Raw genomic sequence first — 46,102 nt, forward strand, 5'->3', positions numbered from 1 at the left:
CCTATTTTGTTTACCAATTTAGCTACAGGGGATTTTACCAATATATCTTGGGATTTTGGTGATGGTAATTTTTCAGATGAAGAAAATCCGTCACATATTTATACCAGAGTGGGGACTTATACCATAAAACAAACAGTTACTTATCCTTTTGGTTGTCAATATGTTTATACTACCACTATTACTATTGAAAAAGGCTATAGTGTAACCATGCCGACGGCTTTTTCACCTAATAATGATAGAATTAACGATAGTTTTGCACCGGTATTTTTAGGTTTTGTCGAAGTTACCTTGCATGTCTATGATACCTGGGGAAGTTTAATTTACAGCGAAACTGGCGAAAACATAAAAGGGTGGAATGGAAAAGTAAAAGATTTAGATGCCGAAAATGGCAATTACTACTTTAAATTGTTTGCTAAAACATTCTACAATCATACCATTACCCAAGAAGGAGCTTTTACATTAATCAAATAAAAGAATGAAATTACAAATGAGAATTAAATTATTTATTATCCTGATTTCGTGTTTCTTTTATTCTAATGTTAAAGCACAGGATCCTGTTTTTACCCAATATTTTTTAGTGCCGGAAACCTTAAATCCAGGATTTACAGGATTCATGGAAACCACTTATATGGGAATAATTCATAGGGAACAATGGCCTGATTTGAATTTGAAAATCGATACCGATTATGTTTTTTTGAACACTTGGAGTGACGAAATGAATAGCGGTCTAGGAGTTAGTTTTTTAAATCAAAGAGAGAATCTTACCAATTATAATTTCTCCCAACTTAATGCTAATTACGCTTACCGTGTTCGTGTAAGTGACGAATGGGATTTTAGACCTGCAATAGAAGTTGGTTTTGGATACAAATCCTTTGCTTTTCAAAATTTACTCTTAGAAGATCAGATTAATATTAGAACAGGAATCAATAATTCGACTTCTATTGATCCTGCACTGAAAAATGACAAAGTAAGTTTTTTTGATATCGGGGCAGGGATGGTTTTTAATACTGATGATTTATGGATTGGTTTATCGATGAAACACCTTAACAAACCCAATATTGCTTTTAACAAAGACGGAAATGTACCATTGAACACTTTCTTCTCTTTGAGTACGGGATATGAATTCCTCTTAGCCGATTATATCGACGTGCAGTTTTTTCCTTATGCCACTAAGATGTTTGCTACGGCTAACTACATGCAGCAAGGACGTTACAATCGCTTAGATATTGGAACTTCCATATTGTTTGAAAAGATGTTTTTTGGCGTTACTGCTGTCACTAATCCTGCTAAAAACGGAATCGATGGTCATTTGCTTACCTCTGTGAATCTTTTTACAGGATTGCAATATGATCATTTGCGATTAGGACTTTCGTATGATTTAAACACTACCAAAATAGGAAAAACAGGAGGTGTTTATGAATTGTCTTTAACCTATCAATTTAACCTGGACAAAAAATGTTTTGGCTGTCCTAATTATACGGAAAGATAATTTTCCGAAATAGTCTTAAATAATTACAATAGGATATTATTTCTTGCCAAACACTTTTTTGAATAGATTTACAATCGCTAAAACCACAAATCCGAAGAGAAGTCCAATGATAAATTCTTTTACAATAGAAGGCAATTGTGGAGCGAAATGATGTAAATAATCAATGTTATGCACAAAGATTCCGCCGGCAACCATAATCAAAGCGATTGTCCCGATTACAGACAAACTTTTAATGACTTTAGGTAAGGCTTGTACCAGGATATTCCCTATAAATTTCGCAGCACTTCGTTCTTTAGAACTCAGCTGAATCAATTTTAAACCTGCTTCATCCATTCGTACAATCAGGGCAACAATACCATAAACACCCACGGTCGCCAGAATTGCAATTATCGAAACTACAGCAATTTGTTGTGTTATAGGTTGCCCAATAACAGTTCCCAGCGCAATAATTACAATTTCTACCGATAGAATAAAATCAGTAACTATGGCCGATTTTATTTTATCTTTTTCAAGTGCTAAAATTTCTTCTTCGGTAAAAGTTTGCTCTGTGATTTCTATTTTATCGTGATGACGATGAAAAAAGAACTCGTGTATTTTTTCGGCACCTTCATAGGCTAAAAAAAGTCCTCCCAGAACTAAGATGATGATGATTGCCAAAGGAAAAAAAGCACTCAATAAAAATGCTATGGGAAGAATGATGATTTTATTGATTAGCGAACCTTTGCTGATAGCCCATAAAACGGGTAATTCTCTGGAAGAAGCAAAGCCCGAAGCTTTTTCGGCGTTTACAGCCAAATCATCCCCTAAAATCCCAGCTGTTTTTTTGGCAGCCACTTTGCTCATTACGGCTACATCATCCATAATTGCTGCGATATCATCCAATAGTGCGAAAAAACCTGATGCCATTAAATTTGTTTTAAATAACTACTTTGTAATGTAAAAAATACCCAAGTAGTTTAGGTTGTTTTATTGTTGCGAAACTACTATTTTTTGATTGAATTTTAGTATAAAATTAATCATCATCCTAATCCTCAAAATTCAAAAAATCATCGGGATTAAAAGGGATGTCGTCATCGGGATCTTTGTCGTGGGCGTTTACCCCTGGCGGGTTAAACAATCCCCAACTGTCTTTGATGTAATTCCAAACATCAAAACCGGCAACCCAATCAATAAATAAGAGTCGGAATTCGTCGATTTCTTTTCTTAATAAATGAATGTAATCCTGATCAGAAATAGCTTCTTCAAAACGTAAACTTCCTACTTGAACATAAAGTTCTCTGGCAGCTTTTCGGATAATGGTTGCATTCTCCATTTTCAAATCGTACAATTCGACAGCCTGGGCTCCCGCAATTTTAGCAGGAATTATCATGGCGTTTTCCATCATGAATCGAACCGTGGTTTCCTGAAGAAATTCATTGTCAGCAGGAACAATTTCGACTAATCCTCTTGTGATTTTATAAATTTGTTCCGCTTTTTGATACAAAGGAAATTGATGTAATTCGTCTCGTTTTGACATTAGTTTTTCAGTTTGGGATATACAGGAAGAGGAACAAATTCGGTTTCACCTTTTATTTTGTCAAACTTTTGTTCCGTCCAGTTTTGTTTGGCCTGTTCAATCAATTCCGGATTGCTTGAAACAAAATTCCAGTCGATAAAACGTTCTTCTGGATAGGCTTCGCCACCAAAAATATAGATAGTCGAATTGGGCTTTATCGTAAATTCACAAAGAGAACTATTTTTTGCCACCAATATTTGTTTAGGACCGTATTTACTGCCATCGTTTTCAATACCGCCTTCCATAATATAGAGACCGGCTTCGCCATATAGATGCTGACCGATATTTAGTTTTTTCTCCGTAACCGATTTGATTTCTATCATATACATTGGGCTGTACACCGGCACTTTGGATTTTTTGCCAAAGGCTTCACCTGCGACTAATTTGAATTCCACATCATCTTCTTTCCAGGATGGAATTTCGCTGCTGTCAATATGAAAAAACTCTGGATTCATTTGTTCCAAATGTTTTGGCAAGGCTACCCAAATTTGTAAGCCGTGCATGTTTTTTTCAGAATGGCGTAAATATTCGGGAGTGCGTTCGGAGTGTACAATGCCTTTCCCGGCTGTCATCCAGTTGACTTCGCCCGGTTTTATTTCAACTTCATTGCCCAAACTATCGCGGTGCATAATACTGCCTTCAAATAAAAAAGTAAGTGTAGAAAGACCAATATGCGGATGTGGCAGGATATCAAAATTCTGACGTTCATTCATTTTTACAGGTCCCATGTGGTCTATGTAAATAAATGGACCAACCATGCGTTTTTGACGGAAAGGCAGCAATCGGCCTACCAGAAAATTTCCTATATCGGCAGCGCGTTCTTCAATGATTAGGTTGATATTTGACATAACGATTAATTTTAGTTTAGCGATTTAATAGATAACAATTCTGTTCGAATGAGCTTTTGTTACAAACAAAAATAACTTAAAAAATGCTGTTTTTAATCTGTTAGGTGAAATTATTAAAAATGTCAGTTCGAGTGTTTTTTGTTCCGTCCCGACACTTCGGGACGGAACAAAAAATGTATCGAGAACCGTTTTTAATGAAATTTTTCTTGTTCTCGATACAATCCCGCCCAAAAGCGGGATTACTCGAACAGACGAAAAAATTTCATCAAAAACTAATTTCACCCAATTGAGGACATGGTTTAAATAGTTTCAATTACACTTTCTTGTAATCTTCTGGATTTTGGGGTTGTTTCTAATCGGTTGAAATCGTCATCCGAAGCGTAACCTACAGCCATTGCAAATAGTGGTTTGTATGCCGCCATGTTAAGAATGTCTTTGTATTTATCCGATTCGATGCCTTCCATCGCTGTCGAATCCAGACCTAAGGCAACACTGGCGGTCAAACCTACTCCCAAGGCAATATACACCTGTTTGGCCAGCCATATTTTTAAATCGGATTCCGGCATACTTGCTTTCATTTGATTGTACCAATCCTTTCTGGCTTGTGGTAATTCGTTTTCTACTACTTTTTGAAAAGCATCCAAATCATCGGCTACACTAAAAACCACCAATAATTGCGCCTGGTTTATTTTTTCGGTATTATGCATCGAAACCGTGGCTAATTTGGCTTTCATTTCTGGGTTTTGTACAAAAGTAAATTTCCAGGGCTGGATGTTGATTGAGGAAGGAGTGAGGCGCAAAATTTCTTTTAAATCCTCGATTTTTTCTTGTGGTATTGCCTTGTGAGCGTTGTATTTCTTTGCAGTATATCTTTTTTGTATTAAATCTAAAATATTCATGACTCTATTTTTAATGTTTGAATAGCTGCAAAGTTAAGTCAATGCTTCTATATTATTTGTAAAGCCATTTTTTAATTAATTTGGTATAATTAGGCATCAGCCAATACACCATTATGAAAACAATGCATCCGGAAATAAATAAGGAGTTGATAAATTTATTATCAGGAAAGTTTAATGTTTTTAAAATTGGTAATACAATCAAAGGAATTAAAATGGATAAAGGGTAAATAGCTGACCAAGTGACTAAATATTGTTTCCATCGAACAGGGACTTTTTGACTTTCATTCTCAGTATCAAAAAGGAAATCTAAACCAGATTTGATAAGATATTTATCATCTTTAGCCATAAAAGGTTTCACTTTTTCAATGAGACTTTTTCTCTCCTTAGACTCCATCCAGTTTTTTAGGTTTTCAATGGTATCAAATCTAATAATTATAGTATAATTGAAAGTTAAATTGGGAATTGGCCGAATTATTTGCCAGTCGATGTTGCCTGCAAAGCTTCTGCATATAGGACCAATTTCATTGAGCCAATCTTCATATTGCTTTTGTTTTCCATCTAAAATATAATGGTTAATTACAACTGATGCACCTTGATTTTCCATTTAAAATATATTTATCAGTAATTGAATTATAGCTTGACTTTGGTAGTTTTTTTATTGGAATGTTTACGAAGTCAGGAGACTTCGCTGAGCAGGGTGGCGAAGTCAGGAAACTTCCAAGACCTGAACTAAACTTGTTGATTGTCTAATTGATGCTAATAGGTATTTGATATTGAACTCTGACTTTTTCACCATTTTTTTCTCCAGGCTTCCATTTTGGAAACATTTTGATAACTCGAATAGCTTCTTCTCCAGTTCCATGTCCTATATCTTTAGTTATTTTGACATCTAAAATTGAGCCGTCAGTTTCTACAATAAAAACAATATAAATTTTTCCTATTATTTTTTCTTTACTTTCTGGTATCTTGTAATTTTTAGCAATGAAGCTATACATTTTTTCACCTCCACCAGGAAATTCTGGTTTGACATCAATTTCAGCGGTTGTGAAATATTCTTTTTTTAAAGCTTTCTTATCTACATTTTCTTGAGAAAATAAATTTTGAGTAAGTAAACATAAAAATAAAAAGAGATAATTTTTCATAGTTCGTTTTTTTGTTGGTTATAGGTTTATAGCGTTTTTGTACTACAGTAGGTTTAGTTTATATTTATTACTCAGCGTGTGTGGCGAAGTCAGGAGATTTCGCAAAACTGGGTAGCTATTTTTTATTCATCTTTTAATTTCCATGTTTTTGAAACTGCTGCTAACATTAACCATGGTTCAATAATGATATTAATTATCGAATGCGAAACGATACAAGGTCCTATGTTTCTATTACCAACTAGATATACAATTGCTAATCCAAACCCTAAAAAGGTTGTTGCAATAAATGCTCCTTTTAAAAATCGTTTTTCCTTACTAAATAATCCCCAAGTTATATGAACTAATCCAAATGCAAGTCCAGAAACTATTATTTGTATTATAGCTCCGTAGCCTAATTTCATTAACAAATCCATTAACCAACCTCTAAATACAACTTCCTCTACAATTCCGCCTACAATAGTCATTAGTCCAACCATTTTGAATAATGATATTTCTCGTTGCATTTTATGAACAAACGGAACAACTTTAAAAGTATAAATGACATAAGAAATAGTCAATATTAGTGCTACAATCCATGCCGTTATTGGTGCTAATGTTTCAATTGACAATCCTAAATTCTCAAACATGGGAATTTTATAGCTTATTAAATGCATCAAAATTGGACTAAACATAAACAAACTCATTGATAGTATTATTAATCCAGTTTTTCTTCTGTTTGATTTTTCAGTGATCTCCATTTTATTTGTTTTATTGAAATCCAAATATATCGTTTTTTTCTTATAAATAATTTTAAAGTCTTTCTTATTTGTAAGGTAATTTGGGATACGATATTATGGAAATAAAAACGTTCTCTCTAGCCCTGATCGAGCCGATATCCTCGTAGCGCAGCGCAGAGATAAAGACGAGAGCAGGAGGGAAGTACTTATGGAAAACTATCGTTATGCTCCTAAAAAAAAACACCAATCTCTCGACTGGTGTTTTCTAGGAATTTCTTGTTTAATTGAGCATCTCGACTACGCTCGATGTGACAAAATTATTTTACTTAATGAATCTTAATTTCATAATGGTTTAAAAATTCAAACTTCTTCTGTTTCACTTTGATTTCTAAAAACCAATTGACCGTCAAAAGAGTCCAAAAGGATAATGCTGTCGGTAGTGATTTTTCCGGACAGTATTTCTTTAGACAACTGGTTCAAAACCTCTCTTTGAATCACACGTTTTACGGGACGGGCACCAAATTGCGGGTCGTATCCTTTCTCAGATAAATAGGCAATGGCTTCCGGTGTGGCGTCCATAGTGATGCCTTGTTGTGCCAGCATTTTAGTAACCGATTTCAGTTGTAAGCCTACAATTTGTGCAATATTAGCATTGGTCAACGGCGTAAACATCACGATTTCGTCAATACGGTTGATGAATTCCGGGCGAACGGTTTGTTTCAACAAGCCTAAAACTTCCACTTTAGCAGCTTCGGTTGCGGCTTCGACACCACCTTTTAGATTTTCAAATTTCTCCTGTATAATCTGGCTTCCCATATTAGAAGTCATAATGATAATGGTGTTTTTGAAATCGGCAAGGCGGCCTTTATTGTCTGTCAAACGTCCTTCGTCCAAAACCTGCAACAAGATGTTAAAGGTATCGGGATGTGCTTTTTCTATCTCATCGAGCAAAATCACGGAATAAGGTTTTCTACGCACGGCCTCGGTCAATTGCCCACCTTCGTCATAACCCACATATCCCGGAGGCGCACCCACCAATCGGCTCACGCTGTGACGTTCCTGATACTCACTCATATCAATACGGGTCATGGCGTTTTCATCGTCGAATAAATATTCGGCCAGGGCTTTGGCCAATTCGGTTTTACCGACACCGGTTGTTCCAAGGAACAAGAAAGTACCAATAGGTTTTTTCATGTCCTGTAATCCTGCACGGCTTCGGCGCACAGCATCGCTAATTGCCTCGATGGCTTCTTCCTGACCCACTACACGTTTGTGCAATTCTTCTTCCAGATGTAATAGTTTTTCTCTTTCGCCCTGAAGCATTTTTACTACTGGAATTCCGGTCCATTTGGCTACTACTTCGGCAATGTCTTCTCGGGTTACTTCTTCTTTAATAAGCGAAGAACCGGACTGATTTTCCTGTAATTGTTTTGTTAAAATATCTAAACGCTCTTGGGCTTCTTTGATTCTTCCGTATCTAATTTCGGCTACTTTTCCGTAATCTCCCTCACGTTCAGCGCGCTCGGCCTCGTACTTAAAGTTTTCGATTTCCGTTTTTACCGTTTGGATATTATCGACTACGTCTTTCTCAGATTTCCATTTGGCGAAAATTTTATTTCTATCTTCTTTAAGATTGGCTAATTCCATTCCCAAAGACTTGAGTTTACTCTCTTCTTTTTCTCTTTTGATAGCCTCAATTTCGATTTCGAGTTGCATTACTTTTCGATCCAAAACATCCAGTTCTTCTGGTTTCGAATTGATTTCCATACGGATTTTTGAAGCCGCCTCGTCCATTAAGTCGATGGCTTTGTCCGGTAAAAAACGATTGGTAATGTAGCGTTGTGACAACTCCACCGCAGCAATAATTGCCTCATCCTTAATTTGTACCTTGTGATGGGTTTCGTATTTTTCTTTGATACCACGCAGAATCGAAATCGCACTTTCGGTATCGGGTTCTTCAATCATTACTTTTTGGAAACGTCTTTCAAGCGCTTTGTCTTTTTCGAAATATTTTTGGTATTCGTCCAAAGTGGTTGCTCCAATAGCACGCAGTTCACCACGAGCCAAAGCCGGTTTCAGGATATTCGCCGCATCCATAGCACCTTCGCCACCTCCGGCACCAACTAAGGTGTGAATTTCGTCAATGAAAAGCACAATATCTCCTTCGGCAGAAGTTACTTCTTTCACCACCGATTTTAAACGCTCTTCAAACTCTCCTTTGTATTTGGCTCCGGCAATCAAAGCTCCCATATCCAATGAGAAAACGATTTTATCTTTCAGGTTTTCAGGAACGTCGCCATCAACAATTCGGTGTGCCAATCCTTCGGCAATGGCAGTTTTACCCACACCAGGTTCACCAACCAACATTGGGTTATTTTTGGTACGACGGGTCAGAATTTGTAATACACGTCGGATTTCTTCATCACGTCCAATTACCGGATCCAGTTTTCCTGATTTGGCTAATTCGTTCAGGTTTTTGGCATATTTATTCAAAGAATTATAAGTTTCTTCCGCGGATGCCGAAGTCACTCTTTCTCCTTTTCGCAATTCTTCAATAGCCGCTTTCAATCCTTTTTCGGTCACCCCCTGATCTTTTAAAATTTGGGAAACCTTAGATTTTGAAGCAAAAATGGCCAGAATTAAATGTTCGATGGAAACATATTCATCGTTCATTTTTTTAGCAATAATTTCTGCTTCGTTTAAAGCAGTATTCGCATCACGGGAAAGCATAATGTCGCCACCGGAAACCTTAGGAAAGTTTTGAATGCTGCTATCCAAAATTTGCAAAAATAATGGCACATTTACATTGAGTTTTTTCAAAATAAAAGGCGCTACATTTTCATCTACTTCAAAAATAGCTTTGAAAATGTGTTCATTCTCAATTTGTTGCTGACCGTAACTTTGAGCCAACTGTTGAGATAGCTGAATGGCTTCCTGCGATTTAATTGTAAATTTATTGATGTTCATTTCGTTTTTTAGATTTGGTTTAAACTAATTAATTAACTTTGCAGAAAATGGGACAAATTATATTCCATTGTAAATTTAAGGACAAAAAGGCGTAAAAAACCTGATTTTTATCAGTTTTTAATGTCAAAAAGTCAGAAAATAAGTCAAAATATGAGTTTTTTAAAAAATATTTTTGGGAGTGAGGAAACTCCAAAACAACAGGAAAGCAAAATGAATTGGGAAATATTGACCGATGTTGATCAGTTAGGGGAAATTATTTTTAATTCGAATGAGAAACCGGCGGTGATTTTTAAACATAGTACCCGTTGCAGTGTCAGCAGAATGGCACTAAAACAGTTTGAAAACGAGTTTGACTTGCAGGATAAAATTACACCATACTTTTTAGATTTAATTACGTATCGCGAAATTTCGAATGAAATAGCCAATCGTTTTAATGTATATCACGAATCACCACAAATCCTTTTAATAAAGGATGGTCAGTCGGTTTATGATGCTTCACATTCAGATATTGATGCAGGAGATTTGAGTGATAAGCTGTAGATTCATCTTTGTCAAAGTTTTAAACTTTAACAAAAATATATAATCCTAAATCTTTTAATAAATTAAAACAAATGAAAGTAAGGAAATGGTTAATAGCCGGAATATTTGCTGTTCAATTATTAAGTTCTTGTGAAGCAGTTCGCATTAGTGAAATTTCAAATTATAAGGATTCAGAATTTGTTTTTGGTTCCAATAAAACTGCATTACTTGTTGGTAATGATGATATATCGATAAATGAATTTACCAAGACATTTAGTAAAAAGTATAAACAAAAGCACGATTTTGTTAAGCAGTATGATAGTTTATGTGCAATTACATTGAAACAAGAAAATATTTTTGGTGAAATAAAACATGATAAATCTTTTGAATTCGTTTCCAATGATCCTTTGACATTTACCCAAGAGCAACAAAAAAAGGTGGATTCATTATTTACAAATACAAAAGCTGATTACCTGATAAGAATTTCTGGCCATGAAATCACAAACAGTATACAAGGAAGTCCTGGTATGCCTGTGGCAATGTCTGGCGAGGAGGTATGGGTATGTCTGCAGGTACTCAAAGTGAAAGTTGTATTATAAATTCTCATTTTCAGATTTATGATATAAAGACACGAAAAAAAGTATTGGATTTCGTATCTAAAGGAAGTGGTGGCGTTGCTTTTTTTGCATTTGAACAAGCCTTTGTAAATGCCATGAATAATTCAGTCAAAAATTCAGCGGTATATCTAAAAACTGGAAAGTTAAAATTTTAAATAAAAAAAATCCATAAATACACTTTATGGATTTTTTTTAATACTGATTTGGGCTTTCGAATTAATAAGAACTCTTCATTTTTTCTTTAATTTCAGCCAGACAAAGGTTATTGATACTTCCTTCGTGAGTGTGTTTCGTTGCTTTTGGTGATTTGTAATTTCCAGCTTCAATTTGCAACGCTACTTCTTTGTAGGCATCTCTAAATGGGATTCCAGCCGAAACCATTTCGTTTAAAGTATCTACAGTAAATAGATAATCGTATTTTTTATCCTCTAAAATATTTTCTTTTACCTTGATATCCGGTATTGAGAAAATAGCAATATCTAAACAAGCTTTTAAGTTTTGAATAGCAGGAAAAACACCTTCTTTTAAAAGTTGTAAATCCCTGTGGTAACCACTTGGTAAATTATTGGTAATTAAGGTTAATTCATATGGTAATGACTGAATCTTGTTGCATTTTCCACGAATTAATTCAAACACATCAGGATTTTTTTTATGAGGCATAATGCTTGATCCTGTAGTCAAATTGGCCGGTAAACCAATAAAATCAAAATTCTGACTCATATATAAACAAACGTCATAAGCAAATTTTGAAAGCGTACCCGCTACACTTGCCATTGCAAAAGAAACTGTTTTCTCTGATTTTCCACGGCTCATTTGTGCCGCAACCGAATTGTATTTTAAAGTGCTAAAACCCATTTCTTTTGTGGTAAAAGTTCTGTCAATAGGGAAGGAGCTACCATATCCTGCAGCAGAACCCAACGGGTTTTGATCTACTACTTTTAAAGCAGCATTAAGCATACTCATATCGTCTATTAAACTTTCTGCATAAGCAGAAAACCACATTCCAAATGAACTAGGCATTGCAATTTGTAAATGCGTATAGCCTGGTAATAACACGTTTTGGTATTTTTCTGCAGAAGTCATTAATAAATCAAAAAGTGATTTTACCTGCTGTTTTAATTGTAGTACTTCTTCTTTTAAGTACAGGTTCATATCTACTAAAACCTGGTCATTTCGGGAACGGGCAGTGTGAATTTTTTTTCCGGCATCGCCTACTTTTTGGGTAAGTAAATATTCAACTTTTGAATGTACGTCTTCAAATGAATCTTCGATAGTAAAATTTCCAGCTTTGATATCTTCCTGAATTTCTGCCAATGCACCCAATAAATCTTCACATTCCTGATTGGTAATCAAGCCGATTTTAGCAAGCATTTTTGCCTGCGCGATATTTCCTGTGACATCATGTTTGGCTAAAATCAAATCTAATTCTCTATCGTTTCCAACAGTAAATAAATCGATTTGTTTATCTGTTGGTATTCCTTTTTCCCAAAGTTTCATAATTCTGTTTTTTGTTTCGCAGAGATGCACTGAGAATACTCAGAGATTCGCAAAGTTTTTATTTTTTAGCCCCGATTGCAGCGAAAATCCTTTTATTTTTTTCTTTAAAAAATAAAAGATTGTAGCGTAAAGCGGGATTAGCTTCTAATTATTATTGAAAAAATCAGTTAGTATTTTGATATACAATTCGATTCCTTCTTCTATTTCGTTTACATATATAAATTCGTTAGCCGAGTGCGAACGTAAGCTTTCTCCTGGTCCAAGTTTTAAAGATTTGCAATATAAAACCGATTGATCCGAAAGGGTAGGCGAACCATAAGTGGTTCTTCCCAATGCGATTCCTGCTTGTACTAATCCGTGTGAAACAGGAATTGACGAAGCGTTCAAGTGCATCGAACGAGGCGTTACTTCGGCAGCGACGTTTGCTCTTACTGCGTCTAAAATTTCGGTATTGTTGTAGCAATCATTCACACGAATATCGACAACCAAATGACATTCGGCAGGAACAACATTGTGTTGTTTTCCGGCGGTAACCTGGGTTACAGTCATTTTTACAGGTCCTAAAACTTCAGATATTTTCTCGAATTGATAGCTTTTAAACCATTCAATTACGGGCATCGCATTATAAATAGGATTGTCGGGGTTGTTGTGTGCGGCGTGACTTGCCGTCCCTTTAACAACTACATCCAATACCAATAATCCTTTTTCGGCTACTGCCAATTGCATTAATGTAGGTTCACCAACAATGGCACATTCCAGTTCCGGTAAATGTTTCAAAACGCTGTTTAATCCATTCTTCCCACTGCTTTCTTCCTCTGCCGAAGCTACAACTACAATGTTGTAAGGCAGGTTTTCATTGGCATAAAAATGGGTAAATGTGGCAATTAGAGAAACCAGACATCCTCCGGCATCGTTACTTCCCAGACCAAATAATTTTCCGTCTTCTACTTTTGCTTCAAACGGATCGTTAGTGTAACCCTGGTTTGGTCTCACCGTATCGTGGTGAGAATTCAGTAAAAGCGTTGGTTTGGATTTATCAAAATGTTTATTGTAAGCCCAAACATTATTATTTTCTCTTTCGAAAGGAATGTTATTTTGAGTAAACCAATTTTCGATTAAAATTGCTGTTTGATCTTCTTCACTAGAAAATGAAGGTGTTTCAATTAGCGATTTTAATAGCGCAATGGCTTCTTGTATAAGAGTAGTTATGTTTTTCATAAAGTTATTGTAGTATGCAATGCCGCCTTATTTTGTAACATTCTGTGATGACCAATTTTTATTTTCTGAACACCTTTAGATAAACTATTGAAACAGTTATCCAATTTAGGAATCATTCCCGAATGGATTGCACCTTCTTCTTTTAATTGAGTGTAAAGAGCTGAATTTATTTGTTCAATTACTGAATTTTCATCTTCAACATCGGTTAAAACTCCCGCTTTTTCGAAGCAATAGTTCAAAGTCACTTCAAAAACTTCCGATGCTGCAATGGCTAATTCGCTCGCAATTGTATCGGCATTGGTGTTTAATAATTGTCCGTTTTTATCGTGTGTAATAGCACAGAAAACTGGAACAATTCCGCTATTGATTAAAGTTTGTAATAATGGTGTATTCACTTTTTGAACATCGCCTACAAAACCGTAATCAATCGTTGGGTGATTTCTTTTAGTCGATTGAATTAAATTCCCGTCAGCACCAGAAAACCCCATGGCGTTGGTATTATGAGCCTGTAATTGGGCAACAACATTTTTGTTGATTTCTCCGGCATAAATCATCACCACTACGTCAAGCATGGGTTTATCGGTAATTCTTCGTCCGTCAATCATTTGAGGAACTAAACCAATACTTTGTGCCATTTTTGTAGCCGATTTTCCGCCACCGTGAACCAGAATCTTGTTTCCTTCAATCTTAGAAAAATCTGCTAAAAAATGAGCTAATTCCGTTGGATTATCAATGATGTTTCCACCAATTTTTATGATGGATAAGGATTGCTTACTTTTTTCCATTTTCCAATATTTTTTGCAAAACTAATTGAGCAGAATAGGTTCTGTTATTTGCTTGTTCGATGACAACTGAATTTTCGCTGTCAATTACTTCGTCAGTAACAATTACATTTCTTCTAACAGGCAAACAGTGCATGAATTTAGCATTATTAGTTAAAGCCATTTTCTCAGCAGTAACGGTCCAATTTGGGTCAGAATTAGTAATTTTTCCGTATTCTTTATAATTACTCCAGTTTTTAGCATAGATAAAATCAGCATTTTCGAAAGCCTTATTTTGATCGTATTCAATTTTGGAATCTTTCGTGATTTCAGGATTTAGTTCGTAACCTTCCGGATGCGTAATTACAAAATCCATATTTTCCTGCTTTTGCATCATTTCTACAAAAGAGTTTGGAACAGCCTGAGGCAAAGCTCTAGGATGTGGAGCCCAGGTTAAAACCACTTTAGCTCTGTGTTTGGTTTTGTGTTCTGCCATTGTAATCGCGTCGGCAAGGGATTGCATTGGATGTCCCGTAGCACTTTCCATGTTTACAACTGGTACAGAAGCATATTTTAAGAAACCAGAAATTACGGTTTCGGCATTGTCTTTTTCTTTATCAACCAATCCTGCAAAAGCTCTAATCGCGATAATATCGCAATATTGAGAAACAACTGCTGCTGCTTCCTTGATGTGTTCCGATGAACCTTGATCCATAACAACTCCATCCTGGAATTCCAAAGTCCATCCTTCGCTGTTAAAATTCATTACAATCACATTCATTCCCAAATTCATAGCCGCTTTTTGCGTACTCAAACGGGTTCTTAAACTAGAGTTGAAAAACAACATCCCTAAGGTTTTGTTTTTTCCCAGTTTTTTATTCTTAAGCGGATTTTTTTTGATTTTTAACGCTTGTTTCACCCATTTGTCAAGTGAATCGATGTTTTGTATGGATATAAAGTTCATTGTTCTTTATTTATTTGTACGCTGATTAAACGGATTTGATTTATTGTTTTTCTTTTGATTTTAATATTCTCTTTTTAAAATACAATAAAAAGATTAGAATAATTAAACAGGTTATGAATAATACTTTCAAATTTCTTATTGTTATACACAGATTTTCACCGTTTACTAAAGAAATACAATCTGTTATATTTTCTGTTTCATATTTTAAACTAACCATTGTGTTTATTATTCCGTATGGACAAATGAATAAACCTGTTACAGAAAGTATAAGTAATAAATAAAAAAATGTTTTTTGTATCTTCATTAATAACCTTCTAATAGTGAATTCTAAACAATCTTAGTAAATGCAATTTCATTCTTCAAGGCATTTAAGATAAAATTATCTTTCAAACCATTGATAATCCAGGTTTCAATATTGGCTTCTTTTGCGATGGCTACGGCTTCTATTTTTGATTGCATTCCGCCAGTTCCATGTGACGATTTAGAATCTCCAATTTCTTTTTCCAAATCTTTCAATTCTTTCACTGATAAAATCGTTTCCGGAGTCCCGTTATCCATTGATTCTTTAGTGTAAAAACCGTCGGTATTGGTGGCAATAATCAAAATATCTACTTTTAATAAAACAGCGGCCAAAGCGGCTAATTTATCGTTGTCGCCAAATTTAATTTCATCCGTAGCTACCGTATCGTTTTCGTTGATAATTGGGATGTAATTGTTTTTAACTAATACGTTGATGGTATTTACGATGTTTTTTCTGGTTTGTTCTTTTTCGAAATCAGAATAAGAAAGCAAACACTGAGAAGTATTTAAGCCTAAATCCTTGAAGTTTTCATTGTAAATCCGCATCAAATGAGGCTGCCCAATAGAAGCCAAAGCTTGTTTTACAAAAACATCTTTGTCGTTATTGTCTAATTTTACAAATTGTTTTGCCGCAGCAATAGCACCCGAACTCACAATGATAAATTCGTATTCATCGTTTAAGGCTGCTATCTGCATTCCAATATCCTCAATCTTTCCTCTTGAAATATGATTGGTTTCTTTGGTTAGCGTATTGCTTCCTAATTTTAATAAAATTCTTTTTTTTGCCATGTTTTTTAACCGCAAAGGTTTTTTTAACCACAAAGGACACTAAGTAATCGCAAAGTGCACAAAGTTTTTTTACTCTTTTACTTTGTAAAAAAAAGTTCACAAAGTAGTATTTATATTTTTTACAGTTTGGGTTTTAAATCAGCAATCAAAAATCGTTAATCAAAAATCTTAAATCATTTTTGTTCTCGACTTCGCTCGAACTGACAACTGATTACTGCAAACTGAAATCTGCCTTCTGCTATCTGATTTGTCCGTCTCCGTAAATATACCATTTATTGGTTACCAAATGTTGTAAACCAATTGGTCCACGTTGGTGCAATTTATCGGTACTGATGGCTAATTCTCCGCCTAAACCAAATTGCCCTCCATCAGTAAAACGAGTAGAAGCATTATGATAAACGGATGAAGCATCAATGTTTTCCATGAATTCTTGCGCAGTGGCTTTGTTTTCGGTAATAATTGAAGCCGAATGTCCGCCGCAATATTTATTGATTTTAGCAATGGCTTCTTGTTTTGAATTGATTGTTCCGATGACAATTTTGTAATCCAAAAACTCTTCGTACCAAATCAAATCGTTTTCTATTGCTGGCACCTGAGTCGCTTTTGCGAAACCGTCATCACCTAAAATAGTAACGTTGTATGCTTTTAATTTGTTTACCAATTCGTTAGCAAAAGCTTCCCAATTAGGTAAATTAACATCAATTAAAACTTTATCTAAGGCATTACAAACTGATATGTTTGAGGTTTTTCCGTTGATGATAATTGCCATCGCTTTTTCTAAATCGGCATCGGCATTTACATATACAAAATTATTTCCTCGACCGCTTACAATCACAGGGCAGCTAGCGTGTTTTTTGGTGAATTCAATCAATTTTTCACCACCACGAGGTACGATTAAATCGACTCTTTGTGTTGGTTTTTCAAGGAAAGCCTGAGTTTGAACTCTGTCGTAATTCAAATATTCAACCCAATCCGTTGAAACTCCATTGCTTTCTAAGGCTTGGTGCCAAAGACTCACAATTTTTTGATTCGAAAGCAAAGATTCTTTTCCGCCTTTCAATAAAATTTTATTTCCTGACTTGAATGCAATTCCGCCTGCTTCAACAGTTACGTCAGGACGCGATTCATAAATAATCAAAATCGTTCCAAAAGCAGCCGTTTTGTTGCTGATTTTCATTCCGTTGTCGTGGGTGAATTCATAGCGAACTTGCCCCACAGGATCTTCCTGACTAGCCAATTGTTTCACAGAAAGAATCATTCCGTCTACTTTGGCATCGTCAACGAGTAGCCGTTTTTCCATAGCCAAATCTTCACCATTGTAATTGGCTAAATCTTGTTGATTGATGGCTTTCAAAGCTTCTCTTTCTTGTTCTAAAAGAGCCGCCATCGTAGTCAATACAGCGTTTCTTTTTTCTATGGATAAAATAGTACTCATTTTGTTTTATTTTTTAAGTTTTGAAAAACTTATGCTTTTAATTCGGCTAATGACTCTTGTAGCGCAACGATAAATGCGTCAATTGCGTCAGTAGTAATTGTTAACGGTGGAAGGATTCTCAATAAGTTTTTATTGTTAGCTCCACCAGTGAAAATATGTTTTTCGATAATCATTTTCTTTCTTAAGGCGCTTACGTCAAAGTCAAATTCAACACCAAGCATTAATCCTTTTCCTTTTACGTTGATGATTTCAGGAATTACTTTGATTGCTTCAAAAAAGTATTCCGATACTTTGTTTGTGTTTTCGATCAAATTTTGATTTTCCATCACGTCCAACACAGCAATACCGGCAGCACAAGCCAAATGGCTTCCTCCAAAAGTAGTTCCTAATAATCCGTAGCTAGCCTGGAATTTAGGAGAAATCAAAACACCTCCAATAGGGAAACCGTTCCCCATTCCTTTAGCGGTGGTTACGATATCAGGGTTGATTCCGTGGTGTTGAAAAGCAAAAAACTTTCCGCTTCTTCCGTAACCTGATTGTACTTCGTCTAAAATTAAGATAACATCATTGGCTACGCAGGCTTTTTCCAAAGCTTGAAAGAATTCGGTTGTTCCCTGGTCTAAACCACCAACACCTTGAATTGGTTCGATGATTACGGCACAAACATCGCCTTTTTTCAATTCGGCTTCTACCAAATCAATTTGGTTCAAAGGCAAGAAAGTAACGACTTGTTGCGCGTTTAATGGCGCTACAATTTTTTTATTGTCGGTTACAGCAACTGCGGCAGAAGTTCTTCCGTGAAATGAATTGTCAAAAGCAATTACTTTTGATTTGTTCGTGTGGAAAGAAGCTACTTTCAAAGCATTTTCATTGGCTTCAGCACCAGAACTGCAAAGGAATAAGCTAAAATCAGTTAAGCCGGAAGCTTTTCCTAATTTCTCTGCCAATTCTACCTGCAATGGGTTTTGGATAGCATTCGAGTAAAAACTCAAATTATCCAATTGCTCTTTTACTTTGGCAACATAATCCGGTTGTGTATGACCAATAGAAATTACTCCGTGACCAGAGTATAAATCTAAATATTCGATTCCTTTATCGTCTGTAATGGTACAATCTACAGCTTTTACAGGGGTAATAGGGTATAATGGGTAAACGTCAAATAAGTTCATTTTTTTTATTTTTTAGTTTGTTGTTTTTGGTTTGTCGTTTATAGTTGTTGAATAAAACCAAAAACTATAAATGACAAACTTTTTTTAGAATCCACTTGGTTTCAAATGCAATCCTGTAGTCTCTTCCAATCCAAACATTAAATTCATGTTTTGAACTGCCTGACCAGAGGCGCCTTTGAGTAAATTATCAATAATTGAAGTAATTAAAACCCGGTTTCCTTTTTTCAATAAACTAATAATACATTTGTTAGTTTGTACCACCTGTTTCATGTTGATGTTAGTAGTCGTCACCGTTACAAAAGGTTGATCAGCGTAATAAGCTTCGTATTTAGCAACCAAATCCTCTAAACTTTCTTCCGATTTTGTATATAATGTGGCAAAAATTCCTCTAGGGAAATCACCTCTGTTAGGGATGAAAATCAATTCGTCGCTAAAAGAAGCCTGCAATTGCTTAATGCTTTGGTTGATTTCTCCTAAATGTTGGTGTTCGAAAACTTTGTAGTGAGAGAAATTGTTGTTTCTCCAACTAAAATGTGAGGTCGCAGCCAAACCAACTCCGGCACCTGTGCTACCTGTGGTAGCGTTGATGTGAACGTCTTCGGTCAATACGCCATCAGCAGCCAATGGCAATAAAGCCAATTGAATAGCCGTAGCAAAACAACCAGGATTAGCAATATAATTTGCTTTTTTAATGTCGGTTTTGTTCAGTTCAGGTAAGCCGTACACAAATGATTTTCCGTCGAAGTTTTTATCTTTCGTTAAACGGAAGTCATTTCCTAAATCGATGATTTTGGTGTTATCTGAGAATTTGTTGTTTTCCAAGAATGAAATTGATTTTCCGTGTCCTAAACACAGGAAAAGCACATCAACATCAGGATTGATAACATCCGTAAAATTCATTTCGATGTCGCCCATCAAATCGTGGTGTGCCACAGAAAGTGGTTTTCCAGCGTTTGTGGTACTATAAACAAAATCTAATTTAGCATTCGGGTGAAACATTAGAATTCTAATTAACTCTCCTGCTGTATATCCTGAACCGCCTATTATTCCAACTTTAATCATGATCTCTGTTTTTTATTTTAAACCATTAAGAAGTTAAGTTTAGTTAAGCTTAATGTTTCTTAAATTTCTTAATGGTTAAAAAAGTGTTTGTCAAAGCCTTTGTGAAAAAACTTCAACTTTTATATTTTAGTTTAAAAAATATTACTCGTAAGTTTCATTGTTTACAGATGAAAATATGTTTTGAGCATTACCTAAGATTTTGATAAATCCTTTAGCATCTTCAGATGTCCAGGCATTGTTCATTTCTCCATATTGACCAAAACCGGTATTCATTAAATCATTGTCAGATTCGATTCCGTCTAATGAAAAATGATATGGTTTCAACGAAACAAATACTTTTCCGTTTACTGTTTTTTGAGTATCTTCAAGGAAAGTTTCGATGTTACGCATTACAGGATCTAAAAACTGACCTTCGTGAAATAACATTCCGTACCAGTTTCCTAGTTGTTCTTTCCAGTATTGTTGCCATTTTCCTAAAGTATGTTTCTCTAATAAATGGTGTGCTTTGATGATAATCAATGGGGCAGCAGCTTCAAAACCAACTCTTCCTTTGATTCCGATAATAGTATCACCTACGTGAATGTCTCTACCGATAGCATAAGCACTGGCCAATTTTTCTAAAACAACAATGTTGTTAGAAGGTTTGTCAGCTACACCGTTTACGGAAACTAATTCCCCTTTTTTGAATTCTAAAGTTACTTTTTCTTCTCCTTCTTTTTGTAATTGAGAAGGGTAGGCCTCACTTGGTAAAGGTTGACTTGAAGTCAAAGTTTCTTTACCTCCCACACTGGTTCCCCAAAGTCCTTTATTGATAGAATATTGTGCTTTTTCCCAAGAATAGTGTACTCCGTTTTTAGATAAATAATCTACTTCTTCCTGTCTTGATAATTTCAAGTCACGGATAGGAGTGATGATTTCAATTTCGGGAGCGATAGTTTGGAAAATTAAATCAAAACGAATTTGGTCATTTCCTGCACCTGTACTTCCATGAGCAATAGCAGTAGCACCAACAGATTTAGCATATTTTATAGCTTCGATTGCCTGAAAAACACGTTCAGCACTTACTGATAATGGGTAGGTATTGTTTTTTAAAACATTCCCGTAAATTAAATACTTAATGGCTTTGTCATAATATTTATCTAAGATAGTAAGGTTAGCGTGTTTTGCACTTCCTAACTCATAAGCTCTGTCTTCGATTGCTTTTAATTCGGCATCATCAAAACCTCCTGTATTAATTAATACGGTGTGAACTTCATATCCTTGTTCATTTTTTAAATATTTAAGGCAATATGAGGTATCTAGACCTCCACTATAAGCTAATACAACTTTTTTCATTTTTCTTGATCTATGGGCTATTTACTATTCTTTTAGAAGTTTCGTATTTAGCTGATTATATATAATTTTAGTTTATTCTTTAATTAACTCTCCAAAAAAAGAGCTTGTTTGATTTTTTTTAATCTGTTCCAAATCCTAACATTGAATGGATGTTTAGGCGGATCTTTTGGCTTTTCAGCTGGATCATACAACATTCCGGTACACAAACACATTTTATAATCTTTGCTTTTTAAGATTTCAAAATTAGTACAGGTTTTACAACCAGACCAAAAAGTAGGATCACTGGTCAATTCAGAAAAAGGAACTGGTTTGTATCCTAAATCAGAATTGATTTTCATTACAGCCAAACCGGTTGTGATACCAAAAACTTTGGCACCTGGGTATTTTTTCAAAGAATAATTAAACACAAAGGTTTTAATTTGCTTGGCTAATCCCAGATTTCTGAAATCAGGATGTACAATCAATCCAGAATGGGCAACAAACTTACCGTGTTGCCAACTTTCGATATAGCAGAAACCTGCAAAATCACCGTTTTTATCCAATGCGATAACGGCATCCCTGTTTTCCATTTTTTTCTGGACATATTCGGGAGTTCTTTTTGCTATTCCGGTTCCTCTCAATAGGGCAGACGTTTCTATAGTATCACAAATAATTTGTGCATACTTAAAATGTTCTTCCTGAGCTATAACAATAGAGATATTCATTTCAAAAGATGAATTTTGGGTTAAAAAATGTGAAATTGGTATATTTTAATACTGAACCTTTTTTGAAATTGACTGCAAAATTAACATAATAAAACCAACAAGAAAAAATGTAGGAATATAAAATGTATAAAATTTTGTTTTTAGGATATGTTAATCCAACGGATAACGGTTGTAATTTCAATTTTGGAACAAATAAAAAAAATGAATATAATAAGACAAAAAGCATTTTAGATACTATACAAGTATCCGTACTTCGGGCGAAGTAACTGGCTTGTCTATCCGTGACAATGAGGTAATATGTACACTTTTGTAATTCATTGATGCAAAAGTACACATATTTTTCAAACTGAACATGGTTTTATAATTTATTTTAACATTTGAATTTTTATTTACAAACATTTGTAAATCAAATAATTGTGTTTTGTTTGGTTGAAAAAGTTCTGAGGACTTTAAATTTTGTTTTTTACCAGAATCCCTTTCAGTTTAGATTTCAAATCTTCGCCAGTGTTGTAAATCATTTGCTCGTTGCTTGGAAACGGAATTAATTTTCGATCAAAATAAGAATAGTAAGCGTCTTCAGTTGCTCTTTTATCGCCTTTGTAAGTGGCATAATCATTCTTAAAAACAGATTCAGAAGTCAGAGGAAAAGATTGTAAAAGTTGTTTGTTTTTAAAATCAATATAATCCACATTAGCAGTGATTTGAGAAGCCTTAAACTGATTGAATTCCCTAATTTGAATCACAATAGTTTTTAAATTGTCTACTTTAATTACTTTTCCAAGGCTGTCTTTTACCGGTTTTCCGTTTTTATCAAGAAGATCTTTTACACCATCTTTGATTATTTTTTCTTTTACAAATTCTTTTTCTTTGATTTGCTCAGGTGTGATGTTGATGTCCTTGAAATTAACAACTATCTGGTAATCATACTTAATTTGTTTTTGAATGCTATTGTGGTAAACCGTCCATTTATCATTCATTCCCAGAGTGTTGAAATCCAGTAAATCGTTTTGTAAATTCAAAGGAATTACCATGTTAGTTTGGTTGCGTAAGGCTACGGTAACGTAGTATCTTCCTTTATTCAGGGCTTCTTCCTGTAGTTGTAAGGTGTTTTGGTAATTAGGATTAATTTGGTTTAAATATTCCAAATTGTCATAGGCTTTTCTAATGTCCATTTTGTTAGTTGACTTTAGCAAAGCTTTGCTGGAATCATATAAATATTTAGACAAGGCATTTTTGCTATCAACGATTTGTTTGTTGTAGTTATCGAAAGAAAATTTAGCATTCTTGCCTTCTTTAAGAAGTTGTAAAGGCAGCAAAGGTTTTATTTTTTCCTGACGACGGTCTAATTGAATATAAGTGTTGTAAATTTTTTCCAGATTAGATGGATTTTTGTCTTGTTCGAGTAAGTTCAAACTGTTTAAATCTCTTTCTTTGGCTTTAAAAAAAGCTTCTTCAAGAAGATATACATAATCCTGATTTCCTTTTTTGTCTTTATTCGAACGTAAATTATTTACAGCATTGTCAATTGCCTCATCATAATTTCCTGAAGTTAATAGGTTTCGGGTTTGTTTTACACCACAAGAAGTAATGAATAACACTATAGAAAGTAGGAGTAGTTGTTTTTTCATTTTCGAAATTTTGAACAAATATATTTTTTTAAAATCAATTCGTCCAAACGATTGTGTTTTTAATTCAAGTTTAATTCAAAAACAACAAAGCCATCAAAAAATAAATTTGACGGCTTTGTTTGAAAAGATATAAGGAGATTAATGTCCTCCTCCTTCGGATTCAATGTGTGAAATCCCTTGTTGTTTCAGGATTTTTGGACAGTAAAAACCATAAAAAGCCAAGTAAGCAAATCCTATAAGTGGAATGATATAAGAGAAATGAGTCCATGAAATCCCCATTATTCCTCCAGGTTTGCTTAAGTCAAAATCACAAATACTTCCCTGAATCAACGGAATTACACCACCTCCAAGAATCATCATAATCAGGAATGAGGAAGCTTTTCCTGTATTTTTTCCTAAACCGGCAATGGCTAAATCAAAAATAGAAGGCCACATGATAGACAGAAATAAACCTCCCGAGATGAAAAAGAATTTAGCTATTTCTTTATCAGGACATACAAGACCAATAAACATCATTAATAAACCTGAAATCCCATAAAGCATCAATGTTTTTCCGGCATCCTTACCACCAATAAAGCTGACAATAATGAAAATTAAGATCCAAATTGGATAGATATAAAACGCAGAAACATTGTGTTGTGCAAAAATATTAGTGCCAATAATTACTCCAAAAGCCAATGCAGGAACAATGAATTTTAATATTAGGTTAGTAGTTTTAGAAGTATCGAAAACATTTACGCCTCCGTTCCAACGACCAATCATCAAACTTCCCCAGTATAAGGCTATAAAAGGAGGGATGGCTTCTTCAAGGATATTTCCAAATTCGGCTGTTTTTAATAAAGCAGGCAAATTACTGATAATGGTTACTTCAGTTCCAACATAAATAAATATGGCTAACATCCCCAAGTATAGTTGAGGGTAATCCATGATGTTGAAATTTTTATGCCCGTGTTCAATCTTGGCTTCTTCCAGTTTTACAGGATCCTCTATTTTAGAAAAAAGCATAAAAAGAGCTACCAAGATGAAGGCAATTCCTAAAATGATAAAAGGGAATTTGATGTCTTCTAATGAAAGTGCAGTTCTTTTATTGTCTCCCATTCCAAAAAGTGCAATTCCTAACAAAATGGCTCCAATAGTAGTCCCGAATGAGTTTACCCCGCCGGCCAAAGTCAAGCGGTGCGCTCCGGTTGCAGGACTTCCCATTTTAATGGCTAATGGATTGGCTACAATTTGTTGTATTGAAAATCCTAAGCCTACTGTAAATAAGGCTGTCAAAAAGAAAGCGAAACTTTCCATGGTAGCCGCAGGAATGAATAGAAATGAACCAAAAGCAGAAACGATTAATCCGGTAGCCAATGTTTTTTTATAACCAAACTTTTGTAATACGTCTGATTTTAAAGAGATTAAAAAGAATATTATCGAGCCTACAAAATAGGCTGCATAAAATGCCCAGGCCACTAATTGAGATTGTACTTGTGATAAGGTAAATACTTTTTTAAATACAGGGATTAAGATGTCATTGGCGGAACCAACGAATCCCCAGAAGAAGAATACAGTTACCAGAGAAAGAAATTGTCCCCATTTTGTTTGTAAATTTTCTGAATTCATAATTTTTTCAATAAATTTTTCGGTTATATGTTTTTATAGTGTAAGGTAAAAGTATTTCTTATAGATTTCAAAAAAAAACAAAAAGGGGGTGATCTTGTTGTAATTTTAACTATAACGATATAAACTGTATGAATTGTAACTGTTTTGGTTGATTTATCCATATATTTTTTTAAAATTAATTAAGTTTTTTCTTTCTTTATTAATTTCAAAAGCTGTTTTTAAATTTTTATCTTTATAAAATTAACTGGAATTAAAGTTTATCGACTTAATAAATAAATGAGAGGTTATGAGAAAATTATTTTTTATACTATTGGTTGTTTTTGTTTCTCATGCCCAGGTGAAAAACGAACAACTAAACTTGATGCCCTGGCCTCAAAAACTTACTGTTTCTCCGGCTATTTTTTTATTGAATAAAGATTTTAAAATTAATTGTACAGGAAATCCCGATTCGAGAATTTTAAAAGGTGCAAGCCGATTTTTACGACGATTAGACGAAAGAACAGGGCTTTTTTTTAATCAAGGTTTTGTAGCAAAACTCAATGAATTTCCTGAAGCTCAATTGCAAATCAATTGTCAGCGCAAAGGCAAAGTAGGATTACAGGAAGATGAAAGTTACCAATTATCCGTTTTATCGAATACCATTACAATAAACGCCGTAACCGATTTAGGTGCTTTGCATGCTCTGGAAACCTTATCGCAATTGCTTCAAAATAATGGGACTGAATTTTATTTTCCTTCGGTTGAGATTACTGATGCGCCCAGGTTTGTTTGGAGAGGATTGATGATTGATGCATCAAGACATTTTCAGCCGGTTGATGTCATTAAACGAAATTTGGACGGAATGGCTGCGATGAAAATGAATGTTTTTCATTGGCATTTAGCCGATAATCAAAGTTGGCGAATCGAAATAAAAAAATACCCAAAATTAACTGAATTGGCTTCAGATGGAGATTTTTATACACAGGAAGAAATTAAAAATGTAGTAAAATATGCTGATGAAAGAGGAATTATGGTGGTTCCTGAAATTGATGTTCCAGGGCATGCTTCGGCATTATTGACTGCTTTTTCTGAAATTGGCAGTAAAACAGATGGAATTCCTTATGCAGTCTCCCGAAAATCAGGAATTCACGATGCTACTTTAGACCCAACAAATCCCAAAACTTATCAAATTTTAACCGAAATTTTTGATGAAGTTTGTCCGTTGTTTCCCGCTGCTTATTTTCATATTGGTGGCGATGAAAACAACGGAAAAGAATGGGATGCCAATCCTAAAATTCAGGAATTTAAAAAGAAAAATAATTTGGTTACCAATCATGATTTGCAAACTTATTTCAATATGAAATTAGTTCCCATGTTGAAAAAGCATGGCAAGCAATTGATGGGATGGGAGGAAATCATGACTCCAGCTATGTCTAAAGAGGCTATCATTCATGCCTGGCGCGGTGTAAATGAAGGTATGGAAGCGGCTGGAGCATTAGTAAAAGCAGCTAAAAGTGATTACAAAGCCATTTTGTCTAATGGTTATTATATCGATTTAATGTTGCCTGTGGATTCTCATTATTTGAATGATCCAATGCCAAAAAATGTGGCTTTTACCGAAGAAGAAAAAGCCAGAATTCTGGGTGGCGAAGCTACGATGTGGAGCGAATTAGTGACTCCTTTAAATATTGATTCCAGAATTTGGCCGCGCACTGCCGCCATTGCCGAAAGATTATGGTCTAATGATACGGTACGTAATTTAGAAAGTATGCACAAAAGGTTGAAACAAATTTCGTTCCGCCTGGAAGAAATAGGCTTGACACATATTAGAAACAAAGAGGTGATTTTGAGAAATATTAGCAATTATCAGGATACAAAAGCACTGAATGATTTTACAAATATTTGCGAACCTTATAAGGTGTACAAACGCAATGGAGGAGGGAAGAAATATTTTATGTTTTCTCCGTTAACATTATTTGCCGATGCCTGCGCTGCCGATGCTTCGGATGCTTATGAATTTAATAAAGCAGTGAATTTATATTTAGAAAATAAGAGTTTGGCTAATCAAAAGTTGGTTACCGATTATCTAAAAAAATGGATTGTAATGGATTTAGATTTAATTCGCCTTAGTGCCAATGCGCCTTTGATCCAGCCTATTTTACCATTATCTAAAAATTTAAGTCTCGTTTCCAAACAACTTTTATTAGCAATAGAGCAAAAACAAAGCATTAATAAAACCGATTTGAATGCATTATTGGAACAAATTAATACCAGAAATTCCGCCGATGTGGAACTGGCTGTTTATGAAAGTTTGAGGAAGTTGGTGGAGTAGCTATTGAGTTTATTTATGGTTATTTTACCTTAAGTTGTTGTTGAATCCAACTATCAACAGGGGTTTTTCGTTCAACAAATTCAGAATATTTTTCGTGATTGACTAAATCTGTATATAATACGTAAAATTTTTTTCCATCTTCAGAAACTTTAAATATTTTGTAATCAGGATAAGTTTCATCAGCTCCACTTGGATATTTATCGTATAATTCAAAAGTTTTTATTGTATAAAAAGGTTTGAATTCTGATGGTTTTTCTACAATTTCAAAAAACAACTTTTCATCAGAACTGTTAAAACCATAGATCTTTATGATTTGATTCTTTCTTTTTTCAAAAAAAATAAGAATTTGTTTTTCTTTTTTATTGTATTTGAATTGATAGGGGATAAATGTGTTTTCTTTTATTTCGATATCTTTCGGATGATTTCTTCTAGAAGTTGTTTTAATTTCTTTTCCATTCCTGTCAACAAACCCCCAAACACCGCCTACTAAAGGTGGATGTTCTTCATCTTTTGAGGTATCCCAATAACAACCATTGCAATATTGTGCGTATCCAAAATTCATAGAAGAAATATGGTCATATATGGCAGGTATTTTTTTATTTCCTAGTCTATTGGCTAATCCAGACTTTTTATTTTCCTGATAAAGGATATATCCTTCATGAAAATCGCTATATCCTAATGCTGCTAAAACAGTTTTGAATAAGTAATTTCCTTTTCTGTCAAAATATAAATCTCCTTTGTTTTTAAAACTTAATAAAAAAATGCTTGACTTTATTTCAGTTGTGTCATTGTATCCAATAGTATCCCAAGTTATATCAGCAGGAACAATAATTTTTCCATTTTGATTTTTGACACCTAAAAGACTATCTTTTTCTACATAGTAAAATAGTCTTTCAGTTTGTGAAAAGGATAAAGAACTAATTAAAAGTGATAATAAAGCGTAAAAGAATTTCATATTAAATCAATTTAAAAAATTAATTTTTTCTATCAATGCGGATGTTTTGCTAATACTTTTTTAGATTTTGTTTATGTATAGGAGTGTGACTAGAGGGGAGTTAACTTTTTGAATAAAAGATTTTATAAAAATTAATTGTTAGAAATATTATAATTGGCCCATACATAAATAGATGATATTTAAAGTGGACTCTCCAATAATATTCAGTTCTAATTAATGTTCTATCGATTAAGTTTAGTTCGTAGTATGGTGCTTTTGTTAATTGAAATTTTGAGTAATCTATTGGTTTGTGGTTTTCATTTCTCTTTAAAATTTTATCATAATCAATGCTGATTTTTTTTAGTATATCTTTTTTATCAGGATTGTTGTTTTCATACGTTTTTACGTAACGAAGTTTGTCGTAAAGTTCGGAAATATCTAATGCGCAATTATGATAACGGTCAGATTTTAAACTGAAGTTTTCAGAACTTTCTAATTGACTAAATAACAAAATTAACACTGAGAAAGACATCGAAGCAAAATTTACTTGATTATCATTTAATGTAATCATCCAAAATTGTAGATGATAAATATTTACTAATCCGACAATAATTAAATACGCAGATAAATAGCCAACTGTTTGTCCGGAAAGTCTATGAAGAGTTTCGCTTCTATGACTGGCAGCAAATCTAGCACCTTTAGTTGACCATAATTTATAATTAAGTTCAACTTCAAAATCTTTCTGTAGATAAGGGGGGATTTTCTTTTTTAATTTTTTAATTCTTTTAGCGCGTTGGATTTTTTTCCAATAAAGTAGAAACTCTTTTATCATGGATATTATTTTTTGTAATTGTAATCAATTAGTTTATGAGAATTAAATCTTTGTGTTTACTCAAAAATTGATTGATTAGCGACGTTTTTATTTTATTTTTATGAATTCAAATATATTAAAATATTCCTACAAATAAAGATGAAATCTAAGTTTAGAATCCATTCTTATAAATAGGTATTTTTTTGTACTTTTGCAGCAAATTTTATAAAAAATATCCATGTTAACAGTAAATAATTTATCAGTTCAGTTTGGCAAGCGAATTTTATTCGACGAAGTAAATACCACTTTTACTCACGGTAACATCTATGGTGTCATTGGTGCTAACGGTGCTGGAAAATCTACCTTTCTTAAAATAATTTCGGGTGATATTGATCCTACTTCAGGTCATATTCAGTTAGAGCCTGGAAAACGTATGTCGGTTTTAAACCAAAACCACAACATGTTTGATGAGCATACTGTTTTGGAAACTGTTTTGATGGGAAATAAAGTTTTGTATAAAGTAAAAACCGAAATGGATGCTTTGTACTTGGACTATAATGATGCCAATGCCGATAGAATAGGGGAGCTTCAGGTTCAGTTTGAAGAAATGAACGGTTGGAATGCCGATTCTGATGCGGCTTCGATGTTGTCTAACTTAGGAATTAACGAAGAACATCATTATACCTTAATGGGAGATCTTGAGGGTAAGATTAAAGTTCGTGTGCTTTTGGCGCAGGCGCTTTTTGGAAATCCTGATGTATTGATTATGGATGAGCCTACCAACGACCTGGATTTTGAAACCATCGCCTGGTTAGAAAACTTCCTTGCTAATTATGAGAATACGGTAATTGTGGTTTCTCACGACCGTCACTTCCTGGATGCTGTTTGTACGCATATTTCGGATATTGATTTTGGAAAAATTAATCATTATTCAGGAAACTATACGTTTTGGTATGAGTCAAGCCAATTAGCTGCTAAACAAAGAGCGCAACAAAACAAGAAAGCCGAAGAAAAGAAACAGGAATTGGAAGAGTTTATTCGTCGTTTTTCTGCGAATGTGGCGAAGTCTAAACAAGCGACTTCCCGTAAAAAAATGATTTCTAAATTGAATATTTCTGAAATTAAACCTTCAAGCCGTCGTTATCCTGCCATCATTTTTGATCAGGAGCGTGAAGCGGGAGACCAGATTTTGAATGTTCAGAACTTAAGTGCTTCTGTGGATGGAGAAACTTTGTTTCAAGGAGTTGATTTGAATATGGCTAAAGGAGATAAAATTGTTCTTTTTTCAAAAGATTCACGTGCTACGACTGCTTTCTACGAAATTTTAAATGGAAATCAAAAACCGGATTCAGGGGAATTTGATTGGGGAGTAACAACAAACCAAGCCTATTTACCTGTTGAAAATCATGATTTCTTTGAAAATGATTTATCACTTGTTGATTGGTTGCGTCAATGGGCAAAAACTGAAGAAGAGCGTGATGAAGTTTTTATTAGAGGATTTTTAGGGAAAATGATTTTCTCCGGAGAAGAAGCTTTAAAAACAAGCCGAGTGCTTTCAGGAGGAGAAAAAGTACGTTGTATGTTGTCCCGAATGATGATGGAACGCGCTAATATCCTGATGCTAGACGAACCTACAAACCACTTGGATTTGGAATCGATTACGGCTTTCAATAATTCGCTAAAAAACTTTAAAGGTTCAGTTATATTCACCACTCATGATCACGAGTTTGCTCAAACTGTAGGTAATAGAGTAGTGGAGTTGACTCCTAACGGAGCAATTGACCGTTACATGACTTTTGATGAGTATTTGGATGATGATAAAATTCAGGAACAAAGAAAGAAAATGTACAATCTTTAATTGATTGGAAAACAATAAGAAGATGCCGTCTCGATACTAATTTGAGGCGGTTTTTTTATGCTTTTTAAATAGAATTAAAAAATGGCTTAAAAAAAAGTGCTATTTTTGCATGACCCAAGATAACACTTTACTATGACTCAAAAAGTTTTACTTAATTCAAAAGAAGTCAATATCATTCTTCATCGTTTGGCTTGTCAGCTAATTGAAAAACACCTCGATTTTAAAGATACCATTTTAATAGGGATTCAGCCCAGAGGAACTTTTTTGGCGGAACGATTAAAAGAAGTGTTGGAAAAAGAATATGATACACCCAAAATAAAATTAGGCTATTTGGATATTACTTTCTTTAGAGATGATTTTCGAAGAACCGAAAAACCATTGGAAGCCAATAAAACCAACATCAATTTTATTGTGGAAAATAAAAAAGTCATTTTTATTGATGATGTGTTGTACACCGGTAGAAGCATTAGAGCGGCTTTGACAGCTATTCAATCTTTTGGGAGACCATCAGGAATTGAATTGTTAACATTGATTGATCGTCGTTTCAGTAGGGATTTGCCAATTCAGCCTGACTATAGAGGAAGACAGGTGGATGCTATTAATGATGAGAAGGTAAAAGTGAGTTGGAAAGAAAATGATGGGGAAGATGCGGTGTATTTAGTTACTAATTAATTTAGCAAATTAAGCACCTTAAAAGTCCATCTATAATAAAATAATAATCGTAAAAGAATGAAAGAGTTAAGCGTAAATCATTTATTAGGTATCAAATACATTAACAAGAATGATATAGACCTTATTTTTGAAACAGCGGATCATTTTAAAGAAGTCATTAATCGTCCTATTAAGAAAGTGCCTTCGTTACGAGATATTACCATTGCCAATATTTTTTTCGAAAATAGTACAAGAACCAAACTTTCATTTGAATTAGCTCAAAAACGATTATCTGCTGATGTGATAAGTTTTTCGGCAGCACAGTCTTCGGTTAAAAAAGGAGAAACGCTTATTGATACCGTAAATAATATTCTCTCGATGAAAGTGGATATGGTGGTAATGCGTCACGCTAATCCCGGAGCTGCTTACTTTTTGTCCAAAAATGTAAAAGCCAGTATTGTGAATGCAGGTGATGGTGCTCATGAACATCCTACTCAGGCTTTATTAGACAGTTATTCGATAAGAGAAAAATTAGGTGATGTAGCCGGAAAAAAAGTGGTTATTGTTGGGGATATTTTGCACTCAAGAGTAGCTTTGTCTAATATTTATGCTTTGCAAATGCAAGGTGCCGAAGTTAAAGTTTGCGGGCCTAAAACATTGATTCCAAAATATATTGAATCACTTGGTGTAAAAGTAGAACCTAATTTACGAAAAGCTTTAGAATGGTGTGATGTAGCTAATATGTTACGCGTTCAAAACGAAAGAATGGACGTAAATTATTTTCCTTCTACAAGAGAATATGCACAGCAATATGGTGTAGATAAAGCATTATTGGAATCTTTAGATAAAGAAATTGTAATTATGCACCCGGGACCAATCAATAGAGGAGTGGAGATAACATCTGAAGTAGCCGACTCCGGGCAATCAGTTATTTTGAATCAGGTTGAAAATGGAGTAGCTATCAGAATGGCTGTTATTTATCTTTTGGCTTCAAAAATTCAGTAAGTAAAAAAAACTTAGTAACTTTAGATTTTAGTAATCTTAATAATTAAATTTATGAAAGTAGATCAAAAAGAACATACTGTTATAATTAAAGATACTCAAGGAGATTTTACTTCTTTTTTAATGAAGGTTACACATCAGTATAAAAGTTACGAAAAGCATAACATCATTATTGATCTTTTAGGATATAAAGACGAATTGCCGGTAAGTGATTTGAAATTGTTTTTGCCATTGTCTAAGAAACATAAAAAAACAAAGAAATCATTTGTTGTGGTAGTTGCTGACTTTGATTACAATGCTTTGCCTGAAAAATTTACCGTCGTTCCGTCTTTATTAGAAGCTCATGATATTATTGAGATGGAAGAAATAGAAAGAGACTTAGGATTTTAGATTTTAAAGTTCAGATTTTAGATTTTGAATAAATCTTAAATACTACTTGTTCAATCTAAGATCTAAAATCAATAATCTGTAATGAAATTAACTATTCTGGGCTGTTATGCAGCAACTCCCCGTACATTAACTAATCCTACTTCGCAGTTACTCGAAATAAAAAACCGTCTTTTTCTTATTGATTGCGGTGAAGGTACACAGGTACAACTGCGAAAAAACAAAATCAAATTTTCTAAGATTAACCAGGTTTTCATTTCTCATTTACATGGAGATCATTTTTATGGTTTAATCGGTTTGATTTCTACTTTTTCGCTTCTTAATCGAAATAACGATTTACATATTTATGGTCCAAAAGGGATCAGGGAAATCATTATGTTACAATTGCGATTATCTAACTCCTGGCCTAATTTCGGTTTGCATTTTCATGAATTAACATCAAACCAAAGTGAGTTGGTTTATGAAGACGAAAAAGTGATGGTGAAAACCATACCATTAAAACATCGTGTCTATACGAATGGTTTTTTGTTTCAGGAAAAAATAGATAAAAGAAAATTGAACGTTGAAGCAGTTCAAAAGTATCAAATCGAGAAATGTTATTATCAGAATATAAAGAATGGAAAAGATATTCTTTTAGACGATGGAACGCTCGTTAACAACGCAGAACTAACATTTGATCCGGAAAGCCCTAGGAGTTATGCCTTTTGCTCTGATACAGCCTACAATGAAGCTATTATCCCCATAATAGAAAAAGCAGATGTTTTGTATCACGAATCTACTTTCTTAAAATCAGAAGAGAATCTGGCGGCAAAAACAATGCATTGTACAGCTATAGAAGCAGCTACTATTGCCGATAAAGCCCAAGTGAAAAAACTCATTTTGGGACATTATTCCACGCGATATGATACTATCAATAGGTTTAAAGAAGAGGCTGAAACTGTTTTTCCTAATGTTTTGTTAGCTGACGATGGTATCAGTTTTGATTTGTAGTGATTAATACTAATTTTTATAATTAAAATATACAATGGAAGATTTAAGTGATTATAGAAGATCTTATGAAAAGAGCGAATTATTAGAATCTAATATTCCTGAAGATCCTATTAATCTTTTTCATCGTTGGTTTCACGAAGTGGAAGATTTTGGAGGAAATGAAGAAGTTAATGCCATGACCGTTTCTACTTTTGGTTTGGATGGTTTTCCAAAAGCCAGAGTTGTGTTGTTAAAAAAATACAATGAAGAAGGTTTTGTTTTTTATACCAATTATAATTCAGAAAAAGGAAAAGCAATTGAACAAAACCCTAATATATGTCTTTCTTTTTTTTGGCATTCAGCCGAACGTCAGGTTATAATAAAAGGAATTGCCGAAAAGACATCTGAAAGCATCTCTGATAATTATTTTGATTCCCGACCTGATGGGAGTAAATTAGGAGCTGTTGTTTCAAATCAAAGCGAAGTTATTCCTTCCCGTGAATTTTTAGAAGCTAATTTAAAAGAATTAGAAAGCACTTTTAACAATAAATCAATTCCCAGACCCAAACATTGGGGAGGTTATCTGGTTCGTCCTGTAGAAGTTGAATTTTGGCAGGGAAGGGCCAATCGTTTGCATGATAGAATTCGTTATTCATTTCAGAATGACTATTCATGGAAAATAGAAAGATTAGCTCCTTAATGTAAGAAAAGTTTCTTTTTTAAATAAAAAAGATGTATTTCGTCGATTTTATTTGTAGTTTAACGATAAAGTGTTGTATGTTTGAGTAAGAAATAAGAACAAAAAACAACACATTTAAAGAGTTTGCCCCACAATCTACTTTAAACTTAAACTACTAGCTTATGAAAGTAAATTTACTCAAGTTGATGTTACTAATGACGGTGATATTTACAATGAATTCTTGTTCTTCTGATTCTTCTGAAGAAACAACTGCTGATAATACAAGTGCTGTAATTGTAGAAAATTATACTTATAGTAATGCAGAGTTAGAAACAATGAAGTTAATCAATGATTATAGAGTAAGTATTGGTTTAAATCCATTAGAGAAAATTAATCACATATCTTATAAGTCAGAAGAGCATGATTTTTATATGATTGATAATAATGTGGTAAGTCATGATGGTTTTGTTTCAAGATCAGAAAACATTATGAAAGTATTAGGAGCTAAAACAGTTGGTGAAAATATAGCTTATAATTATAACAGCCCTCAAGCAGCTTTAACAGCCTGGTTGAATAGTCCTGCTCATAAGCAAAATATTGAAGGTAATTATACACATTTTGGAATTTCTATCAGAGAAAATCCAACAACAGGTAAAAAATATTACACTAATATTTTTGCAAAAATTTAATTAGTTTTTTTGGTTTTTATTTAAATACTAAAGAGAATATTTCCCCAAATCATATTCTCTTAGTATTAAATGAGAAAAGAGGTTGCAAATCCCCAATTGCAGCCTCTTTTTTTTATTTATAGCTTTTTTTTAGTTGTGTAAGAAACTGTTATATAGGTGATTATTGTTTGATTTTTCCTTGCCGTAAGAAAAATAATTAATAACAATTAATTAGTGTTAAAAAAACATTTGATTTTTAATTTTTTTTGTATGTAATCGATTAAACTTGTATGTTTGGCTTGACCAAAAAAAAATAATACCACAAAAAAAACCAACTAAAATTGTATGAAATTAAATTTATCGCTTAAAATAATGCCAATTATGGCTTTATTTATGTTAAACTCATGTTCTTCTGACAGTGTTGATGCCGAAAATTTAAGTTCTGAAGTTAAACCGGAACTTATTGTAAATTACACTTATAATGCCGCAGAGTTAGAGACTCTGAATTTAATTAATGATTATCGGGCTAGTATAGGTCTAAATCGTTTAGAAAGAATAAATCATATTTCATATAAATCAGAGGAACATGATATTTATATGATTGATCATAAGGTGTTTAATCACGATGATTTTGTTTCCCGTTCTGAAAATATAATGAAAGTTTTAGGAGCTAAAACAGTAGCTGAAAATATAGCTCTTAATTATGTTTCTCCTAAATCAGCATTAAATGCATGGTTAAATAGTCCCAAACATAAAATTAACATTGTGGGTGATTTTACTCATTTTGGTATAGCCATAAAAGAGGATCCAGTTACAGGTGAAAAATATTACACTAATATTTTTGCTAAAATTTAATTACTTTTTTTATTTTATTTTAAAGAGGCTGTTTCAATTTTGAAACAGCCTCTTTAATTTTTTATAGTTTCGATTTTGTGCTTGAAAAGTTATAATTTGATTAGGATATGATTTATAGGTTTGTATTTGATACTTTTCCTTTTTAGTTCTAAAGGGAAACTTCAAAAAAAAACAGTTGCAATTTGCAACTGTTTTACTGATTCCCTTTTTTTAAATATAAGGGCTTTAATTGTTTTGGAAAATCTAATACTATTATTTGTACTTAGCAGTATTTGATTTTTCTTTTAATTTTGCCATAATGTAATCTGCTTTTTCATCTTCACCAATAGCGCATAATGATTTTGCGTATTGATTATAATAGATAGCGTCTAAATCAGTAGTCATTGCAAATAATTCACCGTACCATTTAGCTGCTTTTACCATATCTAAATCGGTATAAAAAGCATTTCCCAGTTTTTGGAATAAATCAACAGATTTATATCCTTTTTCAGCCACTCTTTCGTAAGTTTTTGTAACATTTACGTAAGCATAATTCTCACCAACCCTATCAGTTATATATACCTTTGGGTTTTGAGTATATCCATTATATGATAATAGAGATACTAACATTAAAAAAAAGATTTGGGGTACTTTCATAGAATAATTTTAAATAATTTTTTTACCATACATCATTGTTTTTTATATATAGATTAAAGTCTCCAGAAAATTCTATATAAACATTAAGGGATAAATTTAATAGAAATTTTTACATCTAATATAAAATCAGTGTTTTTTTTATAGAATTAGCAGAATTTTTATTAAAACAACCGAAATTTGTAATATGTTTATTACCAGTTAATTGTCTTTTTTTGTAGGTTGCGTTGCTATTCTAAATTAAGAAAGTTGTTTCCTTAAAGAGCCGTAATAATAAATTCACTTCTACGATTCATTTGGTGTTCTTCTTCTGTACATTTTACTCCATCAGAACATTGGTTAATAAGTTGGTTTTCACCATATCCTTTACCAATTAATCGATTTGGATTTACACCGTTTTTAATTAACCATCCTATTGTAGCTTTAGCTCTTCTATCAGATAAAGATTCATTGTATTTGAAAGAACCACGGCTATCAGTATGTGAACGGATATCGAGTTTCATTTTTGGATATTCGTTCATAACATCTAATATTTTTTCGAGGTCTATAGCGGCTTCAACTCGAATGTCTGATTTATCAAAATCGAAATAAATCCTTTTGATACCAAAACATTTACCTAAATCATCACCTACGGTCACTTTACATTTTGCTTTTTCTAATGCCAAAGGGAAGTAAGTTTTACCATTCTCTTTGGCAATTGTTACTTTTTCTTCAATGGTTGTGTAATCTGTTTTTTCAGCTCTTACACTATATTTTTTTCCGCATTCCACGGCAAAAGAATAATTTCCTTTTTCATCTGAAGTAGTGGTGTTAACGATATTGTATTGACTGTCGTATAAGCTCAATTTTGCATCAGGCAATAGAATTTTAGTTTCCTTATCGGTTATTTCGCCGTACAATAACTGTTCGCAAATGAGTTTTCTGGTTTCTAAAAATTTATAAATATCATCAAATCCCTGACCTCCATCTCTATTGGAACTAAAGAAACCTCTTCTGGATTTGGTATCAATAACATAGGCAAAATCATCTTTTGGGGAATTGCCATCAGCTCCTACATTTTGAACTTCATTGAAAGTGCCATTGGCATTCATTTTGGAAACAAATATATCTAAGCCACCCAAACCTGGATGTCCATCTGATGCAAAATAGAGTTCTTTTTCATCATTTACATAAGGAAACGTTTCGCGTCCGGCAGTATTTATTACATTTCCTAAATTTTCAGGATTTCCAAAAGTTCCATCTTCATTTATTTTAACTTTAAATATATCCGATTGTCCTAATGTTCCAGGCATATCTGAAGCAAAATACAACGTTTTCTCATCAGGACTTAAAGTAGGGTGGGCAGTACTATAGTTATCGCTATCAAATGGTAATGCAGTTGTATTAGCCCATTTTCCATCTACCAAAGTAGATTTGTATATTTTTACTAGATTTACGTTATTTCCATCTTTTCCTTTTTTACCCTCAAGATAATTATTTCTTGTAAAATACATGGTTTTACCGTCTTTTGTAAAAACAGGAGTGGCTTCGTGGAATTTTGTATTGATGGATTTATCAAATTTCTTAGGAGCTCCGGGAGTTAGCTCTTCACCTAAATCTGCGGTGTACAAATTGGTGAAAAATTGATCGGTCCATGAATGCTTTCTATGTCCTAAACTTCCGGTATCTCTTGCTGTGGCAAAATAGATTTTATTATTGTATATGGTAGTTCCATAATCAGAATATTTGGAATTGATTCCGGCATTTTCTATTTTGTATCTTCCTGAATTTTCTTTTATTGCGTCAAGATAATTCTCGTTCTTTTTGAATAGTTGGCCTCTATTATCACTGCTTGATAATTGATTGAATTTATTCATCATTTCATTGGCTTTATCATTTTCGCCGATTGAACGCAATGATTGTGAATAGCGAAAATAATATTCTGGCTCTAAATCGGTAGTCATAGCAAATAATTCACCATACCATTTAGCGGCTTTGTCTAATTCGGCGTTGAAATAATAAGCATTTCCTAATTTTTGAAATATTATTGCCGACTTATAACCTTTTTCGACAACTCTTTCATAGGTTTTTATCGCATTTATATAGGCATAGCTGTCATATTTTTTGTCAGCTGAAGCCAAACTAGCTTTTTGTGAATAAATGTTGAATGAAAAAACACTTACTACAGCTATACAAAGGAGTATCTTTTTTTTCATAATATTTGTTTTTAGAAGAATCATGGGGTTTTTAATTTTGTTTCTCTGTATTTACCTCTGTTTTTTGATTGAATATTTTCATCATTTCATCGGCTTCATCATTTTTATTAATAGCTTTTAAAGATCGGGCATATCTAAAATAATATTCGGGTTCTAAATCAGTAATAGTTGTCATGGTAAATAACTCTCCATACCATTTTGCAGCTTTGTCCAATTCATCTTTAAAGTAATATGCATTTCCTATTTTTTTTAACATATCAGCTGATTTATAGCCTTTTTCGATGACCCTTTCATAAGTTTTCAGGGGATCTACTGAGGAATAATTAGTATGGTCTTTTTTAGGAGCAATTACTTTTTCCTTTTGCGAATAAATTTCACATGAAAAAACACTTATTATTATCATGTAAACAAGTATGTAGTTTTTCATAATAATTGTTTTTTAGTTAATCACGTTTTAATTTTTTATTGTCTGTTCAGCCTCTGTTTTCTGGTTGTATTTTCCCATCATTTCATTGGCCTTATCTTTTTTATTGATAAAATTCAAAGAGCGTGCATATCGAAAAAAATATTCAGCTTCTAAATCGGTGGTCATATCGAACAATTCTTCATAAAATTTAGCCGATTTTTCTAGTTTCCCTTTAAAGTAATAGGCATTACCTAATCTTTTTAGCATTTCAATTGATTTAAATCCTCTTTTGTATACCCTTTCATAGGTTTTTACGATATCAATGTATTCAACTCCATTATGTGATTCTTCATCTTCAATTACATTTGATTTTTCAATTATATTTAAATTTACGTTTATGTCAGAATTCGAACTATTTTGAGTTGGAGTTGGTTTTAATGAGTTAATTAGAGCCACTTTTTTATTGTTATAAATCTTTTTTTTTTCATAAATAGGAGTTATAACTCTGCTGTTGTTTGGTCCTAAATCATTTGTGTTGACTAAACTTAGATCTGAAACGATATAAGTGATAGTGTAACCTCCAAAAGTCATATTGATTTTTTCTACTACTTTATACGATATTACGGTTTTTACAAGATTAGACATTGTATCTGAACTTGTTGAAGCTGCTATTAGCGTATCTTTCATTTGCGCTACTGATAATTTTACTTTTTGTGAATACATATTACATGAAAAAACACTTACCATTATTAAGTAAAGGAATATGTTATTTTCAATAATAATTGTTTTAAAAAGTACCATGATTTCAACATTTTTTTAACTTAGAGACATTGCTGATTAAGCACATTTGTTGTGTTTTTTATAGACATTAAACCAAAGACCAATTTTGTATTTTAGAATAAATGTTTTTAAATGAAAAATTACTTTCCCTGAATATGTAAAGGATTATATTATTTTCATGATAGTTATATTTAAAAGAACCTTGGGGTTGTAATTTTTTTATTGTTTTTGAAAATTTCATATCTCAAGAAAATTTCATGTGAGCCCGAATTGTAATTGTCTAATTTGGTAGTTTCTAAATCGTATCCATAACCAATATACATTGCATCAGAAATTTGGAACCCAACCATTGCACTTACAGAAGCACTCCATCGATAGGCAATTCCTGCAGTCAATTTGTCAAAAAACATAAAGTTACCAGATACATCTACTTGCAATGGAGCTCCTTGTACCATCTTAGTTAATAAAGCGGGTTTGAATTTAACATTGTAATTTAAATCCATAACATAACCGGCGATTAAATAATAATTTATTTTTTCTTTGAAGAGTGCCACGTCATTATCATCGTATCGATTTGATTCTATAAAGTTGGGTATCGACAAACCTACATAAGCCTTGTCAGAATGTAGATAGACCCCAGCTCCAAAATTAGGTGTGAATTTATTATCAAATCCTTGTAATTTTGGATCACCACTGTGTTCAGGAGTTAGTCTGCTAGGATCCAAATCAAATAAATTGGCAGTAGCTTTTATCCCAAACGAAAGTTTTACTGTTTCAGAAGTAGGGATGGTATAAGATAGGTCAGCAGAAATAGTATTTTCATGAGTTGGACCAATTTTATCATTAATTACCGATACACCTAAACCCAAACGACTATTATTAAAAGGAGTGTTTATTGAAACAGCATTGGTTGTTGGCGCTCCATCTAATCCAACCCATTGTGTACGATGTAATGCAAAAATACTCATTGCACCTCTCGAGCCAGCATAGGCTGGATTTACATTTATTGTGTTGTACATGTACTGCGTAAATTGTGCGTCTTGTTGCGCATAACTCATCATTACTGTAAACATCAAACCGATTAGTAGTAGTTTTGTTTTCATTTTACTTAGTTTTAAATAACCTGAGGTTTTTAATAAAACCTCAGGTATTAGATTTGAGTTTTTATCTAGTAAGGTATAAGTATCCTTGTTCTTGTTTGGTTATAGTTTCACCTTGCAAACCAACAGCTGTATATTTTAATACATAAAAATAGGTTCCAGTAGGCAATCCGGCGTTTTTATCAACTGTAACTCTTCCTTCGGAATAGCCTTTGAATACATTATTTACGTTATCATATCCTTTAGTTTCATAAACTAATATTCCCCAACGGTTGTAAATTTCAACTGAGTTTTCAGGATAACAAAGTGTATCCTCGATATTGTCAATTTTAAATTTATCGTTGAATTCATCACCATTTGGAGAGAAAGCATTATGAACTACTATTGTTCCACATCCTAAAACTTGAGCTTTCTCAACAACTACTGTGTCTTCAGCTGTAATAGGTGTATTATTTGGAGTTAATCCATTGGCGGTAGCAATATTGGTGATACTATTTCCTTTTAAATCATCTACTGTTATTGCATGAGTTTGAACTATTTCTTTGTGTTCCCCAGGAGCAAGACTAAAAGGTTCATTTGTAGTATCTAATCCTGTTAAAGGGTCTTTAACCACAATGTTATGAAGGATAATATTACCAGTATTAGTTACATTTATAGTATAAGTGATTACATCACCAACAAAGCTATAAACATCACTGTCACTGCCACGACTAGTAACAACAGCTGTTTTGTCAACATTTAATCCTGGACTTTGAGGAAGAGTTGTAATTGTTGGTGTATCGTTTTGAATAGTTGTACCAGAGACATCTTTGACATCAGCCCCTTTAGGATCCTTACCAATAGCTAAAGCCGTATTAGTTACTCTACCAGCATCGATATCAGCTTGTGTAATAGTGTAAACTCCGATTACCGAACTATTAGTTGCTCCTACAGATAAGGAAACGATAGGACTGTTAGAGATGGTTAAGCCAGGCAATTGATCGTCTGTGATTGCAATATTGGTTACCGTTACATTTCCAGTATTAGTCACTGTGAATACATAATTAATTTTTTCACCCACTTGAGCAAAACTGTCATTATTGGTATCTATGAATGTGCCAGTTTTTACTAAGGCTATACCTGGTTTTTGAGGAAGTGCTGTATCTGTAGGAGTATCATTATTTACAGTTGTACCAGAGACATCTCTTACATCAGCTCCTTTAGGATCCTTACCAATAGCTAAAGCTGTGTTAGTTACTTTACCAGCATCGATATCAGCTTGAGTAATGGTGTAAGTACCAATTACAGAACTGTTGGTTACGCCGACAGCTAAGGAAACTATAGGGCTGTTAGAGATGGTTAAGCCTGGCAATTGGTTGTCTGTGATTGCAATATTGGTTATTGTTACATTTCCAGTATTGGTCACTGCAAACACATAATTAATTTTTTCACCCACTTGAGCAAAACCGTCGTTATTGGTATCGATGAATGTACTGGTTTTTACTAAGGCTATACCCGGTTTTTGTGTTAATACTGTTATAGTACAAGCAGGGCAATCTTCTTTAATTGGACAATTGGTACATGGTGTAGGATCAGTTGAAGTTGCTGTCACATTTGAACCAATAGGAGGAGTGCCGGTAACTCTAGCTAAATTATATACGAAACCTGCATCAATATCGGCTTGAGTTATTGTATAGCTAGCAGTGAATGTTGTACTACTACCAATAGCCAATGTTGTAGAGCCACCAGTGATACTTAGGTTAGGAATTTTTTCGTCTATAACTGTTATGTTAGTTAAAGTTGTATTTCCAGTATTAGTTACTATAAAAGTGTATTTAACTTTATCTCCAACATTAGTAACACCATTTCCATTAGTATCTTCAAAAATACCTTCTTTAGTAATAGTTATTTTAGGAGTAGTACAAATAGTAATTACATTGTCTTCATTAGTAGTTGGTGTACTACCGGATGAGTCATTTACTTGTGAATTATCAGGAGCCAAACCACTTACAGAAGCCCTATTGGTGATTTTACCGGCATCAATATCTGCTTGCGTTACGGTGTAATTAGCTTTAAAAATCCAGGTTTCGTTTACCTCTAAGATATTGTTAGTATTAGCATCACCGCCGCTTTGAAGAGCAATAGCAGATAATCCAGTATGTGGATCAGAAACGTTTACATTATGTAAGCTCACATTTCCTGGATTAGTTACTGTAAAGGTGTAAGTCACCACATCACCTACTTTTAAAGCAGCACATCCGTTTTCTCCAACAGTGATGTTATTGGATTTCACAATGGCAATTTTCGGTGTTGTACAAATAATAATTACATTATCTTCATTAGTAGTTGGACTGTTACCGGATAAGTCATTTACTGGTGAATTATCTGGAGCCAAACCACTTACAGAAGCTCGATTGGTAATTCTACCGGCATCAATATCTGCTTGCGTTACGGTATAACTGGCTTTGAAAATCCAGGTTTCGTTTACCTCTAAGATATTGTTAGTATTAGCATCACCGCCGCTTTGAAGAGCAATAGCAGATAATCCAGTATGTGGATCAGAAACGTTTACATTATGTAAGCTCACATTTCCTGGATTAGTTACTGTAAAGGTGTAAGTTACCACATCACCTACTGTTAAAACAGCACATCCGTTTTCTCCAACAGTGATGTTATTGGATTTCACAATGGCAATTTTCGGTGTTGTACAAATAATAATTATATTATCTTCATTAGTAGTTGGACTGTTACCGGATAAGTCATTTACTGGTGAATTATCTGGAGCCAAACCACTTACAGAAGCTCGATTGGTAATTTTACCGGCATCAATATCTGCTTGCGTTACGGTATAACTGGCTTTGAAAATCCAGGTTTCGTTTACCTCTAAGATATTGTTAGTATTAGCATCACCGCCGCTTTGAAGAGCAATAGCAGATAATCCAGTATGTGGATCAGAAACGTTTACATTATGTAAGCTCACATTACCTGGATTAGTTACTGTAAAGGTATAAGTCACCACATCGCCTACTTTTAAAGCAGCACATCCGTTTTCTCCCACTGTAATGTTATTGGTTTTCACAATAGCTATTTTCGGTGTAGTACAAATAGGAATCACATTGTCTTCATTAGTAGTTGGTGTATTACCAGATGAATCATTTACAGGTGAATTATCAGGAGCCAAACCACTCACAGAAGCTCGATTGGTAATTCTACCGGCATCAATATCTTCTTGCATTACGGTGTAACTGGCTTTGAAAATCCAGGTTTCGTTTACCTCTAAGATATTGTTAGTATTGGTATCACCGCCGCTTTGAAGAGCAATGGCTGATAATCCAGTATGTGGGTCAGAAACGTTTATATTATGTAAACTCACATTTCCTGGATTAGTTACTGTAAAGGTATAAGTCACCACATCGCCTACTTTTAAAGTAGCACATCCGTTTTCTCCAGTAGTAATATTATTGGATTTCACAATGGCTATTTTAGGGGTAGTACAAATAGTAATTACATTATCTTCATTAGTAGTTGGTGTATTACCAGATGAATCATTTACTGGCGAATTATCAGGAGCCAAAGCATTTACTGAAGCCCTGTTGGTGATTTTACCGGCATCAATATCTGCTTGCGTTACGGTGTAATTAGCTTTAAAAATCCAAGTTTCGTTTACTTCTAGGATATTGTTAGTATTAGCATCACCGCCGCTTTGAAGAGCAATAGCAGATAATCCAGTATGTGGGTCAGAAACGTTTACATTATGTAAACTCACATTACCTGGATTAGTTACTGTAAAGGTATAAGTCACCACATCGCCTACTTTTAAAGCAGCACATCCGTTTTCTCCAGTAGTAATGTTATTGTTTTTTACAATGGCTATTTTAGGAGACTGGGTCAATGGTGTAATTGTACAATCCGGACATTCAGGATTTATTGGACAAGTGGTACAAGGTGTAGGATCTGTTGATGTATCTCTTACATCTGAACCGGTAGGAGGGGTTCCAACAACTGTAGCCCAGTTATAAACAAATCCAGTATCAATATCATTTTGTGTAATTGCATGAATTGCTGTAAAAGTAGAATTATCCGAAACACCTGCAGCAAGTGAAGCAAGTGGACCACCTGAAACTACTGCATTAATATCAGTTACCTTAACGTTTGTTAAAGTAACATTACTTGTATTAGTCACAACGAAATTATATATTACATTATCACCAATATTAGTTATACCGTCATGATTGGTATCTTGATAAGTACCATCTTTAGTAATCTTAATCGAACATGAATTTATAGTTAAGATAACTGGGGTACGGGTTAAACTGATGCAATTTGTTTCATTATTTACTGCTTGTGCATAATAAGTAACTGTTCCTACAATATTTAGAGTTGGATTATTTACTAGATTACCTCCAATTGCTGATGTATACCAATCAATATGTTGACCAGAAGGAACGGTTGCCATAGCAGTTAATGTTTGTATTGAAGGAGCCATACATTCGGTTATGTTACCTCCTGAAATTGGCGCGGTAGGTGCAGCATTGTTTTGTAGGGTTACATTATCAAAAGCACTACATGTTCCATTGGTCACTGTCCATTTTACTGTTACACTTGTTCCTGCTGCCACTCCCGTAATTGTTGTTGCTGGCGAATTTGGTGTTGTTATTACAG

The 46,102-nt window shown here is 33.7% G+C and carries 41 protein-coding genes (1 of these 41 only partly in view); 13 read left to right on the plus strand and 28 right to left on the minus strand.

What is annotated here, in order from left to right; all coding sequences use genetic code 11:
• Together EOD40_RS12355 and EOD40_RS12360 are read left to right on the plus strand one after the other, a co-directional pair.
• A protein-coding gene (locus EOD40_RS12355) for a PKD domain-containing protein (RefSeq protein ID WP_128195973.1) crosses the window boundary here: on the plus strand, positions 1-471 show its end. Its footprint begins 3,888 nt before the window's first position; 471 of the gene's 4,359 nt are visible here — the last part of the coding sequence; its start codon lies beyond the left edge, outside the window; it ends in the stop codon at positions 469-471.
• A 4-nt stretch (positions 472-475) separates the two neighbouring features.
• Complete coding sequence (locus EOD40_RS12360) at positions 476-1,489, plus strand: PorP/SprF family type IX secretion system membrane protein (protein WP_231129625.1); 1,014 nt, start codon at positions 476-478, stop codon at positions 1,487-1,489.
• A gap of 36 nt (positions 1,490-1,525) precedes the next feature.
• On the opposite strand, the gene EOD40_RS12365 is transcribed toward EOD40_RS12360, so the two are convergent.
• The 8 genes from EOD40_RS12365 to clpB form a co-directional block, all read right to left on the minus strand.
• On the minus strand, positions 1,526-2,395 hold the full coding sequence (locus tag EOD40_RS12365; RefSeq protein ID WP_128195975.1) for a DUF808 domain-containing protein: 870 nt from the start codon (positions 2,393-2,395) through the stop codon (positions 1,526-1,528).
• Between the two features lie 118 nt (positions 2,396-2,513).
• Positions 2,514-3,005: a hypothetical protein gene (locus EOD40_RS12370; protein WP_128195977.1), complete on the minus strand. Its 492-nt coding sequence runs from the start codon at positions 3,003-3,005 to the stop codon at positions 2,514-2,516.
• The gene (locus EOD40_RS12375; RefSeq protein WP_128195978.1) at positions 3,005-3,892 is read right to left on the minus strand and encodes a pirin family protein; all 888 of its coding nucleotides are present in this window, start codon (positions 3,890-3,892) and stop codon (positions 3,005-3,007) included. The genes EOD40_RS12370 and EOD40_RS12375 overlap by 1 nt, the downstream gene beginning before the upstream one ends.
• A gap of 299 nt (positions 3,893-4,191) precedes the next feature.
• A complete protein-coding gene (locus tag EOD40_RS12380; RefSeq protein ID WP_128195980.1) occupies positions 4,192-4,791 on the minus strand; it encodes a nitroreductase family protein in 600 nt (199 codons plus the stop codon).
• 52 nt (positions 4,792-4,843) lie between these two features.
• Positions 4,844-5,395, minus strand: coding sequence for an antibiotic biosynthesis monooxygenase (locus EOD40_RS12385; RefSeq protein WP_128195982.1), 552 nt, complete (start codon positions 5,393-5,395; stop codon positions 4,844-4,846).
• Between the two features lie 142 nt (positions 5,396-5,537).
• Positions 5,538-5,933 carry an energy transducer TonB gene (locus EOD40_RS12390; protein WP_128195984.1) on the minus strand — a complete coding sequence of 132 codons (396 nt, stop codon included), beginning with the start codon at positions 5,931-5,933 and terminating at the stop codon, positions 5,538-5,540.
• Between the two features lie 122 nt (positions 5,934-6,055).
• Positions 6,056-6,670: a CPBP family intramembrane glutamic endopeptidase gene (locus tag EOD40_RS12395; RefSeq protein WP_128195986.1), complete on the minus strand. Its 615-nt coding sequence runs from the start codon at positions 6,668-6,670 to the stop codon at positions 6,056-6,058.
• A 339-nt stretch (positions 6,671-7,009) separates the two neighbouring features.
• Positions 7,010-9,616 (minus strand): ATP-dependent chaperone ClpB, encoded by a 2,607-nt coding sequence (clpB, locus tag EOD40_RS12400; protein ID WP_128195988.1) that lies wholly within the window; start codon positions 9,614-9,616, stop codon positions 7,010-7,012.
• A gap of 150 nt (positions 9,617-9,766) precedes the next feature.
• Between clpB and ytxJ the strand changes: the two genes are divergently transcribed.
• On the plus strand, positions 9,767-10,156 hold the full coding sequence (gene ytxJ / locus EOD40_RS12405) for a bacillithiol system redox-active protein YtxJ (protein WP_128195989.1): 390 nt from the start codon (positions 9,767-9,769) through the stop codon (positions 10,154-10,156).
• A gap of 71 nt (positions 10,157-10,227) precedes the next feature.
• Entirely contained in the window at positions 10,228-10,734 is a 507-nt protein-coding gene (locus EOD40_RS12410; protein ID WP_128195991.1) for a hypothetical protein, read from the plus strand.
• Positions 10,735-10,968: 234 nt separating this feature from the next.
• Here EOD40_RS12410 and argH read toward each other — a convergent pair whose 3' ends face one another.
• The 12 genes from argH to EOD40_RS12470 form a co-directional block, all read right to left on the minus strand.
• Positions 10,969-12,249 carry an argininosuccinate lyase gene (gene argH / locus EOD40_RS12415; RefSeq protein ID WP_128195992.1) on the minus strand — a complete coding sequence of 427 codons (1,281 nt, stop codon included), beginning with the start codon at positions 12,247-12,249 and terminating at the stop codon, positions 10,969-10,971.
• A gap of 144 nt (positions 12,250-12,393) precedes the next feature.
• Positions 12,394-13,467 (minus strand): M20 family metallo-hydrolase, encoded by a 1,074-nt coding sequence (locus EOD40_RS12420; protein WP_128195994.1) that lies wholly within the window; start codon positions 13,465-13,467, stop codon positions 12,394-12,396.
• Positions 13,464-14,252 carry an acetylglutamate kinase gene (gene argB, locus EOD40_RS12425; RefSeq protein WP_128195996.1) on the minus strand — a complete coding sequence of 263 codons (789 nt, stop codon included), beginning with the start codon at positions 14,250-14,252 and terminating at the stop codon, positions 13,464-13,466. The genes EOD40_RS12420 and argB overlap by 4 nt, the downstream gene beginning before the upstream one ends.
• The gene (locus EOD40_RS12430; protein ID WP_071183301.1) at positions 14,239-15,192 is read right to left on the minus strand and encodes an N-acetylornithine carbamoyltransferase; all 954 of its coding nucleotides are present in this window, start codon (positions 15,190-15,192) and stop codon (positions 14,239-14,241) included. Before EOD40_RS12430 ends, argB begins: the two co-directional genes overlap by 14 nt.
• 327 nt (positions 15,193-15,519) lie before the next feature.
• The gene (gene proB, locus EOD40_RS12435) at positions 15,520-16,281 is read right to left on the minus strand and encodes a glutamate 5-kinase (protein ID WP_128195998.1); all 762 of its coding nucleotides are present in this window, start codon (positions 16,279-16,281) and stop codon (positions 15,520-15,522) included.
• A 238-nt stretch (positions 16,282-16,519) separates the two neighbouring features.
• Positions 16,520-17,716, minus strand: a complete 1,197-nt coding sequence (locus EOD40_RS12440) for a glutamate-5-semialdehyde dehydrogenase (RefSeq protein ID WP_128195999.1) — start codon at positions 17,714-17,716, stop codon at positions 16,520-16,522.
• A gap of 29 nt (positions 17,717-17,745) precedes the next feature.
• Positions 17,746-18,885 carry an aspartate aminotransferase family protein gene (locus EOD40_RS12445; RefSeq protein WP_128196001.1) on the minus strand — a complete coding sequence of 380 codons (1,140 nt, stop codon included), beginning with the start codon at positions 18,883-18,885 and terminating at the stop codon, positions 17,746-17,748.
• An 84-nt stretch (positions 18,886-18,969) separates the two neighbouring features.
• Positions 18,970-19,947 carry an N-acetyl-gamma-glutamyl-phosphate reductase gene (gene argC, locus EOD40_RS12450; RefSeq protein WP_128196003.1) on the minus strand — a complete coding sequence of 326 codons (978 nt, stop codon included), beginning with the start codon at positions 19,945-19,947 and terminating at the stop codon, positions 18,970-18,972.
• A gap of 141 nt (positions 19,948-20,088) precedes the next feature.
• Complete coding sequence (locus EOD40_RS12455; protein WP_128196005.1) at positions 20,089-21,282, minus strand: argininosuccinate synthase; 1,194 nt, start codon at positions 21,280-21,282, stop codon at positions 20,089-20,091.
• A gap of 83 nt (positions 21,283-21,365) precedes the next feature.
• Positions 21,366-21,986, minus strand: coding sequence for a GNAT family N-acetyltransferase (locus EOD40_RS12460; protein ID WP_128196007.1), 621 nt, complete (start codon positions 21,984-21,986; stop codon positions 21,366-21,368).
• A 449-nt stretch (positions 21,987-22,435) separates the two neighbouring features.
• Positions 22,436-23,614 carry a hypothetical protein gene (locus tag EOD40_RS12465; protein WP_128196009.1) on the minus strand — a complete coding sequence of 393 codons (1,179 nt, stop codon included), beginning with the start codon at positions 23,612-23,614 and terminating at the stop codon, positions 22,436-22,438.
• Positions 23,615-23,752: 138 nt separating this feature from the next.
• The gene (locus tag EOD40_RS12470; RefSeq protein ID WP_128196011.1) at positions 23,753-25,222 is read right to left on the minus strand and encodes an MFS transporter; all 1,470 of its coding nucleotides are present in this window, start codon (positions 25,220-25,222) and stop codon (positions 23,753-23,755) included.
• Positions 25,223-25,508: 286 nt separating this feature from the next.
• Between EOD40_RS12470 and EOD40_RS12475 the strand changes: the two genes are divergently transcribed.
• On the plus strand, positions 25,509-27,533 hold the full coding sequence (locus EOD40_RS12475) for a beta-N-acetylhexosaminidase (protein ID WP_128196013.1): 2,025 nt from the start codon (positions 25,509-25,511) through the stop codon (positions 27,531-27,533).
• A 19-nt stretch (positions 27,534-27,552) separates the two neighbouring features.
• On the opposite strand, the gene EOD40_RS12480 is transcribed toward EOD40_RS12475, so the two are convergent.
• Positions 27,553-28,488: a WG repeat-containing protein gene (locus EOD40_RS12480; protein WP_128196015.1), complete on the minus strand. Its 936-nt coding sequence runs from the start codon at positions 28,486-28,488 to the stop codon at positions 27,553-27,555.
• Positions 28,489-28,588: 100 nt separating this feature from the next.
• Positions 28,589-29,299, minus strand: coding sequence for an SLATT domain-containing protein (locus tag EOD40_RS12485; protein ID WP_128196017.1), 711 nt, complete (start codon positions 29,297-29,299; stop codon positions 28,589-28,591).
• 217 nt (positions 29,300-29,516) lie between these two features.
• On the opposite strand from EOD40_RS12485, the gene EOD40_RS12490 reads away from it, so the two are divergent.
• The 8 genes from EOD40_RS12490 to EOD40_RS12525 all read left to right on the plus strand — a co-directional run bounded on the left by EOD40_RS12490 (position 29,517) and on the right by EOD40_RS12525 (position 36,347).
• Entirely contained in the window at positions 29,517-31,136 is a 1,620-nt protein-coding gene (locus EOD40_RS12490) for an ABC-F family ATP-binding cassette domain-containing protein (RefSeq protein ID WP_128196019.1), read from the plus strand.
• Between the two features lie 132 nt (positions 31,137-31,268).
• The gene (pyrR, locus tag EOD40_RS12495) at positions 31,269-31,808 is read left to right on the plus strand and encodes a bifunctional pyr operon transcriptional regulator/uracil phosphoribosyltransferase PyrR (RefSeq protein WP_128196021.1); all 540 of its coding nucleotides are present in this window, start codon (positions 31,269-31,271) and stop codon (positions 31,806-31,808) included.
• A 57-nt stretch (positions 31,809-31,865) separates the two neighbouring features.
• Positions 31,866-32,792 carry an aspartate carbamoyltransferase catalytic subunit gene (locus EOD40_RS12500; protein WP_128196023.1) on the plus strand — a complete coding sequence of 309 codons (927 nt, stop codon included), beginning with the start codon at positions 31,866-31,868 and terminating at the stop codon, positions 32,790-32,792.
• A gap of 51 nt (positions 32,793-32,843) precedes the next feature.
• Positions 32,844-33,179 (plus strand): ribonuclease Z, encoded by a 336-nt coding sequence (locus EOD40_RS12505; protein ID WP_128196025.1) that lies wholly within the window; start codon positions 32,844-32,846, stop codon positions 33,177-33,179.
• Positions 33,180-33,260: 81 nt separating this feature from the next.
• Positions 33,261-34,166, plus strand: coding sequence for a ribonuclease Z (locus EOD40_RS12510; protein ID WP_128196027.1), 906 nt, complete (start codon positions 33,261-33,263; stop codon positions 34,164-34,166).
• 34 nt (positions 34,167-34,200) lie between these two features.
• The gene (pdxH, locus tag EOD40_RS12515) at positions 34,201-34,845 is read left to right on the plus strand and encodes a pyridoxamine 5'-phosphate oxidase (protein WP_128196029.1); all 645 of its coding nucleotides are present in this window, start codon (positions 34,201-34,203) and stop codon (positions 34,843-34,845) included.
• A 161-nt stretch (positions 34,846-35,006) separates the two neighbouring features.
• On the plus strand, positions 35,007-35,513 hold the full coding sequence (locus tag EOD40_RS12520) for a CAP domain-containing protein (RefSeq protein ID WP_128196031.1): 507 nt from the start codon (positions 35,007-35,009) through the stop codon (positions 35,511-35,513).
• Between the two features lie 324 nt (positions 35,514-35,837).
• Positions 35,838-36,347: a CAP domain-containing protein gene (locus EOD40_RS12525; RefSeq protein WP_128196033.1), complete on the plus strand. Its 510-nt coding sequence runs from the start codon at positions 35,838-35,840 to the stop codon at positions 36,345-36,347.
• Positions 36,348-36,599: 252 nt separating this feature from the next.
• On the opposite strand, the gene EOD40_RS12530 is transcribed toward EOD40_RS12525, so the two are convergent.
• The 6 genes from EOD40_RS12530 to EOD40_RS12555 form a co-directional block, all read right to left on the minus strand.
• Positions 36,600-36,956, minus strand: a complete 357-nt coding sequence (locus EOD40_RS12530; protein WP_128196035.1) for a flagellar motor protein MotB — start codon at positions 36,954-36,956, stop codon at positions 36,600-36,602.
• Between the two features lie 281 nt (positions 36,957-37,237).
• Entirely contained in the window at positions 37,238-39,175 is a 1,938-nt protein-coding gene (locus EOD40_RS12535; protein ID WP_128196037.1) for an OmpA family protein, read from the minus strand.
• Between the two features lie 31 nt (positions 39,176-39,206).
• Positions 39,207-39,602, minus strand: coding sequence for a tetratricopeptide repeat protein (locus EOD40_RS12540; RefSeq protein WP_231129626.1), 396 nt, complete (start codon positions 39,600-39,602; stop codon positions 39,207-39,209).
• A 27-nt stretch (positions 39,603-39,629) separates the two neighbouring features.
• Positions 39,630-40,382 (minus strand): tetratricopeptide repeat protein, encoded by a 753-nt coding sequence (locus tag EOD40_RS12545; protein ID WP_128196039.1) that lies wholly within the window; start codon positions 40,380-40,382, stop codon positions 39,630-39,632.
• Between the two features lie 170 nt (positions 40,383-40,552).
• Positions 40,553-41,464 (minus strand): PorP/SprF family type IX secretion system membrane protein, encoded by a 912-nt coding sequence (locus EOD40_RS12550; RefSeq protein ID WP_128196041.1) that lies wholly within the window; start codon positions 41,462-41,464, stop codon positions 40,553-40,555.
• Positions 41,465-41,525: 61 nt separating this feature from the next.
• Positions 41,526-46,102 (minus strand): DUF7507 domain-containing protein (locus EOD40_RS12555; RefSeq protein WP_128196042.1); only part of this gene is annotated, 4,577 nt, incomplete at its 5' end.

The sequence above is a fragment of the Flavobacterium sufflavum genome (genome assembly GCF_004016525.1).
In the GTDB taxonomy this organism is placed as follows: Bacteria; Bacteroidota; Bacteroidia; order Flavobacteriales; family Flavobacteriaceae; genus Flavobacterium; species Flavobacterium sufflavum.

What these genes read in the sequence shown, in the direction of transcription:
- EOD40_RS12360 (WP_231129625.1), top strand. Translation starts at nt 476, where the DNA reads ATGAAATTACAAATGAGAATTAAATTATTTATTATCCTGATTTCGTGT.
- EOD40_RS12365 (WP_128195975.1), bottom strand. Translation starts at nt 2,395, where the DNA reads ATGGCATCAGGTTTTTTCGCACTATTGGATGATATCGCAGCAATTATG.
- EOD40_RS12370 (WP_128195977.1), bottom strand. Translation starts at nt 3,005, where the DNA reads ATGTCAAAACGAGACGAATTACATCAATTTCCTTTGTATCAAAAAGCG.
- EOD40_RS12375 (WP_128195978.1), bottom strand. Translation starts at nt 3,892, where the DNA reads ATGTCAAATATCAACCTAATCATTGAAGAACGCGCTGCCGATATAGGA.
- EOD40_RS12380 (WP_128195980.1), bottom strand. Translation starts at nt 4,791, where the DNA reads ATGAATATTTTAGATTTAATACAAAAAAGATATACTGCAAAGAAATAC.
- EOD40_RS12385 (WP_128195982.1), bottom strand. Translation starts at nt 5,395, where the DNA reads ATGGAAAATCAAGGTGCATCAGTTGTAATTAACCATTATATTTTAGAT.
- EOD40_RS12390 (WP_128195984.1), bottom strand. Translation starts at nt 5,933, where the DNA reads ATGAAAAATTATCTCTTTTTATTTTTATGTTTACTTACTCAAAATTTA.
- EOD40_RS12395 (WP_128195986.1), bottom strand. Translation starts at nt 6,670, where the DNA reads ATGGAGATCACTGAAAAATCAAACAGAAGAAAAACTGGATTAATAATA.
- clpB (WP_128195988.1), bottom strand. Translation starts at nt 9,616, where the DNA reads ATGAACATCAATAAATTTACAATTAAATCGCAGGAAGCCATTCAGCTA.
- ytxJ (WP_128195989.1), top strand. Translation starts at nt 9,767, where the DNA reads ATGAGTTTTTTAAAAAATATTTTTGGGAGTGAGGAAACTCCAAAACAA.
- EOD40_RS12410 (WP_128195991.1), top strand. Translation starts at nt 10,228, where the DNA reads ATGAAAGTAAGGAAATGGTTAATAGCCGGAATATTTGCTGTTCAATTA.
- argH (WP_128195992.1), bottom strand. Translation starts at nt 12,249, where the DNA reads ATGAAACTTTGGGAAAAAGGAATACCAACAGATAAACAAATCGATTTA.
- EOD40_RS12420 (WP_128195994.1), bottom strand. Translation starts at nt 13,467, where the DNA reads ATGAAAAACATAACTACTCTTATACAAGAAGCCATTGCGCTATTAAAA.
- argB (WP_128195996.1), bottom strand. Translation starts at nt 14,252, where the DNA reads ATGGAAAAAAGTAAGCAATCCTTATCCATCATAAAAATTGGTGGAAAC.
- EOD40_RS12430 (WP_071183301.1), bottom strand. Translation starts at nt 15,192, where the DNA reads ATGAACTTTATATCCATACAAAACATCGATTCACTTGACAAATGGGTG.
- proB (WP_128195998.1), bottom strand. Translation starts at nt 16,281, where the DNA reads ATGGCAAAAAAAAGAATTTTATTAAAATTAGGAAGCAATACGCTAACC.
- EOD40_RS12440 (WP_128195999.1), bottom strand. Translation starts at nt 17,716, where the DNA reads ATGAGTACTATTTTATCCATAGAAAAAAGAAACGCTGTATTGACTACG.
- EOD40_RS12445 (WP_128196001.1), bottom strand. Translation starts at nt 18,885, where the DNA reads ATGAACTTATTTGACGTTTACCCATTATACCCTATTACCCCTGTAAAA.
- argC (WP_128196003.1), bottom strand. Translation starts at nt 19,947, where the DNA reads ATGATTAAAGTTGGAATAATAGGCGGTTCAGGATATACAGCAGGAGAG.
- EOD40_RS12455 (WP_128196005.1), bottom strand. Translation starts at nt 21,282, where the DNA reads ATGAAAAAAGTTGTATTAGCTTATAGTGGAGGTCTAGATACCTCATAT.
- EOD40_RS12460 (WP_128196007.1), bottom strand. Translation starts at nt 21,986, where the DNA reads ATGAATATCTCTATTGTTATAGCTCAGGAAGAACATTTTAAGTATGCA.
- EOD40_RS12465 (WP_128196009.1), bottom strand. Translation starts at nt 23,614, where the DNA reads ATGAAAAAACAACTACTCCTACTTTCTATAGTGTTATTCATTACTTCT.
- EOD40_RS12470 (WP_128196011.1), bottom strand. Translation starts at nt 25,222, where the DNA reads ATGAATTCAGAAAATTTACAAACAAAATGGGGACAATTTCTTTCTCTG.
- EOD40_RS12475 (WP_128196013.1), top strand. Translation starts at nt 25,509, where the DNA reads ATGAGAAAATTATTTTTTATACTATTGGTTGTTTTTGTTTCTCATGCC.
- EOD40_RS12480 (WP_128196015.1), bottom strand. Translation starts at nt 28,488, where the DNA reads ATGAAATTCTTTTACGCTTTATTATCACTTTTAATTAGTTCTTTATCC.
- EOD40_RS12485 (WP_128196017.1), bottom strand. Translation starts at nt 29,299, where the DNA reads ATGATAAAAGAGTTTCTACTTTATTGGAAAAAAATCCAACGCGCTAAA.
- EOD40_RS12490 (WP_128196019.1), top strand. Translation starts at nt 29,517, where the DNA reads ATGTTAACAGTAAATAATTTATCAGTTCAGTTTGGCAAGCGAATTTTA.
- pyrR (WP_128196021.1), top strand. Translation starts at nt 31,269, where the DNA reads ATGACTCAAAAAGTTTTACTTAATTCAAAAGAAGTCAATATCATTCTT.
- EOD40_RS12500 (WP_128196023.1), top strand. Translation starts at nt 31,866, where the DNA reads ATGAAAGAGTTAAGCGTAAATCATTTATTAGGTATCAAATACATTAAC.
- EOD40_RS12505 (WP_128196025.1), top strand. Translation starts at nt 32,844, where the DNA reads ATGAAAGTAGATCAAAAAGAACATACTGTTATAATTAAAGATACTCAA.
- EOD40_RS12510 (WP_128196027.1), top strand. Translation starts at nt 33,261, where the DNA reads ATGAAATTAACTATTCTGGGCTGTTATGCAGCAACTCCCCGTACATTA.
- pdxH (WP_128196029.1), top strand. Translation starts at nt 34,201, where the DNA reads ATGGAAGATTTAAGTGATTATAGAAGATCTTATGAAAAGAGCGAATTA.
- EOD40_RS12520 (WP_128196031.1), top strand. Translation starts at nt 35,007, where the DNA reads ATGAAAGTAAATTTACTCAAGTTGATGTTACTAATGACGGTGATATTT.
- EOD40_RS12525 (WP_128196033.1), top strand. Translation starts at nt 35,838, where the DNA reads ATGAAATTAAATTTATCGCTTAAAATAATGCCAATTATGGCTTTATTT.
- EOD40_RS12530 (WP_128196035.1), bottom strand. Translation starts at nt 36,956, where the DNA reads ATGTTAGTATCTCTATTATCATATAATGGATATACTCAAAACCCAAAG.
- EOD40_RS12535 (WP_128196037.1), bottom strand. Translation starts at nt 39,175, where the DNA reads ATGAAAAAAAAGATACTCCTTTGTATAGCTGTAGTAAGTGTTTTTTCA.
- EOD40_RS12540 (WP_231129626.1), bottom strand. Translation starts at nt 39,602, where the DNA reads ATGAAAAACTACATACTTGTTTACATGATAATAATAAGTGTTTTTTCA.
- EOD40_RS12545 (WP_128196039.1), bottom strand. Translation starts at nt 40,382, where the DNA reads ATGGTACTTTTTAAAACAATTATTATTGAAAATAACATATTCCTTTAC.
- EOD40_RS12550 (WP_128196041.1), bottom strand. Translation starts at nt 41,464, where the DNA reads ATGAAAACAAAACTACTACTAATCGGTTTGATGTTTACAGTAATGATG.